This window comes from Kitasatospora sp. MAA4, from assembly GCF_029893355.1.
Classification (GTDB): domain Bacteria; phylum Actinomycetota; class Actinomycetes; order Streptomycetales; family Streptomycetaceae; genus Kitasatospora.
Genome location: NZ_JARZAI010000014.1, coordinates 57,672 through 115,342 on the forward strand (window position 1 = coordinate 57,672; position 57,671 = coordinate 115,342).

The window sequence follows — 57,671 nt, forward strand, 5'->3', positions numbered from 1 at the left end:
GGCGATCCACTCGGCGAGCTCGCGGCCCGCGCTGCGGGTGAGCTGCGCGTCGACCAGGATCGCGTCACGCCGTCCGATGATCAGCGTGGAGGTCGGGAAGAAGGACGCCTCCGGGCCGACGAAGACCTCGATCTCCAGCATCGGACCGGACGCCGGAACCGCCGTGGAACCGCCCCTGCGGGCGACCGCGCCACTGCCGCTCGCACCGCGCGGCTCGTCGGCGCTCTCCTCGGGCGGTGGTGACGACGTCACGGGCTCTCCCTGGTCCACGGCGGTGCACGACTCCCCCGCCGCGCGGGGGTCCTGTGGGGACCAGCATGGAAGCCGAGGGCCCGTCACGCCCGGTAGGCGCACCCGGGCGGGTGAGCGCTACCAGGGCGTGGCGGCGGGCTCTCAGGCGGCCACCCGGTCCGCCGACGCCTTGGCGAACGCGGCGGCGTCCTGGTGCGCCTTGGCCTTCGAGGCCTCGGCCGTCTCGACGAAGTCGGCGAGCGCCGGGTTGACGCCGGCCATCGTGAACTCGGGCACCACCAGGCTGACCTCCAGACCCAGCAGCTCGGTCAGCACCTTCTCCAGGTAGTTGGTGGCGAACTCGAAGGACGCGCGCGGGCTGCCCTCGGCGTACGAACCGCCGCGCGAGGAGACCACGGTGACCGGGGTGCCGGCGGCGGACTGCTCCGCACCCGCCGTGCGGCCGAACAGGACCACCTGGTCGATCCAGGCCTTGAGCGAGGAGGGGACGGTGAAGTTGTACATCGGCGCCCCGATGACCACGGCGTCGGCCTGCTCCAGCTCGGAGATCAGCTGGTCGCGCACCGCGTGGGCGGCCTGCTGCTCGGCCGAGCGCTTCTCGGCCGGGAGGAAGCCCGCGACGATCGCGGCCTCGCTCAGGTGCGGCACCTCGGTGAGGGCGAGGTCGCGGTAGATGACCGTGCCGCCGGGGTTGGCGGCCTCCCACTCGGCGCGGAAGGTGGCCGAGACCTCGCGGGAGACGGAGCCCTCGTGGCGAGCCGACGAGTCGATGTGCAGCAGCGTAGGCATGGGGATCCTCCGGGATCGATCGGTGTGCCGACTTTTTCTCGGCAACTGGGATTACCGTAGCAGCTTACTTTTCTTCAGTCACTAGCGGAGGGCCAGTACCCTGAGTGCATGGGCGAGCTTGAAGCACCGACGACCGCGACCGCAGCATCCGGGTGTACCGGAGTGGACATCGCCATGCACCGGGTGTTCGCGCTGCTCGGCAAACGCTGGTCCGGCCTGATCCTGGCGGTCCTCACCCAGAACCCCGGCCACTTCTCCGAGCTGCGCCGCGCCATCCCCGGCATCAGCGAACGCATGCTCTCCGACCGGCTGACCGAACTCGGCGAGGCCGGCCTGGTGGTGCGCCGGGTCGACGAGGGCCCGCCGCTGCGGGTCTGCTACCGCCTCACCGAAGCCGGCCTCGCGCTCGGACCGGCCCTGGAGGAACTCCGCCGGTGGGCCGCCGTCCACCTGGCGGACACCACCGCCCCGCGCAGCTGCTGACCCGGTGACCCCGGCCGGGCGCCTCAGGAGCGGGTGAACCCCCACTCCAGCCAGCGCACGTCGGCCCGCCCGTGCAGATCGGCCCGCTCGCCGCGGTGCACCAGGCGCAGCCCCGCCCGCTCCGCCAGGTCCGGCAGCTCCCGCGGCGGCACCTCGAACATCCGCCGCCCGACCGGCACCGGCCCGCTCCGGACGGACATCACCAACGTGCCACCGGGCGCCAGCAGCCCGGCCAGGCGGCGCAGGCCCCCGGCCCGCTCCGCCGCGTCCAGGTGCATCCAGACCGCGGTGAGCAGGATCAGGTCGTAGCGGTCGCCCGGTTCACCGAGCAGCGGCAGCCCGGGCAGCGCGTCGTCCACCCAGCGGATCGCGGTGTCCGCGTGCAGCAGCCGCCCGCGCTCGCGCAGCTCTGCGGTCGGCTCGGCAGCCGTCACGGTGTGCCCGAGCCGGGCCAGCGCCGCCGCGTCGCGGCCGGAGCCCGCTCCGACGTCCAGCACCCGCGCCGGGGCGGCGGGGAAGAGGTGCAGCAGCCCGCCCAGCACCTGCTCGAAGGCGACGCTCTCGTACTGCGCGACCAGCGCGTCCGCGTCCGCGCCGTACCCGGCGATACCGGCCGGAGCCACCGGTGGAGTCTCTGTCATCGCGTCAGCCTACGAACCCGGCTGCCGCCGCCGTCAGCCGCAGTCGGCCGCCCGTGCCAGCAGCAGCGCGCGCTCGCGCTCGTTGCGGGTGAGCGCCGCGGCGCGTTCGAACTCCGCGCGCGCCTCGTCCAGCCGACCGAGCCTGGCCAGCAGGTCACCGCGCACGCTCGGCAGCAGGTGGTAGGTCCTCAGCGAGGGCTCCTCGGTCAGCTGGTCCACCAGGTCGAGCCCGCTGGCCGGACCGAACGCCATCGACAGCGCCACCGCCCGGTTCAGCTCCACGACGGGCGACGGCGCGCGCCGGGCCAGCGCCTCGTAGAGCGCCGCGATCCGGACCCAGTCGGTCTCCTGCGGCGTCCGCGCCCGCGCGTGGCAGGCCGCGATCGCGGCCTGCAGGGCGTACCCGCCGCCCGCACCGCCGAGCTGCCGCGCCCGTTCCAGCGCCGCGAGCCCGCGGCGGATCAGCAGCTGATCCCACCGGCCGCGGTCCTGGTCCAGCAGCAGCACCGGCTCCCCGCCCGGCCCGGTGCGGGCGGCCGAGCGGGAGGCCTGGATCTCCATCAGCGCGACCAGCCCGTGCACCTCGGGCTCCTCGGGCGCCAGCTCGGCCAGGATCCGGCCGAGCCGCATGGCCTCCTCGCAGAGCGCCGGACGCATCCAGTCGTCGCCCGCGGTCGCCGCGTACCCCTCGTTGAAGATCAGGTACACCACCTCCAGCACCGACGACAGCCGCTCGGCCAGCTCGTCGCCCTGCGGGACCTCGAAGGGCACCTGGGCCCGGGCCAGCGTGCGCTTGGCCCGCACGATGCGCTGCGCGACGGTCGACTCCGCGACCAGGAACGCCCGCGCGATCTCGTCGGTGGTCAGCCCGCCGAGCAGCCGCAGGGTGAGCGCGACCCGCGCCTCGGTCGACAGCACCGGGTGGCAGGCCGTGAACACCAGGCGCAGCAGATCGTCCTCGATGGTGCCGTCCAGCTCGGCGATGGCGTCCGGCGCGGGCACCGGCCCGCCCGCCGCGCCGTTCTCCAGCTCGTGCCCGAGCTCGTCCAACTTGCGGGACAGCCGCTCCCGGCGGCGCACCAGGTCGATCGCCCGGTGCTTCGCCACGGCCATCAGCCAGGCGCCCGGGTTGTCCGGCACCCCTGCGGCCGGCCACTGCTCCAGCGCGGCGACCAGCGCGTCCTGGGCCAGCTCCTCGGCGAGGCCGACGTCGCGCACGATCCGGGTCAGCCCGGCGATCAGCCGCGCCGCCTCGATCCGCCAGACCGCGTCGATCGTGCGATGCACGGAGGCGGACCGGTCGGTGGGCGGGTCGGAGGCTGTCACGTCAACCCATCAGAGCAGCGCCCCGGGGGCCGCCGCAACAGCGGCCCCCGGGGCGCTGCCCCTGCCGCTACCGCTGACCGGCCCGGCGCTCCAGCTCCTCGCGCAGCCTGGCCTCGCTCGCGGCGGCCTCGGGCGTGACGATCTCCTCGGGGAAGTCGCCGGCCTCGAACACCTGGCGCAGTTCCAGCGCCTCACCGTCGGCGAACGGCACCCGCGAGGCCCACTCGACGGCCTCCTCCTTCGACTTCACCTGGATCACCCAGTACCCGGCGATCAGCTCCTTCGCCTCGGCGAACGGTCCGTCGGTCACGGTGGGCCGACCGCCGTCGAACGAGATCCTGGCCCCCTTGCTGCTGGGCTGCAGCCCGTCCGCCGCGAGCAGCACGCCCGCCTTGACCAGCTCCTCGTTGTACTTCCCCATCGCCTCGAACATCTCCGGGCTGGGCAGCACGCCCGCCTCGGTGTCCTTGTTGGCCCGCACCAGCATCATGAATCGCATCGTCGTCCTCTTCCCGGGTTCCGGATCGGGAGCCTGGCGCCGGACGTCTGCGGTCCGGTCCCAACCAGCCTCCACCCGTGCGTCGAACGGGGGGCGGCCGGATCGACAACCCGGGTGAGGTTTTTTTCCGGCTGGTGGGACGCGCACGCGACAGGCCCCGGACGGCGCGCTGCGCTGTCCGGGGCCTGTCGTTTCAACCAGGTGGATCAGGAGTTCTGGTAGAAGCCGAACCAGTCGACGACCAGGTCCGTGCTGCCCGAACCGGTGTTCCAGAAGTCGATGATGCCGTTGGCACCCGGGCTGGCCTGGACCAGGTTCGGGACGATCTGACCGGGCAGCCAGTTCAGCACCGAGGTGTTCGGACGGGTCGGCCACGGCGCGTTGCCGCCGTCGTACTGGCTGGTCGTGTTCGGGTCCGGCGAGACGGTCAGGAAGCCGCCGCCCTTGGTGTTCACGACCGTGCTGTTCAGCACGAAACCGGTGATGTCGGGCTGGGTGTCGCTGAGCGGCATGTAGATGTAGCTGCCGGCGCCAAGCGGCCCGGTGGTCCAGGAGGGGTCGCGGGTGTCGAGCAGCCGGGTGGGCTTGATCGGCAGGTAGGCGCTCTTGCTGTCGGGGCTGTAGTAGCCGACCACGTCGACGATGACGTCGGCGCCCAGGCCGCCGCCGTTGTGCACGCGGATCTTGCCGTCGGCGCCGACCGGGACGACCACCGAGTTGGCGATGGTCTGGCCCGAGAGGTAGTTGACGTTGGAGGCGTTCGGGGTGTCCTGGCCGTCGGGGTAGACCGTCAGGAAGCCGTCGCTGCGGGGGTTGGTGACGGTGACGTTGAGCGCGACCGCGGTGACGCCGGAGGCGGGCACGGCGCCGTTGCCGGCGACCTGGGCGGCGATCGAGCCGAGGCCGTCGACCTGGGCGGCGACACCGGTTCCGGTGCCGTCGCGGGTGTCCACGATGCGGTTGGGCGCCAGCGAGGTGTAACCGCTGGCGGCGCTCTGGGTGAAGTAGCCGGTGACGTCGGCGATCAGGTCCACCGAGGCCAGGCCGCTGTTGTACAGGTCGATGTAGCCGTCGGCGCCGACCGGCACGATCGCCATGTTCGGCACGGTCTGGCCGGTCGTGAAGTTCACGTTCGACGTGGACGGGCGGGCGCCGCCGTCCGCGTAGGCGGTGATGAAGCCGCTGTTGGTCGGGTTGGTCACCGTGAGGTTGACGACCACGGCGCTCACCCGGGACGGGATCGCGCCGTTGCCGGCGATCTTCACCCGGGCCTGCTGGTAGGACCCGACCTGCCCGACCGGCGCGCCAGTGCCGTAGCGGGTGTCCAGCAGACGCGTCGGCCCGTACGGGGTGTACTCCGAACCCGGGGTCGACAGCGCCACGGAGTTCTGCACGACGTTGCCGCTGTTGTCAGTGATGACGACGCTGACGGTGTACTGCCCCAGCTTGGCGTAGCTGTGCGGCCACACCTGCGGCGAGGCATCGGTGAACGAGCTGTTGCTGGTGTTGCCGTCGCCCCAGTTGACGGTGGCGGTGAGCGGGAAGTCCGCGCTGGTGACGGTCGCGGTGAGCGCGACCCCGTACATGCTGGTACCCGTCGCGCTCAGGCCGACAGCCAGGCTCGGGTCCGGGGTACCGGACGCGGCCGGCGCGGGAGCGGCGTCTGCCGGCGCGCTGCTGGTGTTCGCGGCGCTGGCCGCCTTCTGCACCCGGGCCGAGTTGGAGGCCGCGCTGGTGAAGGTCTGGAACTTCGAGGCCGCGGTCAGCGCGGAGGCGTTCGGGGCGGGCGACTTGGTGGCCGTGCCCGGTGCGCCGGCCGCGTTGGCCGATACCGGGACGAGAGCAACACCGGCTGCGATTATGGCAGCCAGCATTGCGGAACGACGGTGAGACACTGGGCCCCCAGTTGCGTGATGATCAGGACGCAAAGCGGACTCAGAATACAGATCTCGGCTAATGAAAGACAGTCAATTCAGATTGACCACAGAAGCCCTGGCCACGCATCAGACATTCCGTCCAAGTCCCTTGCACTGAAGCGCCACTAACGTCATGACATGAACTTTCAACGACGCCTCAGAGCAATTGGTGTGAAATCGTCCGTCAGTCCCGCGTCATGTCGACAAAGCGAGAGTAGTGGCCCTGGAAAGCAACCGTGATGGTGGCGGTGGGGCCGTTTCGGTGCTTGGCGACGATCAGGTCGGCCTCGCCCGCGCGGGGCGACTCCTTCTCGTAGGCGTCCTCGCGGTGCAGCAGGATGACCATGTCGGCGTCCTGCTCGATCGAGCCCGACTCACGCAGGTCGGAGACCATCGGCTTCTTGTCGGTGCGCTGTTCGGGACCACGGTTCAGCTGGGAGAGCGCGATCACCGGGACCTCCAGCTCCTTGGCCAGCAGCTTGAGGTTTCGCGACATGTCGGAGACCTCCTGCTGACGGCTCTCGGCCCGCCGGGAGCCGCCGGACTGCATCAGCTGGAGGTAGTCGATGACCACCAGCTTGAGGTCCTGGCGCTGCTTCAGGCGGCGGCACTTGGCGCGGATCTCCATCATCGACAGGTTGGGCGAGTCGTCGATGAAGAGCGGTGCGGCGGTGACGTCCGGCATCCGGCGGGCGACCCTGGTCCAGTCGTCGTCCGTCATGTTGCCCGACCGCATGTGGTGCAGCGCGACCCGGGCCTCCGCCGAGAGCAGGCGCATGGCGATCTCGTTGCGGCCCATTTCGAGCGAGAAGATCACACTCGGCAGACCGTTGGTGATCGAGCAGGCCCGGGAGAAGTCCAGCGCGAGGGTGGAGTTGTGGGTGGGAACCATCGACCGGGTGGCCAGGTACATGTGATCCGGGTTGTCCACCTGGACACAGCGGACCGGGACGCTGTCGATCTCCCGAGCGTCGGTGACGAACCTCTGCTTCAGCCTCGGGGTACTGGTGCGCCTGCGGGCGCTGTGCACGCTCTGCTTGCGCTCCAGCCCGAACACCTCGTCAGTCGGTGTGAACGTGACGATGTATGCGGTGGACGACTCCTCCGAGCGCCCTGCGACCCGCTTGGCCGTCATGCCACAGCGATAGCCGAGGCTCAGGACGAGCTCACGGAACCCCTCGGCCAGCGCCCGGCTGGTGACGGCGAACTGGACCGATCCCGTGTTCGTGACCGTTCCGTCGGTGTCCAGGAGCCCGGCGAGCAGCTCCCTGCGCTGGGCGACGGAACTGCGCAGATACTCCTGAGGGATGTGCTTGTTCCCCAAACTGATCGATGCGCCGACGGGGTGGATCTCGAAGCCCTCGTCCGCGACGCGTTGCACGATCTCCGGGTCCGCCGAGGTGAGCCGCGCGGCCTTGCTGTGGCCGTCACCCAGCCACGCTCCGAGCGTGTAGGGCGGCACGGGCAGATCCCGGTGCGGGAGGTCGAGCGGGGCCGCGTTCTGCACGCTGTGGTTCGTGCGCTGATCGGCCGTGTCGCAGTGCAGCGTCCCGGCGATCTCCTTGGTCGTCTTGACCGAGGCGAAGGTGCGCTGGGTGCGGTTGTACCCGGCGGCGGCAGCCTGGGCCGATTTGCGCGAGGCCCGGGTGTCGGTGAGCCACTGGTGATCCGCATCGGCGATGACAGTGGTGCCGTCATCGAACGACATCTCGTAGCAGGGTCGACCCGTCATCACCTCGGTGGCGGCCACCACCCGGGTCGGCTTCCCCGTTGCGTCGAGCAGGTAGTCGCCCGGCTGTACCTCGCCCATGGTGGTCCACCCGGTGGGGGTGGGGAGCGGCGTGTCGAGGGCGAGTGCCTTACCCATTGCGGGTCGGGCGGCGATGACGATCATCTGGCCGGGGTGGAGGCCGTTGGTCAGCGCGTCGAGGTCGGCGAAGCCGGTGGGGACGCCGGACATCTGGCCGTTGCGGGAGCCGATCGCCTCGATCTCGTCGAGGGCGCCCTCCATGATGTCGGCGAGCGGCGCGTAGTCCTCGCTGGTGCGCTGCTCGGTGACGGCGTAGATCTCGGCCTGCGCCGCGTTGACGATCTCGTCCACGTCGCCCTCGGCGGCGTAGCCCATGCCGGCGATCCGGGTGCCGGCCTCGACCAGGCGGCGCAGCACGGCGCGCTCGTGGACGATCTCGGCGTAGTACTCGGCGTTGGCGGCGGTCGGGACGGAGTTGACCAGGGTGTGCAGGTAGCCCGGACCGCCGACCCGGGCCAGCTCGCCGCGCTTGGTGAGCTCGCTGGCGACGGTGATCGGGTCGGCCGGCTCGCCGCGGGCGTAGAGGTCGAGGATCGCGCTGTGGATGAGCTCGTGGGCCGGGCGGTAGTAGTCGAGCGGCTTGAGCACCTCGACGACGTCGGCGATGGCGTCCTTGGAGAGCAGCATGCCGCCGAGCACGGACTGCTCGGCGGCGAGGTCCTGCGGGGGGACCCGCTCGAAGCCCTCCATCCCGCCGGAGCGCTCGCGATCGGCGTCCTTGCCGCCACCACCACCGCCACCGTCCCGGTCGCGCTTGCGGAAGTCCCCGCCCTTGCCACCGCCGGAGCCGGAGCCGCCCTTGCCGCCCTCGGCGCGGTTGCGGGAGACCGGGAGCCGGTCGCCGGGCCCGTCGGGCTGGAAGGGGCCGGAGAATGCGTCGTCGGACGGCTGCCAGTCGTCCTCCGGGGGCGGAGGCACGTCGTGGTCGTCGTACTGGGGGCCGGTCACGCGTGTTCCCCGATCAGCGAGCGGTGCGAGTGCGGTGCGAGGGCGGAGTGGTCAAGGAGGGCGGCCGGGGTCACGAACCGGTCCACCTCCTTCTTACGCCACGGTGCCGACAAAACGGACGCCGGGTGGGCATCTGGCGCGTCGGACGAGCGCCCACGCTAAGGGGCCGGAGGGCCTTCGACCAAGACGGTTATCCACAGGGCATGTGGATGACGGACCCTGTCCTGTGGACAACTGCCCGAAACCTGTGCACGAGCATGTGGACGGCCCTGTGGATAACCACACCATCCACCTGGTGTCAACTTGCTGACCTGCGATGACTCGATCTGATGGCTGTGCATGAGAAATTCTTCACACAGGTCCGGATCGACCCTCCACCGCCAGGCAACAGGCCCGTCGCTCACAGGTACGAGTAAGAGATGAGACAGCCTTGCACCACTTACCTGTGGATGGTTACGGTGGCCGCATGACAGCCCCGAGAACCGACCGCCGCCGCCAGGACCGGGAGATCCTGGCCCTGGCCGTCCCGGCCTTCGGTGCCCTGGTCGCCGAACCGCTCTTCCTGCTGGCCGACTCGGCGATCGTCGGCCACCTCGGCACCTCCCGGCTGGCCGGGCTCGGCGTGGCCGGCGCCGCGCTGTCCACCGTCACCGGGGTGTTCGTCTTCCTCGCCTACGCCACCACCGCCGCGGTCGCCCGCCGGATCGGCGCCGGGGACCGCCGCGGCGCCATCCAGCAGGGCATCGACGGCATCTGGCTCGCGCTGCTGCTCGCCGTCCCGCTGGTGCTGCTCACCCTGGTGTCCGCGCCGTGGATCGCGGACGTCCTGGGCGCCTCCGACACCGCCGCCCCCTACGCGGTGACGTACCTGCGGATCAGCTCACTGGGCGTGCCCGCGATGCTGATGGTACTGGCCGCCACCGGCGTGCTGCGCGGCCTGCAGGACACCCGTACCCCGCTGCTGGTGGCCGTGGCCGGGTTCACCGCCAACATCGGCCTCAACCTCGCCCTGGTCTACGGCGCCGGCCTCGGCGTGGCCGGCTCCGCCTGGGGGACGGTGCTGGCGCAGACCGCGATGGCCGCCGCGTACGTCGCGGTGGTGCTCCGCGGTGCCCGCCGGGAGCGGGCCGGACTGCGACCGGACGCGGCGGGCATCCGGGCCTGCGCCAAGGCGGGCTGGCCGCTGATGGTCCGCACGCTCAGCCTGCGCGGCGTGCTGATGATCGCCACCGCGGTGGCCGCCCGGCTGGGCGACCGGGAGATCGCGGCCCACCAGGTCGCGATGACCCTGTGGACCTTCCTCGCCTTCGGCCTGGACTCCATCGCGATCGCCGGACAGGCGATCATCGGCCGCTACCTGGGCGCCGGCGACGCCCGGGGGGCCCGCGCGGCGACCCGCCGGATGGTGCAGTGGGGCGTCGGCTCGGGGGTGCTGCTCGGCCTGCTGACGGTCCTCGCCCGCCCGCTGTACGTGCCGCTGTTCAGCCCGGACCCGCAGGTGCAGGACGCGCTCAGCGCCGTCCTGCTGCTGGTCGCGCTGACCCAGCCGGCGGCCGGCCTGGTCTTCGTCCTGGACGGCGTCCTGATGGGCGCCGGGGACGGCCCCTACCTGGCCTGGGCGATGCTGGCCACGCTGGCCCTGTTCGCCCCGGTGGCGCTCGCGGTACCGGCGCTCGGCTGGGGGCTGCTGGGCCTGTGGTGGGCGATGAACCTCTTCATGCTGGTGCGCGGCGCCTTCCTGCTGGGCCGGGTGCGCGGCGGGCACTGGCTGGTGACCGGCGCCGTCCGGGCCTGAGAGCACAGCGACCTGGGAGCACAGCGAAAAGACCCGAGGGCCGGCGCTCCGCGAACGGAGTTCCGGCCCTCGGGCCCATCAACTGCTAGGCAGTTCAGGCAGACACGACGGCGACGTCGAGGTTGGCCTGGACGTCGGCGTGCAGCTTGACCGACACCTTGTGGGTGCCCACGGTCTTGATCGGCGAGGCGATCGTGACGGCGCGCTTGTCCACAACCGGGCCGCCGGCGGCCTTGACGGCCTCCACGACATCGGCCTGGGTGACGGAGCCGAACAGGCGGCCGGCGTCGCCGGAGCGAACGGCCAGCTTGACCTGCAGGCCCTCGAGCTTGCCCTTGAACTCGTTGGCAGCCTCAAGGGTCTGGATCTCGTGGACCTTGCGGGCGCGACGGATCGCGTCGACGTCCTTCTGTCCACCCTTGGTCCAGCGGATGGCAAAGCTGCGGGGGATCAGGAAGTTACGGGCGTAACCGTCCTTGACCTCGACAACCTCGCCGGCGCCACCGAGGCCGGAGACCTCGTGAGTGAGGATGATCTTCATTCTTTGGTCACCCTCTCTTAGCGCGCGGTGCTGGTGTAGGGCAGCAGGGCCATCTCACGGCTGTTCTTCACGGCCGTGGCGACGTCGCGCTGGTGCTGGGTGCAGTTGCCGGTGACCCGGCGGGCGCGGATCTTCCCGCGGTCGGAGATGAACTTGCGGAGCAAGTTCGTGTCCTTGTAGTCAACGTAGTTGACCTTGTCCTTGCAGAAGACGCAAACCTTCTTCTTCGGCTTGCGAGCAGGCGGCTTCGCCATTGTGTGCTCCAAAGTGGATTCACGATCCGGGGCCGGCGCGTCAGCACACGGCTCCGGGTCGCACGAAATCTGTCAGCTCTTAGAACGGGGGCTCTTCCGAGAAGCCGCCACCGGACGGGGCACCCCAGCCACCGCCGCCACCCTGGTTTCCACCGGGTGCCGGAGCGCTGGACGCCCACGGGTCGTCGCTGGGACCGGACTGGCCGCCGCCGGAGGTGTTGCCACCCCAGCCGCCGCCCTGCTGGCCGCCACCGCCGAACCCGCCGCCCTGCTGCTGGCCGCCGCCGAAGCCGCCGCCACCACCAGGTGCGCCCTGGCCACCGGACCGGTTGGCCCGGGTCACCTTGGCGGTCGCCGAGCGAAGGCTCGGGCCGACCTCGTCGACCTCGACCTCGAAGACCGTCCGCTTCTCGCCTTCCTTGGTCTCGTAAGACCGCTGGCGCAGTCGGCCCTGCACGATCACGCGCATGCCGCGCTGCAGCGACTCGGCCACGTTCTCCGCCGGCTGACGCCAGACGTTGCACGTGAGGAAGAGGCTTTCGCCGTCCTTCCACTCGTTCGTCTGACGGTCGAAGGTGCGGGGAGTGGACGCGATGCGGAACTTCGCGACCGCCGCACCCGACGGGGTGAAACGCAGCTCGGGGTCGTCGACGAGATTGCCGACGAGTGTGATGACGGTCTCGCCTGCCATGGTGTGATGGCCTCTCGGGAGGAGGAGTTCCGTTCAGCGATGTTTCACGCTTCAGCGGTGCTTGTAGTGGCTTCCGCCACGTGAAACATCGGACCTGGACTACCGGAGACCCAGCAGGGTCTCAGCGGTGGCTCAGTGGGTGTCCGGGCGCAGGACCTTGGTCCGCAGAACCGACTCGCTCAGCGAGAACTGGCGGTCGAGCTCCTTGACAACCGCGGGCGTGGCCTTCAGGTCGATGACCGTGTAGATGCCCTCGGACTGCTTGTTGATCTCGTACGACAGGCGACGACGGCCCCACGTGTCGATCTTCTCAACGTTGCCGCCACCTTCGCGGACAACGTTCAGGAAGGTCTCGATCAGGGGGGAGACAGCGCGCTCCTCGACCGAGGGGTCGAGGATGACCATCACCTCGTAGTGACGCATGAGTAACCCACCTCCTTTGGACTCAACGGCCACGGTCTCTCCGTGGCAGGAGGGTTGTGCAGCGTCGGCACTGGAGGAGTGACCGACCGCGGTCCACCGTAGTGGCCGGGTCCGACAGTGCCGCTCCGTCGACCCGCCGGCGGGTGGGAACCCACGAGCGAAGACAGGACAGGCACAACTACACCAGTGCAGACCGCACAGCCTACCCGCACCCATCCGGCCGAACAAAACGCGTACCGGTTGAGATCCAGGGGTCAACCGGCGCAATCTGGGCACAACGGCTACACGCGCACCCTCGCCCCTCGCAGGAGGTGGGTTCCATGGCACAGTCCGTCCGCCGATTCCCCGCACTCACGCTGAACACCGACGGTCACGCCCACCCCAGGGAGAACACCCTGGTGGGCCTCACCGTGGTCTTCGGCCTGATGGCCTTCATCTCCGCCGGGTTCTACAACCTGAATCTGCTCAGCTCCTGGTCCGGGCTCGCCGGGATCGTCACCGGTCTGTGGGGCCAGTTCATCTCGGTCACCACGGCCGAGCGCTTCGTGGTGGTGATCGCCCTGGCGATGTCCGTGATCGGTTTCGGGATGGGCCTGGCGCACGGCGGACTCTGGAGCTAGCCCGGCACGCAGCGGCGCACGACGAACGGCGTTCCCCCCGCTCGGCCGGGGGAGCGCCGTTCGTCGTTCGGCAGTCCTGCTGGACGGCAGCCGCGGGCCCTATGGTTCCGTCAACGCGCCGCAACCGAGCCACCCGAAACGGACCATTCGGGCGATAGGGTCACAACAAGCCCGCCCCTAGCCCGCCGCATCCGCACCAGCCAAGGAGCACCCCGAGCATGAGCCTGCGTCTGAGGACGATCACCCGCGAGGAGCATCTGTCCTTCATCAGGAGCCTGCCGTCCGCGAGTCACATGCAGGTGCCCTCCTGGGGCGAGGTGAAGGCCGAGTGGCGCAGCGAGTCGGTGGGCTGGGTGGACGCGTCGGGCGCGGTGGTGGGTGCGGGGCTGGTGCTCTACCGGCAGCTGCCGAAGGTGAAGCGGTACCTGGCGTACCTGCCGGAGGGTCCGGTGATCGACTGGTTCGACCCGGATCTGGACCGGTGGCTGGAGCCGCTGCTGGCGCACCTCAAGTCGCAGGGGGCGTTCTCGGTCAAGATCGGGCCGCCCGTGGTGGTGCGGCGCTGGGAGGCCTCCACCATCAAGGAGGCGGTGGCGGGCACCGAGGCGAAGCGGCTGCGGGACGTCGAGCCTGACTGGTACGAGCCCCGGGCCTTCGAGGTGGCCGACCGGCTGCGCAGGTCCGGCTGGCTGCAGGGCGAGGACGGCGGGGCCGGCTTCGGCGACGTCCAGCCGCGCTACGTCTTCCAGGTCCCGCTGGCCAGCCGTTCACTGGACGACGTGCAGCGCGGCTTCAACCAGCTGTGGCGGCGCAACATCAAGAAGGCCGAGAAGAGCGGCGTCGAGGTGGTCCAGGGCAGTTACGAGGACCTCGCGGTCTTCCACCAGCTCTACCTGGTGACCGCCGAGCGCGACCGCTTCACGCCCCGCCCGCTCGCCTACTTCCAGCGGATGTGGAAGGCCCTGACGTCCGAGGACCCCAACCGGATGCGGCTCTACATCGCGTACCACGAGGGCGAACCGCTGGCCGCCACCACCATGCTGACGGTCGGCGAGCATGTCTGGTACTCCTACGGCGCCTCCGCCAACCACAAGCGCGAGGTCAAGCCCTCCAACGCGATCCAGTGGCGGATGATGCGCGACTCCTACGCGCTCGGCGCCGGGATCTACGACCTGCGCGGGATCAGCGACACCCTCGACGAGGACGACCCGCTGTACGGCCTGATCCAGTTCAAGCTCGGCACCGGCGGCCAGGCCGCCGAGTACCTCGGCGAATGGGACTTCCCGCTCAACAAGCTCCTGCACAAGGCCCTGGACCTCTACATGTCCCGCCGCTGAACCACCCAGACGCACCACCCCCGGAGAGCTCGATGACTCTGTCGCTGTACGTGGACACCGACCGCTGGCGGGCGCATCAGCACGCACTGCTCGCCGAGTTCCCCGGGCTGGTCCCGGTGGCCAAGGGCAACGGCTACGGCCTGGGCAACGCCCGGCTGGCCGCGGAGGCCGCGCTGCTGGGCACTGCGCTGCTGGCCGTGGGCACAGCCGCCGAGGCGGCCGAGGCGGTCGACCGGTTCGCCGGCGAGCTGCTGGTGCTGACGCCGTACCGGGTCGGCGAGGAGAGCCCGGAGCTGCCGTCCCGGGTGCTGCGCACGGTGGCGAGCGTGGAGGCGGTCCGGGCGCTGCCCGGCGCCCGGGTGGTGGTGGAGTGCATGACCAGCATGCGCCGGCACGGGATCGCCCCCGGTGACCTGGTGCACCTGGCCGAGGCCGTCGAGGACGTCGCCTTCGAGGGTTTCGCGCTGCACCTGCCGCTGGACCGCCCCGACGGCTCCGATCCGGCCACCGAGGTGTCGGTGTGGGTGCAGGCGATCGCGGCTGCCGGGCTGCCGACCGGCACCGTCTACCTGAGCCATCTGAGTGCCCCCGGGGTGGCCTGGCTGAACGTGCGCCACCCGCACACGGAGTTCCGCTCGCGGATCGGCACCCGGCTCTGGCTCGGCGACATCGGCGCGCTGGAGGCCCGCGCGACGGTGCTGGACGTGACGCCCGTCGCCAAGGGCGACCGGTACGGCTACCGCCAGCACAAGGCACCGTCCGACGGCCACCTGCTGGTGGTCTCCGGCGGCACCGCGCACGGCGTCGGGATGGAGGCGCCGAAGTACGTCCACGGCCTGATGCCGCGCGCCAAGGGCATCGCCCGGGCCGGCCTCGCCACCGTCAACCGCACCCTGTCGCCCTACTCCTGGCAGGGCCGCCAGCTCTGGTTCGCCGAACCCCCGCACATGCAGGTCAGCATCCTGTTCCTGCCCGCCGACAGCAAGCCGCCGGCGCTGGGCGACGAACTGTGCGTCAATGTGCGGCACACCACGACGCACTTCGACCGGGTGACAGACCGCCTGAACCTCTGAAACCCCGTCAGGAGCGCTCGGAGCCGAGCTCGTCGGTACTCCAGTCCACCTGGTCCAGCTCCCCGGACCGCGCGTCCGCCAGCCAGTCGTCCCGGTTGGTCGGGGCGTACGCGGCGTACGACTCCGCCTCGCGCAGCCGGCGGGCCGCGCCGATCACGAACCGGTCCGGGGCGAGGTCGAGCACGCCGCCCGACGGGTCGTCACTGCCGTCCCAGCGGACCGGGTCGCGGTCGGGGCGCAGGATGTCCCGGATCACCATGGCGCACAGGTAGAGCGTGCCCAGCAGGTGCAGGATGACGGCGAAGTGGTACCAGTCCTGCCCGATGCCGTGCTGCTTGGCGTCGCCCGTGTAGGCCAGGTAGGACCAGATGCCGAGGAAGTACAGCACCTCGCAGGCCTGCCAGATCAGGAAGTCGCGCCAGCGCGGCCGGGCCAGCGCCGCCAGCGGGATCAGCCAGAGCACGTACTGCGGCGAGTAGACCTTGTTGGTGACGATGAAGGCCGCGACGATCAGGAAGACCAGCTGGGCGTAGCGCGGGCGGCGCGGCGCCGACAGGGCCAGCCAGCCGATGCCCAGGCAGCAGGCGATCAGCACCCCCGCGATCCAGTTGTTCAGGCCCGCGAGCGACTCGTTGCGGTCCTGCATCAGGATCATCCAGAAGGAGCCGAAGTCCTCCTTGCGGGTCTGGCTGAAGGTGTAGAAGGTGGCCCAGCCGTCGAAGTTGGCGATCATGATCGGGACGTTGACCAGCAGCCAGGCGCCGACCGCGCCCCCGGTCGCCTGCCAGAAGGCCCGCCAGCGGCCGGTGCGCCAGCAGAGCACCAGCAGCGGCCCGAGCAGCAGCAGCGGATAGAGCTTGGCGGCGGTGGCCAGGCCGATGAAGACGCCCGCCCAGACCGTGCGGCTGTTCGACCAGTACGCCATCGCCACCGCGGTCAGCGCCACCGCGAGCAGGTCCCAGTTGATCGTGGCGTTCAGCGCCAGGCAGGGCGCGAGGGCGAAGAGCAGCGCGTCCCAGGGGCGGCGGCGGTGGGTGCGGGAGAGCGCGATCACGGTGATCACCGCGCAGATCAGCAGCATCGCGGCGTTGACCATCCAGAACCAGCGCTCGCGGTCCTGGATGATGCCGCCGGTCGGGGTGAGCCAGCCGGCGATCTGCATGAAGCCACCGGTCAGGACCGGGTACTCCAGGAACTTCATGTCCGCCGTGGGCGACGGGATCATGTCGAGGTAGGGGTGCAGACCGTCGGCGAACCCGCGGGCCGAGTAGAGGTGCGGGATGTCGCTGTAGCAGGCGTGGGTGTACTGCGCGGTGGCACCGAAGAACCAGCCGCTGGTGTAGCAGGGCACCTTCTGCACCATGCCCAGCACGTACGTGATCACGGTGAAGAGCGCCAGCACCCGCGCGGGGATCCACCAGGAGACCCCCAGCAGGGCCCGGCGGCCGGGCGGACCGCCGAGGAACTCGCTGCCGGCCTCCGCGACCGGGTCCTCGTCCGCGGGGACGACCACGGTGTTGGGCAACGGCCCTTCCGCGACCGCGGCCGCTGCCTCGGGCTCGGTGGATTCGTCACGCGCGATCGACGTCATGGCGGACATACTGCCGCACGACCATGAAGTGGACGAGAAGGACCCCGCGAGCGACGTGACGAAAACGGCCGTGGCGGCCCCGCGCGATTGCGGGGCCGCCACGGCCGTTCCTGCTGCCCGGTTGCTAGCCGAGCAGTCCGCCTCCCGTGCTGGAGGGCGGCGGTGGGCTGCTCGCCGGCGCGCTCGGCGTGCCCGTTGGCTTGTGGCCGTGCGTCGGGGACGCGGTACCGGTCGGGCCGCACCCGAAGAACGGGTCACAGGACGGGGTCGGCACCGACGGCGCGGTGGACGCGTCGGTCGGCGGGGCGAGAGCGGAGCTGACCGGTGCGGCCGGGGTGCTGGGAGCGGCGGCCGTGGCCGTGTCGCTCGCCGTGGCGGAGGCCGTCGGCGAGGGCGAGGCGGTGCTCGGCGCGCCCGAGGCGTCGACCTCGGTGTTGATCGGCGCCGGCGTCGGGAAGTCGGTCGGCGGGACGTTCGCCAGCGCGGCCTTCATGTACTCGGTGAAGATCTCGGTGGGGAGGTTACCGCCGTAGAAGCCACCGATCGCGCCACCGGTACCGGTCAGCGAGAGCAGCTTGGGGTTGGCCGGGTCCTCGCGGAACATGCTGACCGCGGTGGTCAGCTGCGGGGTGTAGCCGTCGAACCAGGCCGAGACGCCCTTGTCGGTGGTACCGGTCTTGCCGGCCACCGGGCGGCCGAGCGCCTTGGCCTTGGTACCGGTGCCGTTCTGCACCACGCCCTGCAGGACGTCGGTGATGTTGTCGGCGACCGCCTGGTCCAGGACCGGCTTGGGCGTCGGCTTGGTGAAGGCCGGCTTCACCGTGCCGTTGAGCTCGACCTTGGTCACCGAGTACGGGTCGGTCTGCTGGCCGCGGGCGGCGAAGACCGAGTAGGCCGAGGCCATCCGGATCGCGCTCGGGGTGGAGGTACCGATCGCGAAGGAGGCCGTGCTCGGGTCGGCGAAGCTCTCCTTCTTCAGACCCATCTTCTCCGCGAGCGCCATCACGTTGGTGCCGCCGACGTCCTCGCCGAGCTGCACGTACGGCACGTTCATGGACACTTCCATGGCCTTGCGCAGGGTCACGAAGCCCGGGTCGCCCGGGTCGTCGTTCTTCTGCCGGAACGGCTTGTTGTTGACGTCGAGCACCAGCGAGCCGTCCGGCTTGCGGATGGTGCTCATGTCGGCGCCGCTGTAGCGGCTGTCCTCGTTGATCCGGGTCGGCTTGCCGTCGGCGCCGGTCTGGGTCAGCACGCCGGTCTGCATCGCGGTGGCCAGTACGAAGGGCTTGAAGGTCGAGCCGACCGGGACGCCGGAGGCGTCGGCGTTGTTGACGAAGTGGTTCTGGTCGTAGCCGGGGCCGCCGTAGATGGCCACGATCGCGCCGTCGCCGGGGACCACCGAGGCCGCGCCGACCTGGACGTTGGTGTCGGTGTCCGGGCGCTTGGTCGGGTTGAGGTTCTGCGCGCTGATGTCGTCGACGGCCTTCTTCAGCGCGTCGACCTTGTCCTTCTGGAAGGTCGTGTAGATCCGGTAACCACCCTGCGCCAGCGCGGCGTCGGTGATCGACGGGTCCTGCGCCTCGATGTACTTGTTGGCCGTGTCGACCAGGTAGCCGATCTCACCGGTCATGTTGGACGCGGTCTTGTTCGCGATCGGCATGGGGAAGGTGCTGCACTTGGCGCGGTCCGCCGCGGTCAGCGAGTGGGTGACCACCATCCGGTCCAGGACGTAGTTCCAGCGGGCCGTCTCGCGGTCGAGGTTGGCCTTGCTGAGGCTGGGGTCGTAGTCGGTGGCGCCCTTGAGCAGACCGGCCAGCATGGCGCTCTGGCAGACGTCCAGGTCCTTGGCGTTGATGCCGTAGTAGGCCTGGGAGGCAGCCTGGATGCCGTTGGCGTTGCGGCCGAACCAGCTGGTGTTCAGGTAGCCGTCCAGGATGTCGTCCTTGGAGAGCTTCTGATTGATCTTCAGCGTGATGAAGAACTCGCTGACCTTGCGGCTCAGGGTCTGATCCTGGCTCAGGTAGGCGTTCTTCACGTACTGCTGGGTGATCGTCGAGCCGCCCTGGGTCGGACCGCCGGTGGCCATGTTGTAGACGGCGCGGGCGATGCCCTGGGGGTCGATGCCGCTGTCGGTCTTGAACGACTCGTTCTCGGCGGCGATCACCGCGTTCTGCAGGTTCGGGCTGATGTCGCTCAGCGGGACGATCTGCCGGTTGGTGGTGCCCTTGCGGGTCATCTCCGAACCGTCGGCCCAGTAGTAGATGCTGTTCTGGTCCTTGACCAGGTCCTTGATGTTGGGGATCGAGGTCATCGCGTAGGTGACGCCGATCGCTCCGACCCCGCTGCCGAAGGCCAGCAGGAAGATCGTCAGGCACTGCTTCCACGACGGGAGCCAGCGGCGGACGCCGCTCTTGCCCCAGCGCGGGTAGTCGATGAAGCGCTTCTTGCCCGGCGGCTTGCCGCCGCCGCGACCACCCGCGGCCGGCGTGGCCGCGCCCTTGCGGCCGCCCTTCTGGGACGCCTTGCGCATCTCGGCGCGGCTCAGCCGCGGCTGCTGGGCAGTCTCCCGCGAACCGCGCGGGGCGCCCGGCGCACCGGAGCGGTTGGCTCTGGCGCGTCCCGGCGTGTCATAGGACGGCGCACCCTGGGGCGGATTGCCGTACGCGTACGGTTGGCCGCCGCTGCGGCCCTCGGGCGGCTCGTCGCCGCCGCCCGAGTTGTGCGACCTTCGCCGGTGTTCGCTCATCGTCCAGTAACTCCTAGGCCAGGCTCGGGCGCCTGAAGACAGGTTCCCCTTCCAATGCCCGCAACCGCCCTAGGCCTTGTGTACGGCCGCTGCCCCGATGGTGGTCCTCGTGCACACGCGACAGCGTACGCACCCTGAAACCGTAGCTAATCGGGCATCAGGTACTAATCCCCGCAAAACAACCACAGATCATTACATGCCCGTTGCCAAGACCCCCCGATATGGCCGCGACCTGGGGTGCGGGCGGATCGAGAGGACTCTTGTGATCACATTCACCCGTGCCCCTCTTGCCCCAATCGTGACCTCGGCCTATCGTTCTCGATATATCGAGTCGATACATCGCATCGGCATAGCCGGTCGCGAGGTAGCGAAGGCCCCGACAGGGGCGAGTCATCGGAGAGGAGGCCGGACAGGGTGAGCAGGCGCTCGGGAGTGCTGGAGTTCGCTGTCCTCGGCCTGCTGCACGATGCTCCGATGCACGGGTACGAGCTGCGCAAGCGACTCAACGTACTGTTGGGCTCGTTCCGCGCCTTCTCGTACGGCACGCTCTACCCCTGCCTGAAGAACCTGGTCGCCCAGGGCTCGCTGGTCGAGGACAACCCGGACACCGAGTACGTCCCGGCCACCGCGCTGAACGGCAAGCGGTCGAAGATCGTCTACCGGCTCTCCTCCGAGGGCAAGGAGCGCTTCGAGGAGCTGCTCGCCGACTCGGGTCCGGACGCCTGGGAGGACGAGCACTTCGGGGTGCACTTCGCCTTCTTCGGTCAGACCGACCGAGCCGTGCGGATGCGCGTCCTGGAGGGCCGCCGCAGCCGGCTGGAGGAGCGGCTCGAGCGGATGCGGAGCTCGATCGCCCGCACCCGCGAGCGGTTCGACGACTACACGCTCGAACTGCAGCGGCACGGCCTGGAGTCGGTGGAGCGCGAGGTCCGCTGGCTGAACGAGCTGATCGAAACCGAACGGGCCAATCGGAGCGGGCGCACCACAGCGTCCCCGAGAGGCCAGGAAACACCACAGTCTTCGGACGGCCGTGGCGACGAGGACGGATCTTCGGATCCGCCCCGGCCACCGTACGACCGCCCGGGGCACTCCGCCTAGGAGTGCCGCCACCGCGTCTGCCCTGTGCCACGCGGCGGAAGTGGGCGCAGCGCGCCCGTCAGACAGTCAGATGAGAAGCAGGACGAGGATCGTCGGTCTCCGACGGACCTCACGAGATCACAGGGAGCAACCGGAATGGGTTCGGTTCGCGTAGCCATCGTGGGCGTCGGCAACTGCGCCGCGTCGCTGGTGCAGGGTGTCGAGTACTACAAGGACGCCGACCCGGCCGGCAAGGTCCCCGGGCTGATGCACGTGCAGTTCGGCGACTACCACGTCTCCGACGTGGAGTTCGTCGCGGCGTTCGACGTCGACGCCAAGAAGGTCGGCCAGGACCTGGCGCACGCCATCCTCGCCAGCGAGAACAACACCATCAAGATCTGCGACGTGCCGCCGACCGGCGTCACCGTGCAGCGCGGTCACACCCTCGATGGCCTGGGTAAGTACTACCGGGAGACCATCGAGGAGTCCGACGAGGCTCCGGTCGACGTCGTGCAGGTCCTCAAGGACCAGCAGGTCGACGTCCTCGTCTGCTACCTGCCGGTGGGTTCCGAGGACGCCGCCAAGTTCTACGCGCAGTGCGCGATCGACGCCAAGGTCGGCTTCGTCAACGCTCTGCCGGTGTTCATCGCGGGCACCAAGGAGTGGGCGGACAAGTTCACCGAGGCCGGCGTGCCGATCGTCGGTGACGACATCAAGTCGCAGGTCGGCGCCACCATCACGCACCGCGTGATGGCGAAGCTCTTCGAGGACCGCGGTGTCCTGCTGGAGCGCACCATGCAGCTGAACGTCGGCGGCAACATGGACTTCAAGAACATGCTCGAGCGTGAGCGCCTGGAGTCCAAGAAGATCTCGAAGACGCAGGCCGTCACCTCGCAGATCGTGGACCGCGAGCTGGGCGCCAAGAACGTCCACATCGGCCCGTCGGACTACGTCCAGTGGCTCGACGACCGCAAGTGGGCCTTCGTCCGCCTCGAGGGCCGCGCGTTCGGTGACGTCCCGCTGAGCCTGGAGTACAAGCTCGAGGTCTGGGACTCCCCGAACTCGGCCGGTGTCATCATCGACGCCGTGCGCGCCACGAAGATCGCCATGGACCGCGGCATCGGCGGCCCGATCCTCTCCGCGTCCTCGTACTTCATGAAGTCCCCGCCGGTCCAGTACTTCGACGACGAGGCCCGCGACAACGTCGAGAAGTTCATCCGCGGCGAGATCTGAGTCCCCGAGCCCTGAGCTCTCGACTCTGATCCCCCGTCATGACTGCGGCCGATGTTTCACGTGAAACATCGGCCGCAGTCATGACACCCTGAGCGGGTGGCGATCACCAGAAGGCCGGCACCGGCCCCCAGCTCCCAGCTCTCCGGCCACGCCACGCTCCGCGGGCTGGTCCGCACGCGCGACTTCCGCAGACTGCTCACCGCCCGACTGCTCTCCCAGCTCTCCGACGGGGTCTTCCAGGTCTCGCTGGCCTCGTACGTGATCTTCTCCCCGGAGCGCCAGTCCAGCCCGGCCGACATCGCCTCGATGCTGGCGGTACTGCTGCTGCCGTTCTCGGTGATCGGCCCGTTCGCCGGGGTACTTCTGGACCGCTGGCGTCGGCGCCAGGTGCTCTACCTGGGCAATCTCGCCCGCTTCGGCCTCGGCCTGGTCACCGCCGCGCTGCTGCTCGGCCGGGCCCCCGAATGGCTCTTCTTCGGCGCCGCCCTGCTGGTCACCGCACTCAACCGGTTCATCCTGGCCGGCCTGTCGGCCGCGCTCCCCCGGGTCGTCGAACCGAACCAACTGGTCACCGCCAACGCCGTCTCCCCCACCCTGGGCACCGTGGCGGCGGCCGCCGGCGGCGGCATCGGCTTCCTCTTCCACCAGGTGCTGGCGCCCGGGCAGAAGGCGGACGCCGGCCTGGTGTGCATCGCCGCCGTGCTCTACCTCAGCGCCGCGCTGGCAGCGCAGCGAATGGATCCCGAGCTGCTCGGACCCGAGCACCACCCCGACCGGCCCGATCTGCGCGCGGCCCTCGGCCAGGCCGGGCACTCGCTGGCGGACGGCGTGCGACACCTCGTCAGGGACGGCCGCCCGGCGGTCCACGCGCTGGCGGCGGTCACCGCGGCGCGGTTCTGCTACGGCGTGCTGATCGTCGTGGTGCTGATGCTCTCCCGCTACACCTTCAACCAACCCGGCGACAGCAAGGGCGGACTGGCCACCCTGGGGACCGCGCTGGGCTTCTCGGCGGTCGGCTTCTTCCTGGCGGCCGTGGTCAGCCCGTGGTTCACCCGGCGGCTGGGACTGACCGGCTGGATGGTCGCCTGCCTGGCCTCGGCCGCGGTCTTCATCCCGGCCCTCGGCCTGCCCTTCGCCGAGGGACCGGCGATGGTGGCGGCGCTGCTGCTCGGGGTGGTCACCCAGGGCACCAAGATCTGCGCCGACACGATCGTGCAGCACGCCGTCGAGGACGACTACCGGGGCCGTGTCTTCGCCCTCTACGACGTGCTCTTCAATGTCGCCTTCGTGGCGGCCGCCGGGGTGAGCGCGCTGGTCCTGCCCCTGAACGGCCGCTCGGTCGGCCTGGTGATCGGCGTCGCGCTGCTCTACGCGCTCAGCGCGGTGCTCTACGGACGGGCCTGCCGGCGTGGCGATCCGTCAGCAAACCAGGGGCTCACGGCCGGTTCGCCTCGCTAGACCGTCCTACTGCTCCTGCTCGGCCGCCCACCAGGCCTTCAGCGCGGCCACCGCTGCCTCGTGCTCCATCGGGCCGTGCTCCAGCCGCAGTTCGAGCAGATGCTTGTAGGCCTTGCCCACCTGCGGCCCGGGCTTCAGGCCCAGCAGCTCCATGATCTGGTTGCCGTCCAGCGCAGGGCGGATGGAGTCCAGCTCCTCGCGCTCCTTGAGTTCGGCGATCCGATCCTCCAGACCGTCGTAGGTGCGCGAGAGGGTGGCGGCCTTCTTCCGGTTGCGGGTCGTGCAGTCGGAGCGGGTCAGCTTGTGCAGGCGCTCCAGCAGCGGCCCGGCGTCGGTGACATAGCGGCGGACGGCGGAGTCGGTCCACTCCCCGCCCCCGTAGCCGTGGAAGCGCAGGTGCAGCTCGACCAGCTGCGAGACGTCGTCGATCAGCTCCTTGGAGTACTTCAGCTCCCGCATCCGCTTGCGCGTCATCTTCGCGCCGACCACCTCGTGGTGGTGGAAGGAGACCCGGCCGTCCGACTCGAAGCGCCGGGTGCGCGGCTTGCCGATGTCGTGCAGCAGCGCGGCCAGCCGCAGCGTCAGGTCCGGGCCGTCCTGCTCCAGCGCGATGGCCTGCTCCAGGACGATCAGCGAGTGCTCGTAGACGTCCTTGTGGCGGTGGTGCTCGTCGGCCTCCAGCTGAAGGGCCGGCAGCTCGGGCAGCACGAAGCCGGCGAGCCCGGTGTCGACCAGCAGCCGCAGGCCCTTCACCGGGTGATCGGAGAGCAGCAGCTTGTTGAGCTCGGCCTGGATCCGCTCGGCCGAGACGATGGTGATCCGCTCCGCCATCGCGGTCATCGCCGCGACCACCTCGGGAGCGGGCGTGAAGTCCAGCTGGGCGGCGAAACGGGCGGCCCGCATCATCCGCAGCGGGTCGTCGGAGAAGGACTCCTCGGGGGTGGCCGGCGTGCGCAGCAGTCGGGCCTCCAGGTCGTCCAGGCCGTGGTGCGGGTCGACGAAGCCGCGCCCCGGCAGGTCGACGGCCATCGCGTTCACGGTGAAGTCGCGCCGGACCAGGTCCTGCTCGATGGTCTCGCCGTACGTCACCTCGGGCTTGCGCGAGGTGCGGTCGTACGCCTCGGAGCGGTAGGTGGTGATCTCGATCAGGAAGCTGCCATCGTCGGTGTCCTTGCGGGCCCCGACCGTGCCGAAGGCGATGCCGACGTCCCAGACCGCGTCCGCCCAACCGTTGACCAGCTTGAGCACCTGCTTGGGCCGGGCGTCCGTGGTGAAGTCCAGGTCGTTGCCCAGCCGCCCGAGCAGCGCGTCCCGCACCGACCCGCCCACCAGGGCCAGCCGGAACCCGGCCGCCTGGAAGCGTCGGGCGATCTCGTCCGCGACCGGGGAGACCCGGAGCAGCTCCTGGAGCCCGCGCGTCTGGGCCTCGCTCAGGCCTGGCAGGACCGTCGCATCGGCAGCGGAAAGGGGGATCTCGGCACGGGAATCATTGGCGTGGGACACGGCACACAAGCCTACGTGGCCGAGCGGCCCTCCCGCCCGCCGGTTTTCCACAGCCCCCGGCCGCTCACCCCAAGGCCCGCAACACTGCGGGCCGGGCAACGTCGTTACCATGCGGGTGGGGAAAAAACGGGTGCGCCACCACGAGCCGTTCGACAGGACGGCCCAGCGGCAGCACGCAGCGCCCGTGCGGGACGGCACCAGGGCATGCGGAACAGCGCGGAACACCTCCGCGTGGCGTTGACGAAGACGACAGCGAACCGGAACGGCGAGGGCGAAGCGCGTGGGCGAGCCAGCACGGCACACGGGAAGTTCCCGCAGGTCGGGCTCCGGCTCCCGATCATCGGCCCGCCTGCGGGCCGGCGCGCTGGCCATCGGGTGCGCGCTGGGCCTGCTCGGCGTCACCGTCGCCCCGCCCGCGCTGGCCGATCCGACCAGCTCCGACACCCCGGTGAACGTCACCATCGCCACCGTCCAACCCGTCGCCCCGGGCCCCACCGGCCAGCTGGTGATCACCGGCGAGGTCACCAACACCGGCTCCGGAACCGTCAGCCACCCGCACGTCGGGCTGGAGCTGGGCAGCCGCAACAAGGCGCTGGCCACCCGCAGCGACATCGCCTCGTTGTTCACCCGCGGCGGACCCACCAGCGCCGACGGCAAGGAACTCACCGACCCGCAGCCCGTCCAGCTGGGCGACCTGGCGGCCGGCGCCTCGGCGCCGTTCACGCTCTCGGTCCAGATGACCGACCTGAAGCTCGACCAGAGCGGTGTCTACGAGCTCGCGGTGGACGTCCAGGACGACAACGACCGCGTGGTGGGCATCGGCCGCACCGTGCTGCCGTACTTCGCGGATCCCACCAAGGACGGCCAGCCCACCCAGGTCGCCACGCTCTGGCCGATCACGCACGCCCCCGAGCTGGTCGCCCAGACCGCCGACCCGGACCAGACCCCGGTGCTGCGCGACGACAGCCTCATCACCGACCTGGGTCCGACCGGCCGGCTCGGCCAGCTGGTCGCGATCGGGGCCAAGATCCCCTCGCTGACCTGGGTGATCGACCCGGAGCTGCTGGACACCGTCTTCGCGATGACCAAGCCCTACCGGGTCCAGCTGGCCGGGCACGGCGGTGAGCCCGCCGGTGCCCAGAACACCAAGCCCGGCGTGGGAGCCGCCGCGGCGACCGCCTGGCTGGCCGCGCTGCGCACCGCGGTGGCCGCCAACGGCTCGCAGGTGGTCGCGCTGCCCTACGGCGACCCGGACCTGGCCTCGATCGCGCACAACGGCGCCGGCCTGGCCGGTCTGGACACCGTGATCGGCAAGGCCCGCACGGCCGGCAAAGTGACCGTCGAGGGCCGACTGTCCACCGACGTCACGGACACCGTGGCCTGGCCCTACCAGGGGGCCCTGGACCAGCCGACCGCCGCCGTCGCCAAGCAGCTCGGCGGCACGACGGTGCTGGTGAACGGCTCCAGCATGCCGGAGTCCTCCTCCCTCCTGCACACCCCGAACGCCGCCCGTCCGATCGGCAACGGGCAGACAGCCGTGGTCGCCGACAGCACCGTCTCCGCCCTGTTCCAGAACGACCTGAAGACCCCGCAGAGCCGGACCGCGGCCGAGCAGCGCTTCCTGGCCGAGACCCTGGAGGTCACCCTCCAGGAGCCGAACGTGCCGCGCACCATGCTGGTGATGCCGCCGCGCGACCTGACTGTCGCGAGTGCGCAGACGCTGGCCGACTCGCTCGCCGCCGCTCAGAGCGGCAAGTGGACCAGTCCGGCCACGCTGGACAACGTCACCGCGGCCGCCGCAGACGCCAGGGCGAACACCTCCGTGCCCGGCGCCGACTCCTACCCCGGCAACCTGCGCGGCACCGAGCTGTCGACCAAGGATCTGGCGTCGGTCGCCGAGATGCAGCAGAACGTCGACCGGCTGGTGCGCATCCTCAGCCTCCCGCAGCGGGTCAGCAGCCCGTTCAGCGCCGCGATGCTCCGCTCGGTCTCCACCGAGTGGCGCACCCAGCAAAAGACCGGCCAGGACTTCCGGCTCAACGCCACGGCCTACCTCGCGCAGCTGACCGACGCCGTGGCCATCACCCCCAAGAGCAGCGTCGTCACTCTTGCCGGTGATTCCGGGCTGCTGCAGGTGAGCGTCCGGAACGACCTCAACCAGACGGTGCTCAACCTCGAACTGCGGCTCACCTCCTCGCAGCCGAACCGGCTCAACGTCAGCCAGCCCGGCTCGATCACCCTGGGCGCCGGGCAGAGCGCCTCGCTGCGCTTCACCGCCCAGGCCAAGGGCAACGGTGTGGTGCCGATGTCCGCCCAGCTGTTCACCGTCGGCCCCGACTCCCAGCCCTACGGCCCCGAGGTGCAGTTCAAGGTCGACGTGACCCACGTCCCCAGCGGCGTCTGGTGGGTGGTCGGCTCCGGCGTGCTGCTGGTGCTGCTGGCCGGGCTGCGGATCTACCTCAAGCGCAAGAAGGGCGTCGTTGCGCCCGAGGATCCGGACGCCCCGCTGGTGCCCGAGGACGATGCGGACGGCGGGGACGGCGCGCCGCAGGCTGAGAAGCCGTAGGCCCGAGCCGCGTCGAAAGCCGGGATCGGGCTGGCCGTGATGAGACAGTAGATCCCTGGAACCGGCCGGTCACGGCAGGCGGGCGGTGGCGCCGTCCGGCGTCGGCCGACCGACCGGTCCGAGGCCGCCGGAGTCCCCGCGCGGCCGGACCCGGACAGCGAAGAGGTGGCATGAGCGGGCCGCGCGACGAGCGAGTGCAGGGTCAGGAACGCGGACGGGGCCGGACCGACAGCTCACCCGCCCCTGGCGCGGCACCGGCCGACGAGCAGGACTGGTACCTGGCCGACACCTACGCCCAGGATCCGTTCGCCGCCGACCCGTACCCCACGGTCGCCGGGCCGGACCCGTACGACCGCACCGCCGACGAGCCCCCCGCGCCGCCGAGCGCGGAGCCGGTGACCGCCGCCGAGGCCGAGACGACGCTCCCCGACCCCCAGGAGAGCCCCGCCGCTCCCGCCGCTCCCGAACCGACCGTCCCGGCCTCCCGCTGGGCCGGTCGCGCCGCCCTGGCGGCCCGCAACCTGCTGCCCGCCGCCGTGATGGCCACCGGGAGCGCGAAGACCAAACCCGAGCCGGAGCCCGAGGGCTCGCCCTGGGACAGCGAGAGCACCGAGTACGTCGGCGTGGACGCGCTGCTCAGCGGAGTCGGCGCCGGGCACGCGGGCGGCGGTCTCGACAGCGCCGCCGCCGCTCCGCCGGAGAAGCCGTTCATCCCGGTGATCGAGTTCGACCCGCCGCTCACCGCCGAGGAGGCCGAGCTCCAGCTCTCCCCCGCCCCGACGCCCGCTCCCTCGCCCGCACTCGAGCCCGAGCCCGAGCCCGAACCGGCGGCGCCCGAGAGTCCGTCCGGGGGCCCGCAGGAGCCAGCCGGCAAGGTCGCCGGTCTGCTCAACTCCAGCGCCATCATGGCCGCCGGCACCCTGGTCTCGCGCGGCACCGGCTTCGTCCGCACGATGGTCATCGCCGCCGCGATCGGCGTCGGCACGATGGGCGACTCCTACTCGGCCGCCAACACGCTGCCCACCCTGCTCTACATCCTGATCGGCGGCGGCGCCCTGAACGCCGTCTTCGTCCCGCAGCTGGTCCGCAGCATGAAGCAGGACGAGGACGGCGGCACCGCCTACGCCAACCGCCTGCTCACCCTGGTGATGGTCGGCCTGGCCGGGGTCGCGTTCGTCGCCGTGCTGGCCGCGCCGCTGCTGGTCCAGTTGATCTCGCACTCCCTGATGCGCAACCCCACCAGCGCCGACACCACGGTGGCGCTGGCCCGCTACTGCCTGCCGACCATCTTCTTCATGGGCGTGCACGTGGTGATGGGTCAGATCCTCAACGCCCGCGGCCGGTTCGGCGCGATGATGTGGACTCCGGTCCTCAACAACGTCGTGGTCATCTTCACCTTCGGGATGTACCTCTGGGTCTTCGGCACCTTCGAGAGCAGCCGGGTCACCCCCGAGAGCATCTCCCCCGAGGGGCTGCGGCTGCTGGGCATCGGCACCCTGCTGGGCCTCACCGTGCAGGCGCTGGCGATGATCCCCTACCTGCGCGCCGCCGGATTCCAGTTCCGCCCGCGCTTCGACTGGCGCGGTCACGGGCTGGGCAAGGCCGCCCGGCTGGCCAAGTGGACCTTCCTCTTCGTGCTCGCCAACCAGGCCGGCTACCTGGTGGTCACCCAGCTCGCCACCGCGGCGGGCAGCGCGGCCGCGAGCGCGGGCTACCTCGGGGTGGGCCTGGCGGCCTACTCCAACGCCCTGCTGATCTGGCAGCTGCCGATGGCGGTGATCACCGTCTCGGTGATGAGCGCGGTGCTGCCGCGGCTCTCCCGCTCGGCCGCCGACGGGGACGCCGGCGCCGTCCGCGACGACCTCTCGTACGGTCTGCGCACCTCCGCGGTGGCGATCGTCCCCGCGTCCTTCCTCTTCCTCGCGCTCGGCCCGCAGATCGGCAGCGCGATCTACGGCCTCGGCAACGGGGGCAGTGCCTCGCACGGCACCACCGCGGTCGGCCTGATGCTCTCCGCCTTCGCGCTGGGCCTGATCCCCTACTCGGTGCAGTACGTGCTGCTGCGCGGCTTCTACGCCTACGAGGACACCCGTACGCCGTTCTCCAACACCGTCTGGGTCGCGGCCGCCCAGGCCGGCACCGCCGTGCTCTGCTACCTGCTGCTGCCCGCCCACCTGGCCGTCACCGGCATGGCGCTGGGCTACGGCGCCTCCTACGCGGTGGGCGTGGCGGTGGCGGTGCCCAAGCTCAAGCGGCGGATCGGCGGCCTCGACACCGGACGGATCGCCAAGACCTACGCGCGGCTGGCGATCGCCTGCCTGCCCGCCGCGCTGGCCGGCTTCCTGGTCGCCCTGCTCCTGGGGGACCTGCTGAACAGCTGGCTGGGTAGCGTGGTTACTGTTCTGGTCGCCGGAACCGTACAGCTGGCGGTGTTCACCGCGCTCGCCAGAAGGATGCGGATCGAGGAGCTGAACGCGATGATCGGCATGGTCCGTAGCCGACTGGGCCGCTGACTTCTCCTCAGTTCGTCCACCCACGGATCCGGTCGGCACTGCGCGCAACCAGTTGGCCCTCTCGCCGGTCGTAGTCAGGTGGGAAGAGTGGGCACAATTGTCTTCGAACGACTTGGTCTGCAGAGCCGGGTCCTCGTACGGCTGCCCTACCGAGGGCCGGGCCGCAGGGGGCACCGGACCGGGCGATACAAGGGGAGGCAGGACGACGGTGGCTGATGGCACCAAGGCAGTCGTCGACACGTCAGCGGCCGAGGAGGAAGCCGAGACGACAGCGCCGCTCTCCGCCTCCGAGATCGCCGCCGAGCTGACCAGCCGGGCGGCCGCGGCCGCCCTCGCCGATGAGGACGCTGACGAGGTCGACGACGATCCGCAGGAGGCCGCTGATCCCGTGGACTCCGAGGACGCGGAGGACTCCGCTGATCCCGTCGACTCCGAGGACGTCGCGGACGCGGCAGACGCCGCTGACGCGGCGGATGTGGCGGTCGTCGCGGACGAGCTCCCCGACGACCTCCCGGTGCCGCAGCGGCACAGCGGCGACAAGATCGCCGACCGCTACCGGCTGGAGGAGTGCACCTCGCAGTCCGAGGTCTTCAGCAGCTGGCGCGCGGTCGACGAGAAGCTGCGCCGCGCCGTCGGCGTCCACCTGCTGGCCGCCGGTCACCGCCGGGCCAAGGACGTGCTGGCCGCCGCCCGGTCCGCCGCCCTGCTCGGCGACCCGCGCTTCGTCCAGGTCCTGGACGCGGTCCAGGAGGGCGACCTGGTCTACGTGATCCGGGAGTGGCTGCCCGGCGCAACCGACCTGGCCACGCTCCTCGCCACCGGCCCGATGGAGCCGTACGACGCGTACCAGATGGTCCGCCAGGTGGCCGAGGCGGTCGCCGCCGCACACCGCAGCGGCCGCTCCCACCTGCGGCTCACCCCGCGCTGCGTGCTGCGCACCGACACCGGCCAGTACCGGATCAACGGCGTCGCCGTGGACGCCGCCCTGCGCGGGCTGCCCGAGGAGGACGCCGAGCTGGTGGACACCCGGGCGATCGGCGTGCTGCTGTACGCCTCGCTGACCCACCGCTGGCCCTACCCCGAGGACCGCTACGACCTTCAGGGGCTGCCCAAGAGCCTCGGCTGCGTCCCGCCCGACCAGGTCCGCGCCGGCATCCACCGCGGCCTGTCCGACCTCGCCGCACGGATCCTGTGCGACCCGCCGCCGCACCACCTGGAGCCGATCACCACCCCGGCCGAGCTGACCAAGGCCATCGCGCTGCTGCCCAAGATCCGCCAGCCGGTGCCCGATCCCGCTCTGCCCGGCCTCGCCGCGCCGCGCTACTCGGTGCCGGAGCCGGTGGCCGGGCGGACCAGCCGCGAGCCGCGTCCCCCGCTCGCCCAGCCCGCTCCCGCGCCCGCGCCGGTGCACCAGGAGCGGTTCCCCGCGCGGCCCGCACCGCGCCGCCGGGCCAGGCGGCTGCTCAAGTGGACGCTCTCGGTCACCCTGCTCGCCGCGATCGGCTACGGCTCCTGGCACCTCGCCAGCCAGCTGGGCAACAGCGGCGGCAGCGAGAAGCAGGCCCTGGGCGTCAGCGGCGTCGCCGGCTCGCCCAGCCCGTCCGTCTCGGCGGCCCCGCCGAAGCCGGTGACGATCGCCGGCGTCACCTCGTTCAACCCGCTGGGCGACGGTCCGATGCACGCGGATCAACTGCCGCTCACCTACGACAACAACCCCGCCACCTTCTGGCAGACCCAGGGCTACCTCCAGAACCTCACCACCATCGGACACGGCACCGGCCTGCTCGTGGATCTCGGCGCGACCACCTCGGTCAGCTCGGTCCAGGTCCAGTTCGCGGGCGGCGACACCACCGCCGAACTGCGGGTACCCACCGGCTCCGGCGCGACCGCGCCCACCCAGCTGAGCGACTTCGGCAACGCGATCGCCAGCAGCACCGGCTCCACCGCCGACTTCCGGCCCCCCGCACCGGTTCGTACCCGCTACCTCTTGATCTGGCTGACCAGCCTCCCCAATGATGGGGCCGGCACCTACCGGGGCGAGGTCGCGGAGATCAAGGTCGCCGGCTGAGCACCTGAGGCCCACCGTGCGCAGCCGAACGGCGAGAGCGGCAGAGAGGGGACAGCAGATGGCCGAGCCGACGCGACAGCAGCTGTCCGAGGCCGCCGAGACGACCGACGCGGAGCTCCTGGCCCGTCACGTCGGCGGCGACCAGGCCGCCTTCGGCGTGCTGGTGGCGCGCCATCGCGACCGCCTCTGGGCCGTGGCCGTGCGTACCCTGGGCGACCGCGAGGAGGCCGCAGACGCCCTCCAGGACGCCCTGGTCTCCGCCTTCCGCGCCGCGCACACCTTCCAGGGCCGCTCCGCCGTCACCACCTGGCTGCACCGGATCGTGGTCAACGCCTGCCTGGACCGCGCCCGCCGGACGGCCACCCGCCGCACCGGCTCGCTGGACGATGACCCGCAGCAGCTCGACAGCCTGGTCGGCAGCGCCGAGCCCACCGACGCCCTGGTCGTCCGCCAGGAGCTGCGCCGCGAGCTGGCGAGCGCGCTCGACACGCTCCCCGTCGACCAGCGGGCCGCGATAGTCCTGGTGGACATGCAGGGCTACCCCGTCGCCGAGGCGGCCGAGGTGCTCGGCGTGCCGGTCGGCACGGTCAAGAGCCGCTGCGCCCGCGGCCGCGCCCGGCTGCTGCCGCTCGTGCGCCATCTGCGCGGCGGCGATGTTTCACGTGAAACATCCACCCGTCCGCGACCACCGGGGAACCCAACGGGCTCCGGCTCCGTCCCATCCGGGGATCCCGGCATCCCCGTCCACGAGCTGAGCCTGGAAGGAGACGCGACGCCCCGATGACGCACCAGGCACCCGACCCTTCCACGGACCACTCGTCCACCGGCCGGCCGTCCGCCGGCCACCCGGACCTGGACCAGCTGGCGGATCTGCACGAGGAGCTGCTCTCTCCGGCCGAGGCCGCCGCCGTTCGCGCGCACCTGGACGGCTGCCCGCAGTGCGCCGACACGCTCGCAGCCCTCACCGACCTGACCGAGCTGCTCGGCGCCGACGAGCCGCCGGCCATGCCCGCGGACGTCGCGCTGCGGATCGACGCCGCGCTGGCCGCCGAGGCCGCCGCCCCTCGTCCGCGCGAGGCAGCCGCGGCCAAGCCCCGGGCCACCCGGTCCCCGGCCGCCGCACCGCCCACCCGTACCGACCGCGCACGTCCCGGGCAGTCCGCGCGCTCGGGCTTGCGCCGCCGGGCCCGGCTGCTGCTGGCCGCCGCCGGATGCCTGGCCGTTCTCGGGCTGGGGGCCGTGCTGGTCGACTCCGGCTCGCACGGCGGCACGGTCGACACCGCCACGAGCAGCACCAGCAGCGCTGCGCTGCGGCCCGCCGAGTCGCCGGCGGCGGTCGGCGGACCGGTCTTCAGCGCGGACCAGCTCCCTGCCCAGATCCAGCAGCTGGTGGCGGCCCAGCCCTCGGCGGCCGGCACGGCCAAGAGCGTCCCGCGCGCCACCGGCCAGAACCCCGACGCCTCCCCCGCCCCCGCCCCCGCGGACCGGCTCCCCGGCTGCGTCCAGGCCGCCGTCGGCAGCCACGCCGGCGACACACCGATCGCCGTCGGCCACGGCCGCTATGGCAGCACCCCGGTGGACGTCTACGTCTTCCCGCTCGCCGCCGACCCCGGCCGCCTGGACGTCTACCTGCTCGACGCGGGCTGCAACCTGCACACCCCCGCCGCCCCCGCCACCGTCGAACTGCACCAGACCGTCGCAGCGCCGTAAGGCGTTCGTGAGGTGGGCGCCTGGTGCAGCGGGGCTGGGGAATGCGGGACACTGGTGAGTCGTTGTCCCGGGCGGCGGAGCAGGACCGCCACCCCTCCCCGCTAGCGCGGGTCGCGATGCGAACCAGGAGATGCAGTGAGCGACGTCCGTAACGTGATCATCATCGGCTCCGGCCCGGCAGGGTACACGGCCGCGCTCTACACCGCGCGAGCCTCCCTGAACCCCCTCGTCTTCGAGGGTGCGGTAACGGCCGGCGGTGCGCTCATGAACACCACCGAGGTCGAGAACTTCCCCGGCTTCCGGGACGGCATCATGGGCCCCGAGCTGATGGACGGCATGCGGGCGCAGGCCGAGCGGTTCGGCGCCGAGCTGATCCCGGACGACATCGTCGCGGTCGACCTCACCGGCGACATCAAGACCGTCACGGACTCCGAGGGCGTCGTCCACCGCGCCCACGCGGTGATCGTCACCACCGGTTCGCAGCACCGCAAGCTCGGCCTGCCCCGTGAGGACGCGCTCTCCGGGCGCGGCGTCTCCTGGTGCGCCACCTGCGACGGCTTCTTCTTCCGCGACCAGGACATCGCCGTGGTCGGCGGCGGCGACACCGCCCTGGAGGAGGCCACCTTCCTCTCGCGCTTCGCCCGGAGCGTCACGGTCATCCACCGCCGCGACAGCCTGCGGGCCTCCAAGGCCATGCAGGAGCGTGCCTTCGCCGACCCGAAGATCTCCTTCGCATGGGACAGCGCGGTCGAGGCCATCCACGGCGACCCCAAGCTGACCGGCGTGACCCTGCGCGACACCACCACCGGCGAGCTGCGCGAGCTCCCGGTCACCGGCCTCTTCATCGCCATCGGCCACGACCCGCGCACCGAGCTCTTCACCGGCCAGCTGGAGCTGGACGCCGAGGGCTACCTCAAGGTCGACGCCCCCTCGACCCGGACCAACCTCACCGGCGTCTTCGGCGCGGGTGACGTGGTCGACCACACCTACCGCCAGGCGATCACCGCCGCCGGCACCGGCTGCTCCGCCGCGCTGGACGCCGAGCGCTACCTGGCGCACCTGGCCGACCAGGCGACGAAGGCCACCGCCGAGGTCGCGGTCTGACCTGGTCGACGCCGACCGTCTCCCGGTGGTGCTGTTTCACGTGAAACAGCACCACCCGCACTTCCCCCGTTACCCACTCGCTGAATGCGACCTTTAGGAGTTCCCGTGTCCGACGCCATCATCACCGTGACCGACGAGACCTTCGACGCGGCGGTCCTCCAGAGCGAGAAGCCCGTTCTGGTCGACTTCTGGGCCCCCTGGTGCGGCCCGTGCAAGCAGGTCGCCCCGGTTCTGGAGGCGATCGCCGCCGAGTACGGTGACCAGCTCACCATCGCCAAGATCAACATAGACGAGAACCCGGAGATCCCGGCCAAGTACGCGGTCATCTCCATCCCGACGCTCAACGTGTACCAGGGCGGTGAGGTCGTGAAGACCATCGTCGGCGCCCGTCCCAAGGGCATGATCCTGCGCGACCTCGACGGCATCATCACGCTCTGAGGCAGCGCGCCCCGATCCGGGGCGAACGCGGGGAGGCGGGGTCCGCATGCGGACCCCGCCTCCCCGCGTTCTTCGGCGCCTCAGAACGGCCGCAGCGCCGGCTCCTTGCGCGCTCCCCCGAGCAGCCGCTCCAGCGCCCCCTCGACATCGCCCTTCCAGGAGAGCGTGGAACGGGCCTCCAGCCGCAGCCGGGGGTAGCGGTGGTGCGGGCGGACCGTCTTGAAGCCCACCGCCAGCAGATGGTCGGCCGGCAGCAGACAGGTCGGCTGGTCGACACCGGCCACCCCGAAGGCCTCGATCGCCCGGAAGCCGCGTCCCAGCAGGTCCTTCGCCACGGTCTGCACCAGCACCCGGCCCAGCCCCTGATGCTGGTGCCCGGGCAGCACCCGACTGATCATCAGCTGAACGGCGTCCGGCGAGACCGGGCTCGTCGGGAAGGACTGCGAGCGCGGCACATAGGCGGGCGGAGCGTAGAGCACGAACCCGGCCGGCTCCTCGTCCACATAGACGATCCGCCCGCAGGAGCCCCACTCCAGCAGCACGGCGGAGATCCAGCCCTCCTTCTCCAGCTCGGGCTTCCCCGCCTCGACCGCCTCCCGACCCCGCACCGGGTCAAGCTCCCAGAACACGCAGGAGCGGCAGGGCTCCGTCAGGTCGGCCAGGTTGTCCAGCGTCAGCGGGGCGATTCTGCGTCCCATCCACCACACCTCCTCGATCGGTTCCTACCCCGGGACCCCCACGCCCAAGGACCCATCCGTGAAAGCTCGGCACAGACAACTGTGGGTGCATGTTTCACGTGAAACATGCACCCACAGCGCTCGGCCTGGAAGCCCTCAGCTCGGGGAGAGCCGCAGCCCGTCGTCCCCCGGCGCCAGGCTGTCCAGGATCCGGTTGAGATCCTCGACCGACGCGAACTCCAGAACGACCTTGCCCTTGCCGAGCTTCCCGTTGCGCTGGGAGACCTCGACCTTGACCCGGGTGTCGAAGCGGTCGGAGAGCCGGCCGGCCAGATCGTTGAAGGCCGGGGAGAGCAGCTTGCCGGCCTTCGGGCCGACCGGGCGCTGCGGCCTCTCGTCCTGGTCCAGCAGTGCGACGATCTCCTCGGTGGTCCGCACCGAGAGGCCCTCCGCGATGATCCGCCGGGCCAGCTCGTCCTGCCGCTCGCCGTCCACGACGCCCAGCAGCGCCCGCGCGTGGCCGGCCGTCAGCACGCCCGCCGCGACCCGCCGCTGCACGGTGGCAGACAGCCGCAGCAACCGCAGCGTGTTGGAGACGTGCGAGCGCGAGCGCCCGATCCGGTCGGCCAGCTCGTCATGGGTGCAGGAGAAGTCGGTCAGCAGCTGCTCGTAGGCGTTCGCCTCCTCCAGCGGGTTCAGCTCCGCCCGGTGCAGGTTCTCCAGCAACGCGTCCAGCAGAAGCTTGTCGTCCTCGGTGGCCCGGACGATCGCGGGGATCTGCTCCAGGCCCGCCTCGCGGGAGGCCCGCCACCGGCGCTCACCCATGATCAGCTCGAACCGCTCGGGCCCGACCTGACGCACCACCACCGGCTGCAGCAGGCCCACCTCCTTGATGGAGGCGACCAGCTCGGCCAGCTTGTCCTCGTCGAAGACGTCCCGAGGCTGACGCGGGTTCGGCGTGATGCTGTCCAGCGGGAGTTCGGCGAAGCGCGCTCCCTCGACCGGCGCCAGCTCGGAGGCGGCCTCGACCGCCTCTCGGGCGCTCTCCGCCGCCTTGGCCGCGACCGTGCCGCGCCCCGAGGGCAGCACCGGCACCGCGCTGGGCGACACCGCCCCGGTGGGCAGCAGCGCGCCGGTGGGCAGGCCCGCCCCCACCTCAGCGGACCGCGCCGGAGCCATCGTCGCCGCCCCGCCCGCCGTCCCCGGCGCGCTGCCCGGCGGGATCAGCGCTCCAAGCCCTCGTCCCAGACCCCTGCGACCACTCACCGGTTGCCCTCCATCGTGCTGTGCTGTGCCATCGGCGCCGACTGCGCGCCGATCGTGTGCCGGTGCTTGCCCACCGCGCCGAGAGCGTCTGCGGCCGCCTGCTCCACCGCGCTGGGCGGAGTCTCCAGGCCCACCGCCCGCAGCGCCAGCTCGCGGGCGGCCTCCAGGTAGGAGAGCGCGCCGGTGGAGCCCGGGTCGTAGGTGAGCACGGTCTGACCGTAACTCGGTGCCTCGGAGATCCGGACCGAGCGCGGGATGGCGGTGCGCAACACCTCCGCGGCGAAGTGGTTGCGCACCTCCTCCGCGACCTGGGCGGCCAGCCTGGTCCGGGCGTCGTACATGGTGAGCAGAATGGTCGAGACGTGCAGCGTGGGGTTCAGGTGCGCCCGCACCAGCTCGACGTTGCGCAGCAGCTGTCCCAGGCCCTCCAGTGCGTAGTACTCGCACTGGATCGGGATCAGCACCTCCTGGCCGGCCACCAGCGCGTTGACCGTCAACAGGCCGAGCGAGGGCGGACAGTCGATCAGGATGTAGTCGAGCGGCTGCTCGTAGGCGGCGATCGCCCGCTGCAGCCGGCTCTCCCGGGCCACCAGCGAGACCAGCTCGATCTCCGCGCCGGCCAGGTCGATGGTGGCCGGGACGCAGAACAGCCCCTCGACGTCCACCACCGGCTGGACCACGTCGGCCATCGGCTTGCCCTCGACCAGGACGTCGTAGATCGACGGCACCTCGGCGTGGTGGTCGATGCCCAAGGCGGTGGAGGCGTTGCCCTGCGGGTCGAGGTCGATCACCAGGACACGCAGGCCGTGCAGGGCCAGCGAGGCCGCCATGTTCACGGTGCTGGTGGTCTTCCCCACCCCGCCCTTCTGGTTGGCCACCACGATCACGCGGGTCGCCGGCGGCCGCGGCAGTCCCTCGCCCGCCCTCCCCATGGCACGGACGGCGGCCTGCGCCGCCCTCCCGATGGGGGTGTCATCGATCTGGCCGATGGTCTCCGAGTCCTGCATGGGGGTCAGTGTTTCACGTGAAACCGGAGCGGCAACAGTCACCGCCCGGCTGCGACCAAGGATTCCGGAAAGCAGGGAGCGACGTTTCACGTGAAACACGATGCCCGCTATGTCGCAAATCTGACGGTGCGACACTCCGAACACAACAAGAGGCCCGGGTCGCGGCATGCGACCCGGGCCTCCTCGTCAGGCGTTCTCAGCGTCGGCGACGTCCGGCAGCCCGGCCGCCGTCGGCCGGGCGGGCCACCCGGCCCGCCCTGGCCGCCTTGGCCCGCCGGGTCGCCGCCTTGACGCCGCCCGGGCTCTCGCCGACCTTCACCTGCACCACTCGGGTCGCGGCACCGAGCGCGCTCTCCCCCACCGGGATCACCGCCCACTCCACCGCACCCAGCCTGCTGAGCGCCGCGCGCGAGTCGGCGAGCTCCTGCTCGGCGCTGTCGCCCTTGAGCGCCAGCATCTGCCCGTACGGGCGCAGCAGCGGCAGCCCCCAGCCGGCCAACCGGTCCAGCGGCGCCACCGCCCGCGCGGTGACGATCTCCACCGCGATCTTGCCGATCATCTCCTCGGCCCGCCCCCGCAGCACGGTGACGTTCTCCAGACCCAGCTCCCGCACGACCTCCTCCAGGAAGGTGGTGCGCCGCAGCAGCGGCTCCAGCAGCGTCACCGAGACGTCCGGACGCGCCAGCGCCACCGGGATCCCGGGCAGGCCGGCGCCCGACCCGACATCGCACAGCGTGGCACCGGGCGGGAGCAGCTCGGCCAGCACCGCGCAGTTGAGCACGTGGCGGTCCCAGAGCCGCGGCACCTCGCGCGGCCCGATCAGCCCGCGCTGAACCCCCGAGGTCGCCAGCAGCTCGGCGTAGCGCTCCGCAGCCGAGAACTGCTCACCGAAGATCTCCCGGGCCGCCTGCGGTGCCTCGGAGAGCCCCTCCGGCACACCCTCGGCCGCCGCACTGTCCGTCGCCATCTCAGCTTCTCCGCTCACCGTCTCCACCGACCCGCCTTCAGCACCGTTTCACGTGAAACATCCCCCGCCAACTCGGACCCGCCCCAGGAACGACGACCCCGCCCGCACGAAGCGGACGGGGTCGGTCGAGGGCTGAGCCCGCAGACGGTTCTCAATCCGCCAGAACGACAACGCAGCGCTGGGGCTCCTCGCCCTCCGACTCGCTGCGCAGTCCGGCCGCGGCCACGGCGTCGTGAACGACCTTGCGCTCGAACGGGGTCATCGGCCGAAGCTTGACCGGCTCGCCGGTGCTCTTCGCCTGCTCCGCCGCCTGGGCGCCCAGCTCCGCCAGCTCGGTGCGCTTGCGCGCCCGGAAGCCCGCGATGTCCAGCATCAGCCGGCTGCGCTCCCCGGTCTCGCGGTGCACGGCCAGCCGAGTCAGCTCCTGGAGCGCCTCCAGGACCTCGCCGTCCTGCCCGACCAGCCGCAGCAGCGTCCGGTCGTCGCCGTCACCCACGATGGACACCAGGGCACGATCGCCCTCCACATCCATGTCGATGTCGCCGTCGAGGTCGGCGATGTCCAGCAGGCCTTCCAGGTAGTCGGCCGCGATCTCGCCCTCCTGCTCCAGACCAGCGAGCAGGTTGTCGGCCGAGTCGGCGACATCGACGGCATCGACGCTCTGGCCGGCATCGACGGCGGAGGTGGTGCCTTCCGTCACGGGAGGGACTCCTTCGGAGATGGGGCCCAGAGGTACGGGCCGAGAACGAAGATCAGGGAGAGGTCCGGATCAGCAGCCCGGGCTCAGCGGATCAGGACTTCTTCTTCGGCCGCTGACCGCTCTGCGGCTGACCGCCCTGCTGGGGGCCCCGCTTCGCCGATCCGCTGCCCTGCTTGGCCGCCGGGCGCTTGGTGCCGGACGAGGACGCGGTCTTGCCCGCTCCCTGCGCCGAGGGCACGGCGTCCTCGGGAGCCTCGTCCTGCGGTTCCTCGTCCTTGGACAGGCCGACCTTGGCGCCGGTGTGCACCTGCTGGCGCTGCGACTTGGTCTGCTTGCGCGGCTGCTGGCGACGGACCTGCACCGACTCCGCGACGGCGGCCGCGGCCTGCTGCTGCGCAGCGGCCTTGCCCCCGCCGAAGAGGCCGAACACGCCGGCGCCCTTGATCACGGTGCCGTCCGGGTTCAACCGGCCGGCCGCCTTCAGGCGGGCCTGACGCTCGTCCCAGGCCTTGCTGCCCGGCGTCGGGTTGTTGTGGATGACGACCAGCTGCTGACCCATCGACCAGACGTTGGTGGTCAGCCAGTAGACCAGCACACCGACCGGGAAGTTGATGCCCATGATCGCGAACATGAACGGGAAGACGTACATCAGCATCTTCTGCTGCTGCATGAACGGCGTCTTGACCGTGAGGTCCATGTTCTTGGTCATCAGCTGGCGCTGGGTGATGAACTGCGACAGCGACATCAGGACGATCATCACGCCCGTGACGACCTTGACGCTGACCTCGCCGCTGTTCACGAAGGTCGCCGACAGCGGCGCACCGAAGATGTGCGCGCTGTGGGCACTGGCCAGCACGCTGCCCTTGATGACGCCGATCGGCTGGTTGTGCGCGACATGGCTCAGCACGCCGTAGAGAGCCGTGAAGAACGGCATCTGCACCAGGATCGGAAGGCAGCTCGAGAAGGGGTTGGTACCCGCCTCCTTGTAGAGCTTCATCATCTCTTCGGACTGGCGCTGCTTGTCGTTCTTGTAGCGCTCCTGGATGGCCTTCATCTTCGGCTGGATAGCCTGCATGGCCCGGGTCGACTTGATCTGCTTCACGAAGAGCGGGATCAGGCAGATCCGGATCACAACGACCATCGAGGCGATGGCCAGACCCCAGGCCCAACCGCTGTCGGCCGGGAAGACGTGGCTGTACAGCGAGTGGAACTGGACGATGATCCAGGACACAGCGGTGTACAGGGGATTCAGGAAGGACCAGGTCACCGGTCAGACTCCTTGGGCATTGGGCTTGGTCGTCAGGCTTGCGGACATCGGGCCTACCGACGTCTGACCAGCAGCCGTCGAGCCTGTGGTGACCGGTTCGTCGGACGGGGAGCCTGCGGGCTCCGGGCGCACGGCGGTGCCGGTCCTGGGCTGCACCAGGGCGCGGAGCCGCTGGTGCCAAACGGGACGCTTGCGCGGCGGTACGTGGTCCACACCGCCGGGGGACCAGGGGTTGCAGCGCAGGATGCGCCACGCGGTGAGAGCACTGCCCTTCACGGCGCCGTGCACCCGCACGGCGTCGTACCCGTAGTGCGAGCACGACGGGTAATAACGACAGACCGGACCGAGCAGTGGACTGATCGTCCACTGGTAGGCCCTGATCAGTCCCATCAGCAGGTACTTCATCGCCCTGATCCTGTCGCCGGGACCCCTGAGGGGCCGGGCTCCGTGCGGAGCAACCGCCGAAGCGCCGCATCCAGGTCATGTTCAAGATCCAGGTACGAAGCCGCCCCAGCCGGGGGCAACGCGCGTACCACTATCAGGCTACCTGCGGGAAACTGCGCCAGACGGTCCCGGACAAGGTGACGCAGGCGACGCTTCACGACGTTGCGCACCACGGCCGGTCCGACCGCCTTGCTCACGACGAAACCCGCACGCGCCGAGGGTGTCCCCTCGGCGACGTGCGGGTGGGAGTCGCTGTCCCCGGCGACCTGCGCCGCAGGCTCGTCCTCTCGTCTGAGATGGACGACCAGAAGCGGCCGGCCGGCCCGGCGTCCGCGTTTGACCGCGGTCGCGAAGTCCTGGCGCCGCCGCAGCCGATTCTCGGGGGGCAGCACTGGAGACCCTGGACGCGGATCAGGCGGAGATGTTGGTGCGGCCCTTGGCACGGCGGGTCGCCAGGATGGCGCGGCCGGCGCGGGTACGCATCCGCAGCCGGAAGCCGTGGGTCTTGGCGCGACGACGGTTGTTCGGCTGGAAGGTGCGCTTGCTCACTCGGGGGCTCCTGGGGTGAATCGTAGGATGACGAATCGCAGCTTGGCCGTCACCGTGCGTCCGCGTGATCTCCCCTTCAGGACTGGGAAATCCGACCCGAAACCCCAGGTCTGCTGGGGTAAGAGGCAATCCACGGCGCCCGTGCTGCGCGCCTTCTGGAAGCGGGGTGACCCGCGGACATGCGGCAGCGGCCATCGACAACTCGACCTGGTTACGGTACGCGGGACGAGGGTCGAGGGTCAAACCGGCTTCGTTCGGAGAGTCCCGGCGGGACTCCCACAGGGCGCTCGTACACAGCCTGTGGACAACAACTTGTATCAGCTCTGTCCGCTGACTACCGTTGCAGGACTTGTCTGGTTTGTTCATCCACCCGAACAGACACCCGATCCTGACCCAGGACCTCCCCGTTCGGGGGAACGAGAAAGCGTGCACCAGTGGCTGATGTCAACAGCGATCTCGCCCCCGCCTGGGCGAAGGTCGTCGAGCGGCTGGTCAACGACACCTCGGTCGGTGACAAGGACAAACTCTGGGTGCAGCGCACCCAGCCGATGTGGATGATGCACGACACCGCCCTGCTGGCGGCACCCAACGAGTGGGCCAAGCAGGTGCTGGAGGGCAGGCTGCTGCCGCAGCTGACCGACGGCCTGAGCCAGCAGTTCGGCCGCCCGGTACGGATCGCCGTCATGGTGGACGCCAACGCAGCGCCGCCGAGCCCCTCCCCCGCTGCCGCGGCCGAGCCCCCTGCGGCGCAGCCGGAGCCGGTCGACGAGCCGTCCGGATGGACCGCCGGCCCCGCCGAGGGGTACCCGCAGCAGTCCGCCCCGACGTTCGGGCGCGGCCGGTACGACACCGCCGGCTACGACCAGCGGCCCGCGCCCTACGCCGAGCGACCCGAGCAGGCCGAGCGGCCGGAGAGCGCCGAGCGTTCCGAGTGGAGCGGTCAGGGCGAGAGCTGGGAGCGCCAGGGCGGCTACCCGGCGCGGCCCTACCAGGAGCAGCAGTACCCCGAGCCCCAGCAGTACGGCGACCAGCCGTACCAGGACCGCCCCTACCAGGAGCGGCCGCCGCAGTACGGCGAGCCGCACCAGTACCGGCAGTGGACCGGGCGGGAGAGCGAGAACCTCCAGGAGCAGCCCCCCGAGCAGCACCCGGGCGGCGGGCCCCAGCAGTCCCCCCAGCTCTCCCCCGGGCAGCGGCCCGGGCCCGGCGACCCGGCGCAGGGCGACCTGTTCGGCGGCGCGTACGACTCGACCGGCGAGGAGCGGGCCAGGTCCGGCCTGCGTCAGCCGCCGGGTGCGGGCCAGCGCGGCCAGCTGGGCGGTCGGCCCACCGGTAACGCGCCGCAGGACCGCGGTCAGCTGATGCCCGAGCCCGGCCGGCCCGGCGGTGTGCCGGCGATTCGCCCGGGCGCCGAGGTGGACCGCCCCGGTGCGCCGAACCTGCCCGAGCGGGTAGCCGACCGCACCCCGGTGCCCGGCGTGCCCGCGCCGCCCGGCGCACCTCCGGCCGGCGGCTCGCGCAAGGACGAGCCGGCCGCCCGCCTCAACCCCAAGTACCTCTTCGACACCTTCGTCATCGGCGCCAGCAACCGCTTCGCGCACGCGGCGGCGGTCGCGGTCGCCGAGGCCCCCGCCAAGGCGTACAACCCGCTGTTCATCTACGGCGAGTCGGGCCTGGGCAAGACCCACCTGCTGCACGCCATCGGGCACTACTCGCGCAGCCTCTTCCCCGGAACGCGGGTGCGGTACGTGAGCTCGGAGGAGTTCACCAACGAGTTCATCAACTCGATCCGGGACGGCAAGGCGGACGCGTTCCGCAAGCGCTACCGGGACATGGACATCCTGCTGGTCGACGACATCCAGTTCCTGGCGAGCAAGGAGTCGACGCAGGAGGAGTTCTTCCACACGTTCAACACCCTGCACAACGCCAACAAGCAGATCGTGCTCTCCTCGGACCGGCCGCCCAAGCAGCTGATCACCCTGGAGGACCGGCTCCGCAACCGCTTCGAGTGGGGGCTGATCACCGACGTCACCCCGCCGGAGCTGGAGACCCGGATCGCGATCCTGCGCAAGAAGGCGATCCAGGAACAACTCAATGCCCCGGCCGACGTGTTGGAGTTCATCGCCTCCCGAATCACCCGGAACATCCGGGAGTTGGAGGGCGCGCTGATCCGGGTCACCGCCTTCGCCAATCTCAACCGGGCCCCCGTGGACCTGGAGTTGGCCGGCATCGTGCTGAAGGACCTCATCCCCGGTGGGGGCGAGGACGCCGGTCCGGAGATCACCGCGCAGGTCATCATGCAGCAGACCGCCGCGTACTTCGGGCTGAGCGTGGAGGACCTCTGCGGATCCTCGCGCAGTCGGGTGCTGGTGACGGCCCGCCAGATCGCGATGTACCTCTGCCGGGAACTGACCGACCTCTCGCTGCCGAAGATCGGCGCGCAGTTCGGCGGCCGCGACCACACCACCGTGATGCACGCGGACCGCAAGATCCGCTCGCTGATGGCCGAGCGCCGGTCCATCTACAACCAGGTCACCGAGCTGACCAACCGCATCAAGAGCTAGCCCAGGGCGGCCTGTTGGGGCCTTCGCAGGGGTACCGGGACCGAACCGTCCGGGTACCCCTTTTCGGCGTTCCCCGGCGGGTGTGAATCCCGCCGGGGCGGGGAATGCTCGGGACAGTTGACGCTCCGCCAGTCTCCGCCGTCTCCGGCCGCTTTCGTACATCCGTGCATGGAATCGAACAGTGTGAGCCGAACGGCCGACTGTCCACAGGAACGGGTGCTTTTCCCCGTCCACAGTGTGGAGAGCCCGGAGTTATCCCGAATTCCTCCACAGGCACCCTGCCGTTACGCTCTTCGGCGCAGGTCAGCCCCCTGTGGACTTGTGCACAACAGTTATCCACAGGGTGTGGACAGTTGGTGGCCCGTCAGACCGCCCGCAGGGTTGTCCACTGGCTGTCCCCAGGCTGGGGCAGGTTATCCCCAGGTTCTCCACAGCGGTATCCACTGTTCGACAACGTGCAGGCTCTGTTCATCACCAGGTGTGAAAGCCGTCACGAGATGTTGACCGTGGCCCGTGGATAACCCGTCCATGATCTGGGGACGGCGCTGGGGATAACCTGTGGATACCCAACGTGCCCTGTGGGTAACGCTCCGTTGTCCACAGTGGCACCTGGTTATCCACCGGCTGCGTCCACACCCACTGTGGACAAAAAACAGGGTCTGACCTGCGGAAACGGGGTTATCCACGGTATCCACAGCCCCTACTACTACCACTACACCTATAGACCAGTTGACTCGGAAAACAGTGGGGCGGGCCGAAATCTGTGGACAACCCGGGACCGACATTTGTTCGGCTTGCTTCCGCCCGTCTGCCCCGTCTGTCCGTGGAGTAGGTCAGACTGTCCTTCGGCACCTGGAACCAGCGTGGCTCGCCCCGCTGACAAGTGCCGGTCAGACGATCAAGATCAGAAGCGACAGCAGGATCCAGGAGGCGGTTACCGGTGAAGTTCCGGGTGGAGCGTGACGTCCTCGCGGAGGCGGTGGCCTGGGCAGCCCGCAGCCTCCCGGCGAGGCCGCCGGTGCCGGTGCTGGCCGGCCTGCTGCTGACGGCGCAGGAGGGCTCCCTGGCCCTCTCCGGTTTCGACTACGAGGTCTCGGCCCGGGTCGAGCTGGAGGCGGACGTCGAGGAGTCGGGCACCGTGCTGGTCTCCGGCCGGCTGCTCAACGACATCTCGCGCAACCTTCCCAACAGGCCTGTGGAGATCTCCACCGACGGCCAGCGGGTCAGCGTGGTCTGCGGCACCTCGCGGTTCACCCTGCCGACCCTGCCCGTCGACGAGTACCCCGCCCTGCCGCAGATGCCCACCGCGACCGGCACGGTCTCCGGTGAGGTCTTCGCCTCGGCGGTCAGCCAGGCCGCGGTGGCCGCCGGCCGCGACGACACCCTCCCGGTGCTCACCGGCGTCCGGGTCGAGATCGAGGGCGACCGGATCACCCTGGCCGCCACCGACCGCTACCGCTTCGCCGTCCGCGAGCTGCTCTGGAAGCCCGAGCAGCCGGACATCTCGGCGGTCGCGCTGGTCCCGGCCAAGACCCTGCAGGACATCGCCAAGTCGCTGGGCAGCGGCGACACGGTCTCCATCGCGCTCGCCTCGGGCGGTGCGGGCGAGGGCCTGATCGGCTTCGAGGGCGCCGGCCGGCGGACCACCACCCGCCTGCTGGAGGGCGAGTTCCCGAAGTTCCGCAGCCTCTTCCCGACCGAGTTCAACGCGATCGCCGCGATCCAGACCCAGCCGTTCCTGGAGGCGCTCAAGCGCGTCTCGCTGGTCGCCGAGCGCAACACCCCGGTCCGGCTCAACTTCGAGCAGGGCGTGCTGACCCTGGAGGCCGGCTCGGGCGACGACGCCCAGGCCACCGAGCGGATCGACGCGGACCTGGAAGGCGACGACATCTCGATCGCCTTCAACCCGGGCTACCTGGAGGAGGGCCTGAAGGCCATCGACTCCGCCTACGCCCAGCTGGCCTTCACCACCTCCACCAAGCCGGCCCTGCTCAGCGGCAAGGCCGCGGTGGACTCCGAGGCGGACGAGGCCTACCAGTACCTGATCATGCCGGTGCGGCTCTCCGGCTGAGGCCGCGACTCGACGCAGCGCGGGGTGTCCACAGGCTGGGAGCAGCCTGTGGACACCCCGCGGCGTAGGCTCTCCAGGCGCGGCAACGGCGCCGCCGTCAGGCACGACACCACCAGGTAAGGACTTGTCATGGAGCTCGGCCTCATCGGTCTCGGCAAGATGGGCGGCAACATGCGTGAGCGCATCCGCCGCGCCGGCCACACCGTCATCGGCTACGACCGCAACCCCGACCTTGCCGACGTCGCCGGCCTGCAGGAGCTCGTGACCCGGCTTCAGGGCCCGCGCGTGGTCTGGGTGATGGTCCCGGCCGGTGCGCCGACCCAGGCGACCGTGGAGGAGCTGGCCGAGCTGCTCTCCCCCGGCGACGTGGTCGTCGACGGCGGCAACTCCCGCTGGACGGACGACATCAAGCACGCCGAGCTGCTGGCCGCCAAGGGCATCGGCTTCGTCGACTGCGGCGTCTCCGGCGGCGTCTGGGGCCTGCAGAACGGCTACGCGCTGATGTACGGCGGCGCGGCTGAGGACGTGGCGAAGGTCCAGCCGATCCTGGACGCCCTCAAGCCCGAGGGCGACTTCGGCGCGGTGCACGCGGGCAGGGTCGGCGCCGGCCACTTCGCGAAGATGGTCCACAACGGCATCGAGTACGCGATGATGCAGGCCTTCGCCGAGGGCTGGGAGCTGCTGGAGGCCGTCCCCGAGGTCACCGACGTGCGCGAGGTCTTCCGCAGCTGGCAGGAAGGCACCGTCATCAAGTCCTGGCTGCTCGACCTCTCGGTCCGGGCGCTGGACGACGACGAGCACCTGGAGAAGCTCAAGGGCTGGGCCGCCGACTCCGGCGAGGGCCGCTGGACGGTGGAGGCCGCGATCGACCACGCGGTGCCGCTGCCGGCCATCACCGCCTCGCTCTTCGCCCGGTTCTCCTCCCGCCAGGACGACTCCCCGCAGATGAAGATGATCGCCGCGCTGCGCAACCAGTTCGGCGGCCACGCGGTCGAGTCCAAGTAACGATCCCCGGATCCCCGCAGAAGGCGAGCGCAGTCCACACCCATGCATGTCGCGCATCTGTCGCTCGCCGACTTCCGTTCGTACGCCCGGGTCGAGGTGCCCCTCGACCCGGGCGTCTCGGCGTTCGTGGGGCCCAACGGCCAGGGCAAGACGAACCTGGTCGAGGCGATCGGCTACGTCTCCACGCTGGGCAGCCACCGGGTGGCCACCGACGCGCCGCTGATCCGGCTGGGCGCGGAGCGGGCGGTGGTCCGCTGCTCGGTGGCCGACCGGGCCAGGACCACCCTGGTGGAGCTGGAGATCACCGCGGGCAAGGCCAACCGGGCCCGGATCAACCGCTCGGACAACGTCCGGCCCAAGGACGTGCTCGGCCTGCTGCGGACCGTCCTGTTCGCCCCCGAGGACCTGTCGCTGGTCAAGGGCGACCCGGGTGAGCGCCGGCGGTTCCTGGACGAGCTGCTGACCGCCCGTGCTCCGCGGCTGGCGGGCGTCCGGCAGGACTACGAGCGGGTCCTCAAGCAGCGCAACGCGCTGCTCAAGACCGCGGCCATGGCCCGCCGGGCCGGTGGCGGCAAGGGTGCCGACCTCTCCACCCTGGAGGTCTGGGACGGCCACCTGGCGCGGGCCGGCGCCGAGCTGACGGCCTTCCGGGTCCGGCTGGTGGACGCGCTGCAGCCGCTGGTGGCGCAGGCGTACGAGCAGCTCGCGCCGGGCGGCGGGCCGACTCTGCTGGAGTACCGGTCCTCCTTCGAGGGCGCCCTGCCGGGCAGCCGCGAGGAGGCCTACCAGCAGCTGCTGGAGGCCCTTCAGGCCGCCCGCAAGCAGGAGACCGAGCGCGGGCTGACCCTGGTGGGACCGCACCGCGACGAACTCGGGCTCAAGCTCGGCGCGCTGCCGGCCAAGGGCTACGCGAGCCACGGGGAGTCCTGGTCGTACGCGCTGGCGCTGCGGCTGGCCTCGTACGAGCTGCTGCGTGCGGACGGCGGCGAGCCGGTGCTGATCCTGGACGACGTCTTCGCCGAGCTGGACGCCCGGCGCCGCGACCGGCTGGCCGAGCTGGTGGCCGGCGGCGAGCAGGTGCTGGTGACCGCGGCGGTGCCCGAGGACGTGCCGAAGGCGCTGCACGGCGCGCGGTACGCGGTGGCCGGCGGCGCCGTCGACCGGCTCTGAGAGCCGGTGTCCGCGGGCGCGCGGGGAACCTCGTACGCTGGTCTGTCCACAGCCTGGGGAAGGAGCGCACCGCGATGAGCAAGGAATCCGAGCTGTCCGGGGTCGATCTGGCCCGGGTGGCGCTGCGGGCGGCGAAGGAGCAGGCCAGGCAGCGCGGCGAGCAGGTCCGCGAGAAGCGCGAGGCCAAGCGGCACGGGTTGCGCAGCGGTGCGCGGGCCGACGGGCGGGACCCGGTGCCGCTGGGGGCGGCGCTGAACCGGCTGATCACCGAGCGGGGCTGGGAGGCACCCGCCGCGGTGGGCGGGGTGATGGGCCGCTGGGCGCAGATCGTCGGTCCGGACATCTCGGCGCACTGCGCTCCGGAGCACTTCGCGGAGGCCGATGCGGTGCTGACGGTGCGTTGCGATTCCACCGCCTGGGCAACCCAACTCCGTTTGCTGGCACGCCAGTTGGTGGCACGTCTGAACCACGAGCTGGGCCACGGCACGGTCCGGGTGATCAAGGTGCTCGGACCGGCCGCGCCGCAGCGCGGGTACGGGCGGCTGCGCGCACCGGGCAGCCGCGGTCCGGGCGACACCTTCGGCTGACCCCGGTCCCGATCGGGACCGGGAGGGCCTTGACGGAAGGCCGTCCTCCGGAACCGCTGACGGCCCTTTTGAGGCCGCTGAGCCCCCTGGGCGAGTATCGGGACATGTGCGGAGGGGATTCAGAGCGGCACATCCGCCTTCAGAGCCTGCCAAACGCCCATCTCTGTCGGTCGTACCGGTAGACTGAAAGCCAAACACTGCCGCTTGCGGTAACAGAGTCGAACGCCGAGGTCGCACGCTCGCCCGTCCACCGGGTGGGGATGCGGCCCGTGCTGTGCCAGAGAGGGCGCTTCGTGGCCGATTCCGGCGATTCCAGCCAGTCCCCAGTCCCCACCGACCCGGCCACCCCGGCCGCCCCAGCTGATCCGGTGGCGTACGACGCCAGCGCGATCCAGGTCCTGGAGGGGCTGGACGCGGTCCGCAAGCGCCCCGGTATGTACATCGGCTCCACCGGCGAGCGCGGTCTGCACCACCTGGTGCAGGAGGTCGTGGACAACTCCGTCGACGAGGCCATGGCGGGCCACGCCGACACCATCGCGGTGACGATCCTGGCCGACGGCGCGGTGCGCGTGGTCGACAACGGCCGCGGCATCCCGGTGGGCATCGTCCCCGGCCAGGACAAGCCGGCCGTCGAGGTCGTGCTGACGGTGCTGCACGCGGGCGGCAAGTTCGGCGGCGGCGGCTACGCCGTCTCCGGCGGTCTGCACGGCGTCGGCGTCTCGGTGGTCAACGCGCTCTCCACCCGGCTGGCGATCGAGATCCACACCGAGGGCTCGCGCTGGACCCAGGAGTACAAGCAGGGCGTCCCGACCGCGCCGCTGGCCAAGCACGAGGCCACCGACCGAACCGGCACCAGCGTCACGTTCTGGGCCGACGGCGACATCTTCGAGACCACCGTCTACTCCTTCGAGACGCTCTCCCGCCGGTTCCAGGAGATGGCCTTCCTCAACAAGGGCCTGACCATCTCGCTGACCGACGAGCGCGAGGAGCACGTCGACGACGAGGGCAAGCCGCTCTCCGTGACGTACCACTACGAGGGCGGCATCGCCGACTTCGTGACCCACCTCAACTCCCGCAAGGGCGAGGTGATCCACCCCTCCGTCATCGACTTCGAGGCGGAGGACAAGGACAAGACGATCTCGGTGGAGATCGCGATGCAGTGGAACGCCTCCTACACCGAGGGCGTCTACAGCTTCGCCAACACCATCCACACGCACGGCGGCGGTACCCACGAAGAGGGCTTCCGGGCGGCGCTGACCGGCCTGGTGAACCGCTACGCGCGGGACAAGAAGCTGCTCCGCGAGAAGGACGAGAACCTCTCCGGCGAGGACATCCGCGAGGGTCTGACCGCGATCATCTCGGTCAAGCTGGGCGAGCCGCAGTTCGAGGGCCAGACCAAGGACAAGCTCGGCAACACCGAGGCGAAGACCTTCGTCCAGAAGGTGGTGCACGAGCAGCTGAACGACTGGCTGGACCGCCACCCGGTGGAGGCCGCGGACATCATCCGCAAGTCGATCAACTCGGCCACGGCCCGGATGGCGGCCCGCAAGGCGCGCGACCTGACGCGCCGCAAGGGCCTGCTGGAGAGCGCCTCGCTGCCCGGCAAGCTGAGCGACTGCCAGTCCAAGGACCCGTCCGAGTGCGAGATCTTCATCGTCGAGGGCGACTCGGCCGGCGGCTCGGCCAAGCAGGGCCGTGACCCGCGCACCCAGGCCATCCTGCCGATCCGCGGCAAGATCCTGAACGTCGAGAAGGCCCGGATCGACAAGGTGCTGCAGAACACCGAGGTCCAGGCGCTGATCTCGGCCTTCGGCTGCGGCATCCAGGAGGACTACGACGAGTCCAAGCTCCGCTATCACAAGATCGTCCTGATGGCGGACGCCGACGTCGACGGGCAGCACATCCGCACCCTGCTGCTCACCCTGCTGTTCCGCTTCATGCGGCCGCTGGTGGAGTCCGGGTACGTGTACCTGGCGATGCCGCCGCTGTACAAGATCAAGTGGGGCCGGGACGACTTCGACTACGTCTACTCCGACCGGGAGAAGGACTCCGTGATCGCCGCCGGCGCCGCGGCCGGCCGCCGGCTGCCCAAGGACGACTCGATCCAGCGCTTCAAGGGTCTGGGCGAGATGAACGCCGAGGAGCTGCGGATCACCACCATGGACCAGGCGCACCGGCTGCTGCAGCAGATCACCCTGGAGGACGCGGCCCGTGCCGACGACCTCTTCTCGGTCCTGATGGGCGAGGACGTCGAGGCCCGCCGGTCCTTCATCCAGCGCAACGCCAAGGACGTCCGCTTCCTGGACGTGTGACGGGCTCTCACGACCCCGTCCGTACGTACCAGTCACGCGTGAAAGGAAACTGACCACCAGTGGTCGACGACAACCGTCCCGACGGCGAGCAGCCGGACAGCACCTCCACCGACGTCTTCGTCTCCCGGGTCGAGCCGATCGAGCTCGAAACCGAGATGCAGCGCTCCTACCTCGACTACGCGATGAGCGTGATCGTCAGCCGGGCGCTCCCCGAGGTCCGCGACGGCCTCAAGCCGGTGCACCGCCGGGTGCTCTACGCGATGTACGACGGCGGATACCGGCCCGAGAAGGGCTACTACAAGTGCGCCCGCGTGGTCGGCGACGTGATGGGCAACTACCACCCGCACGGCGACACCTCGATCTACGACACGGTGGTCCGCCTGGCCCAGCCGTGGTCGCTGCGGATGCCGCTGGTGGACGGCAACGGCAACTTCGGTTCCCCGGGCAACGACCCGGCCGCCGCCATGCGGTACACCGAGTGCAAGCTGATGCCGCTGGCCATGGAGATGATGCGCGACATCGACGAGGAGACCGTCGACTTCGCCGCCAACTACGACGGCCGCTCGCAGGAGCCGACCGTCCTGCCCTCGCGGATCCCCAACCTGCTGGTCAACGGTGCCACCGGCATCGCGGTCGGCATGGCCACCAACATCCCGCCGCACAACCTGCGCGAGGTCGCGTCGGGCGCGCTCTGGGCGCTGGAGCACCCCGAGGCCTCCAACGAGGAGCTGCTGGAAGCCCTGATCGAGCGGATCAAGGCGCCGGACTTCCCGACCGGCGCGCTGATCGTGGGCCGCCGCGGCATCGAGGACGCCTACCGGACCGGCCGCGGCTCGATCACCATGCGCGCGGTGGTGGAGGTCGAGGAGATCCAGGGCCGCCAGTGCCTGGTGATCACCGAGCTGCCGTACCAGGTGAACCCGGACAACCTGGCGCTGAAGATCGCCGACCTGGTGAAGGACGGCCGGGTGGCCGGCATCGCCGACGTCCGCGACGAGTCCTCCTCGCGCACCGGGCAGCGCCTGGTCGTCGTGCTCAAGCGCGACGCGGTCGCCAAGGTGGTGCTGAACAACCTCTACAAGCACACCGACCTGCAGACCAACTTCGGCGCCAACATGCTGGCGCTGGTGGACGGCGTGCCGCGCACGCTGTCGATCGACGCGTTCATCCGGCACTGGGTGAACCACCAGGTCGAGGTCATCGTCCGGCGCACTCGCTTCCGGCTGCGCAAGGCCGAGGAGCGCGCCCACATCCTGCGGGCGCTGCTCAAGGCGCTCGACATGATCGACGAGGTGATCGCGCTGATCCGGGCCTCGGACAGCGCCGACGCCGCCCGCAGCGGCCTGATGAACCTGCTCAGCATCGACGAGCTGCAGGCCAACGCGATCCTCGAGATGCAGCTGCGCCGACTGGCCGCCCTGGAGCGCCAGCGGATCATGGACGAGCACGACGAGCTGCAGCGCAAGATCGACGAGTACAACGCGATCCTGGCCTCGCCGTCCCGTCAGCGCGAGATCATCTCCGAGGAGCTGGCCGCGATCGTCGAGAAGTACGGCGACGAGCGGCGCTCCACGCTGATCCCCTTCGACGGCGACATGTCCGTCGAGGACCTGATCGCGGAGGAGGACATCGTCGTCACGATCACCCGTGGCGGCTACGTCAAGCGCACCCGCTCCGACCTCTACCGCTCGCAGAAGCGCGGCGGCAAGGGGGTGCGCGGGGCCCAGCTGAAGCAGGACGACCTCGTCGACCACTTCTTCGTGACCACCACGCACAACTGGATCCTGTTCTTCACCAACAAGGGCCGGGTCTACCGGGCCAAGGGCTACGAGCTGCCGGACGCCGGCCGCGACGCCCGCGGCCAGCACGTGGCCAACCTGCTGGCGTTCCAGCCGGAGGAGCACATCACCCAGGTGATGGCGGTGCGCACCTACGCCGACGCGCCCTACCTGGTGCTGGCCACGCGTGAGGGTTTGGTTAAAAAATCCCCGCTCAAGGACTACGACTCGCCGCGCTCCGGCGGCCTGATCGCGATCAACCTGCGGCAGGACGAGAACGGCCGCGACGACGAGCTGATCGGCGCCGAGCTGGTCTCCGCCGAGGACGACCTGCTGCTGGTCTCGCGCAAGGCGCAGTCGATTCGCTTCACCGCGACCGACGAGGCGCTGCGGCCGATGAGCCGGGCGACCTCCGGCGTCAAGGGCATGGCGTTCCGCGAGGACGACGAGCTGCTGTCGATGAACGTGGTCCGTCCGGGGACGTTCGTGTTCACGGCCACCGACGGCGGATATGCCAAGCGCACTCCGGTGGACGAGTACCGTGTTCAGGGACGCGGTGGCTTCGGCACCAAGGCGGCCAAGATCGTCGAGGGTCGTGGCTCGCTGGTCGGGGCGCTGGTCGTGGACGAGACCGACGAGATCATGGCCATCACACTTTCGGGTGGTGTGATCCGTACAAGGGTTTCGGGAGTTCGTGAAACCGGACGTGACACGATGGGCGTCCAACTGATCAACCTCGGAAAGCGCGACGCGGTGGTGGGCATGGCCCGCAACGCGGAGGCGGAGGACGAGGACATCATTGAGGACGTTGCTCAGGACGCTCCTCAGGACCAGGACGGTTCGGGTTCGGCCGAGCCGACCGACGAGAGCGCCCAGGCGCCCTCCGACGCCGGCGACCAGGCCTGATCCACGTTCGGTTGGTCGGCGGCCCCCGGGATCCCCGGGGGCGCCGGCCTCCCGGTTTCGGGCCTGCCGGCCTGATGCTGGACAGTGGAGTGACGACCAGGGCGCAGATCGCGGCACTGGCGGGGAACAACGGGAGGACCAGAGTGAGTGGGACCACGGGTGCTGCGGGAGGTGCCGCGCCGGGCGGTGCGCCGTACGGGAGTGTGCCGCAGCCGCCGGCGGAGCACCCCGCGGCGTCCACCTCACTGATGTCCGCGGTGGGCGGAGGCGGCGGCTACGGCGCGCCGCAGCCGCCGACCCAGCCGCCGGGCGGGCCGGCTGCGGGGGGTTTCTCGACGCCGACCACCTACACCAAGGGGCAGCCGACGCCGCCCCGCGGGACCAGGACGAACGGCGGAGCGCCCGCGGCGACCCCCACGACCCCCGGCGCCCGCCGCCCGAGCACGCCGCCGCAGGCCGCCCCCAGCGGGCTGGCCGGGCGCACCCGCAAGGCTCGGCTGCGGATCACCAAGGCCGACCCGTGGTCGGTGATGAAGGTCAGCTTCCTGCTGTCGGTGGCGATCGGCATCATCCTGATCGTGGCCTCCGCCGTGCTGTGGGAGACGCTGGACTCGCTGGGCGTCTTCAGCTCGCTGGGCAAGACGCTCAAGGAGGTCACCGGCTCGGGCACCGACGGCTCCAGCGGCGGCCTCAACATCATGGACTACATCGGCTTCGGCACGGTGCTGACCTACACCTCGCTGATCGCGGTGGTGGACGTGGTGCTGCTGACCGCGCTGTCGACCCTGGCGGCGTTCATCTACAACACCGCGGCCGGCTTCACCGGCGGCATCGAACTGACGCTGGCCGAAGAGGACTGACGCGGCGTCAACTTTCTCATCTTTTCCGCGGAACCGCGGAATGCACGGGCCCCACCGGCTGTTCGATCGGTGGGGCCCGTTGGCATTCGGGTGACTGGCGTGATGGCCCGGCGTGCCGCCGGGGGAGTGCGCCGGTTACCCGCTTGGCTGGTCGGACCTGCACGGCTACTGGTACGGCTCAGGGGGCAGAGTCGGAGCGACGGCTGCCCACCAGGTTGCTTGGAGGTTCGCGCGATGGCACAGATCGCTCAGCAGCTCGTCGGTTCGTTGGAGGGGCTGCTCGGTACCCGGCTCCCGTTCCGCGTCCGGGCTTGGGACGGCAGTACGGCTGGTCCGGCAGGTGCGCCGCAGCTGGTGCTGCGCAACCGCCGCGCGCTGCGCCGGCTGGTCTGGTCGCCGGGTGAGCTGGGATTGGTGCGGGCCTACGTCTCGGGGGACCTCGACTTCGGCCCCGACACCGGCCTGTACGAGGTGCTGGCCGAGTTCGCACACTTCGTCGAGCGGCCGGAGGTGCGGGAGTTGCAGCTGGGCGTCGCCGAGCTGGCCGACCCCGGTACCCGGCGCGCCGTACGGGCGCTGCTGGCCGCCGCCGTGCGGGCCGGGGCGTTCGGCCCGCAGCCCCCCGCGCCGCCGGAGGAGGCCCGTCCCGCCGGCCGGGTGCACAGCCGGGGCCGGGACCGGGCCGTGATCAGCCACCACTACGACGTCGGCAACGACTTCTACCGCCTGGTGCTCGGCTCCTCCCTGGTGTACTCCTGCGCCTACTGGACACCGGAGGGCAAGAGCCTGGAGGACGCCCAGGAGGCCAAGCTCGACCTGATCTGCCGCAAGCTGGGCCTGAAGCCGGGGATGCGGCTGCTGGACGTCGGCTGCGGCTGGGGCTCGCTGGTGCTGCACGCGGCCCGGCACTACGGGGTGCACGCGGTGGGCGTCAGCATCTCCGCCGAGCAGGTCGCGCTGGCCACCCAGCGGGTCGCTGACGCGGGCCTGTCCGACCGGGTGGAGATCCGCCTTCAGGACTACCGGGAGATCCCGGACGGCCCCTACGACGCGATCTCCAGCGTCGGGATGGCCGAGCACGTCGGCAGCGAGCAGTACCGCACCTACGCCACCGGCCTGTACGGACTGCTCCGCCCCGGCGGCCGGCTGCTGAACCATCAGATCGCCCGGCGCCCCAGCAAGCCCGGCGAGCCGTACGTCACGAGCCCGTTCATCTCCCGCTACGTCTTCCCCGACGGTGAGCTGGCGCCGGTCGGCAGCACCGTCTCGCTGCTGGAGGAGGCGGGCTTCGAGGTCCGGGACGTCGAGTCGCTGCGCGAGCACTACGCGCTGACCCTGCGGGACTGGGTGTCCAACCTGGAGGCGCACTGGTCGGAGGCGGTCGGCTTGGTGGGCGTCGGCCGGGCGCGGGTCTGGCGGCTCTACATGGCCGCCTCGGCACTGGCCTTCGAGGAGAACCGGATCGGCGTGAACCAGGTGCTCGCGGTCCGCACCACGCCCGCCGGAGGCAGCGCCCTGCCGCCCACCCGCGACCAGTGGCTGGCCGGCGCGAGCGAGGCCGCAGAGCCGGCGAACACCCCTGAGCTGCGCGTTGCGATCGGTGGGCCGGGAGGTGCGGCGGACCCGGATTTGGGAGATCGGCCGGGGGTCCGCTAATCTTTGAGTGCGGCAAGGGCCTATAGCTCAGACGGTTAGAGCGCTTCCCTGATAAGGAAGAGGCCACAGGTTCAAGTCCTGTTAGGCCCACCTGCGAGAACGCCCCGCCTCCCGGTTCCGGGAGGCGGGGCGTTTCTGTCTCCCCAGCACCGCAGGGCGGGCGGCCGGCGCGACGCGCGGCGTCAATCCGTCGTCAGGGTCAGCCGGTTGGGGCACTGCTGGCCGGTCTCGAACAGGACACAGGTGTGTATCATCGGCCGCATGGTGGTTCGTCCATTCGACCGCCGGTTCGTACTTGTACATCCGAGGACTCGCAGTCCTGGCCGTGCGGCCGGGATCCTTCTGCCGAGCCCGCCCATTTGCTAGAAGGACGAGGTCCCGCGGTGAAGAAGCTCCTCCTGGTCGCCCTGGTCGCCCTCGGCGGCTTCTTTGTCTACCGTCAGGTCCAGGCCGACCGTGCCGAGCAGGACCTGTGGACCG

General features: G+C 70.7%; 48 protein-coding genes and 1 tRNA gene (2 of these 49 cut by a window edge). 26 read left to right on the forward strand and 23 right to left on the reverse strand.

Features of this window, described 5'->3' with window-relative positions; all coding sequences use genetic code 11:
- Positions 1-252: the start of an MBL fold metallo-hydrolase gene (locus P3T37_RS19745; RefSeq protein ID WP_280725050.1), read on the reverse strand. Its footprint begins 726 nt before the window's first position; the window shows 252 of its 978 coding nt (coding positions 1-252); its start codon is at positions 250-252; its stop codon lies off the left edge, out of view.
- Positions 253-393: 141 nt separating this feature from the next.
- Positions 394-1,041, reverse strand: a complete 648-nt coding sequence (locus P3T37_RS19750) for an NAD(P)H-dependent oxidoreductase (protein WP_280725051.1) — start codon at positions 1,039-1,041, stop codon at positions 394-396.
- A 108-nt stretch (positions 1,042-1,149) separates the two neighbouring features.
- Here P3T37_RS19750 and P3T37_RS19755 point away from each other — a divergent pair, with 108 nt between their 5' ends.
- Entirely contained in the window at positions 1,150-1,524 is a 375-nt protein-coding gene (locus P3T37_RS19755; RefSeq protein ID WP_280725052.1) for a helix-turn-helix domain-containing protein, read from the forward strand.
- A gap of 23 nt (positions 1,525-1,547) precedes the next feature.
- On the opposite strand, the gene P3T37_RS19760 is transcribed toward P3T37_RS19755, so the two are convergent.
- The 5 genes from P3T37_RS19760 to dnaB form a co-directional block, all read right to left on the reverse strand.
- Positions 1,548-2,165 (reverse strand): class I SAM-dependent methyltransferase, encoded by a 618-nt coding sequence (locus tag P3T37_RS19760; RefSeq protein WP_280725053.1) that lies wholly within the window; start codon positions 2,163-2,165, stop codon positions 1,548-1,550.
- A gap of 33 nt (positions 2,166-2,198) precedes the next feature.
- Complete coding sequence (locus P3T37_RS19765) at positions 2,199-3,491, reverse strand: RNA polymerase sigma factor (RefSeq protein WP_280725054.1); 1,293 nt, start codon at positions 3,489-3,491, stop codon at positions 2,199-2,201.
- 67 nt (positions 3,492-3,558) lie between these two features.
- Entirely contained in the window at positions 3,559-3,990 is a 432-nt protein-coding gene (locus P3T37_RS19770; RefSeq protein WP_280725055.1) for a YciI family protein, read from the reverse strand.
- Positions 3,991-4,196: 206 nt separating this feature from the next.
- The gene (locus tag P3T37_RS19775) at positions 4,197-5,864 is read right to left on the reverse strand and encodes a PKD domain-containing protein (RefSeq protein ID WP_280725056.1); all 1,668 of its coding nucleotides are present in this window, start codon (positions 5,862-5,864) and stop codon (positions 4,197-4,199) included.
- A 226-nt stretch (positions 5,865-6,090) separates the two neighbouring features.
- A complete protein-coding gene (dnaB, locus tag P3T37_RS19780) occupies positions 6,091-8,664 on the reverse strand; it encodes a replicative DNA helicase (RefSeq protein WP_280725057.1) in 2,574 nt (857 codons plus the stop codon).
- A 466-nt stretch (positions 8,665-9,130) separates the two neighbouring features.
- On the opposite strand from dnaB, the gene P3T37_RS19785 reads away from it, so the two are divergent.
- A complete protein-coding gene (locus P3T37_RS19785; protein ID WP_280725058.1) occupies positions 9,131-10,459 on the forward strand; it encodes an MATE family efflux transporter in 1,329 nt (442 codons plus the stop codon).
- A 94-nt stretch (positions 10,460-10,553) separates the two neighbouring features.
- On the opposite strand, the gene rplI is transcribed toward P3T37_RS19785, so the two are convergent.
- The 4 genes from rplI to rpsF all read right to left on the reverse strand — a co-directional run bounded on the left by rplI (position 10,554) and on the right by rpsF (position 12,368).
- Complete coding sequence (gene rplI, locus P3T37_RS19790; protein WP_280725059.1) at positions 10,554-11,000, reverse strand: 50S ribosomal protein L9; 447 nt, start codon at positions 10,998-11,000, stop codon at positions 10,554-10,556.
- Between the two features lie 17 nt (positions 11,001-11,017).
- Positions 11,018-11,254 carry a 30S ribosomal protein S18 gene (gene rpsR / locus P3T37_RS19795; protein WP_030304537.1) on the reverse strand — a complete coding sequence of 79 codons (237 nt, stop codon included), beginning with the start codon at positions 11,252-11,254 and terminating at the stop codon, positions 11,018-11,020.
- A gap of 79 nt (positions 11,255-11,333) precedes the next feature.
- Positions 11,334-11,945, reverse strand: a complete 612-nt coding sequence (locus P3T37_RS19800) for a single-stranded DNA-binding protein (RefSeq protein WP_280725060.1) — start codon at positions 11,943-11,945, stop codon at positions 11,334-11,336.
- A 132-nt stretch (positions 11,946-12,077) separates the two neighbouring features.
- Positions 12,078-12,368, reverse strand: coding sequence for a 30S ribosomal protein S6 (gene rpsF, locus P3T37_RS19805; RefSeq protein WP_280725061.1), 291 nt, complete (start codon positions 12,366-12,368; stop codon positions 12,078-12,080).
- Between the two features lie 320 nt (positions 12,369-12,688).
- Between rpsF and P3T37_RS19810 the strand changes: the two genes are divergently transcribed.
- The 3 genes from P3T37_RS19810 to P3T37_RS19820 all read left to right on the forward strand — a co-directional run bounded on the left by P3T37_RS19810 (position 12,689) and on the right by P3T37_RS19820 (position 15,398).
- On the forward strand, positions 12,689-12,988 hold the full coding sequence (locus P3T37_RS19810; RefSeq protein WP_280725063.1) for a hypothetical protein: 300 nt from the start codon (positions 12,689-12,691) through the stop codon (positions 12,986-12,988).
- A gap of 218 nt (positions 12,989-13,206) precedes the next feature.
- A complete protein-coding gene (locus P3T37_RS19815; RefSeq protein WP_280725064.1) occupies positions 13,207-14,325 on the forward strand; it encodes a peptidoglycan bridge formation glycyltransferase FemA/FemB family protein in 1,119 nt (372 codons plus the stop codon).
- 32 nt (positions 14,326-14,357) lie between these two features.
- Positions 14,358-15,398: an alanine racemase gene (locus P3T37_RS19820; RefSeq protein WP_280725065.1), complete on the forward strand. Its 1,041-nt coding sequence runs from the start codon at positions 14,358-14,360 to the stop codon at positions 15,396-15,398.
- 7 nt (positions 15,399-15,405) lie between these two features.
- Here P3T37_RS19820 and P3T37_RS19825 read toward each other — a convergent pair whose 3' ends face one another.
- Both P3T37_RS19825 and P3T37_RS19830 read right to left on the reverse strand, forming a co-directional pair.
- Positions 15,406-16,989: a glycosyltransferase 87 family protein gene (locus tag P3T37_RS19825; RefSeq protein WP_280725066.1), complete on the reverse strand. Its 1,584-nt coding sequence runs from the start codon at positions 16,987-16,989 to the stop codon at positions 15,406-15,408.
- A 124-nt stretch (positions 16,990-17,113) separates the two neighbouring features.
- Positions 17,114-19,735 (reverse strand): transglycosylase domain-containing protein, encoded by a 2,622-nt coding sequence (locus tag P3T37_RS19830; protein WP_280725067.1) that lies wholly within the window; start codon positions 19,733-19,735, stop codon positions 17,114-17,116.
- A 414-nt stretch (positions 19,736-20,149) separates the two neighbouring features.
- On the opposite strand from P3T37_RS19830, the gene P3T37_RS19835 reads away from it, so the two are divergent.
- From P3T37_RS19835 to P3T37_RS19845, 3 genes are all read left to right on the forward strand, one after another.
- On the forward strand, positions 20,150-20,833 hold the full coding sequence (locus P3T37_RS19835; RefSeq protein WP_280725068.1) for a PadR family transcriptional regulator: 684 nt from the start codon (positions 20,150-20,152) through the stop codon (positions 20,831-20,833).
- 135 nt (positions 20,834-20,968) lie between these two features.
- Entirely contained in the window at positions 20,969-22,045 is a 1,077-nt protein-coding gene (locus P3T37_RS19840; protein ID WP_280725069.1) for an inositol-3-phosphate synthase, read from the forward strand.
- Positions 22,046-22,141: 96 nt separating this feature from the next.
- On the forward strand, positions 22,142-23,503 hold the full coding sequence (locus P3T37_RS19845) for an MFS transporter (RefSeq protein ID WP_280725070.1): 1,362 nt from the start codon (positions 22,142-22,144) through the stop codon (positions 23,501-23,503).
- A 6-nt stretch (positions 23,504-23,509) separates the two neighbouring features.
- Here the strand turns inward: P3T37_RS19845 and P3T37_RS19850 are convergent, their stop codons facing one another.
- Complete coding sequence (locus P3T37_RS19850; RefSeq protein ID WP_280725204.1) at positions 23,510-24,937, reverse strand: CCA tRNA nucleotidyltransferase; 1,428 nt, start codon at positions 24,935-24,937, stop codon at positions 23,510-23,512.
- Positions 24,938-25,286: 349 nt separating this feature from the next.
- On the opposite strand from P3T37_RS19850, the gene P3T37_RS19855 reads away from it, so the two are divergent.
- The 7 genes from P3T37_RS19855 (at position 25,287) to trxA (ending at position 35,405) form a co-directional block, all read left to right on the forward strand.
- Positions 25,287-27,572: a DUF6049 family protein gene (locus tag P3T37_RS19855; RefSeq protein WP_280725071.1), complete on the forward strand. Its 2,286-nt coding sequence runs from the start codon at positions 25,287-25,289 to the stop codon at positions 27,570-27,572.
- Positions 27,573-27,742: 170 nt separating this feature from the next.
- Positions 27,743-30,085 (forward strand): murein biosynthesis integral membrane protein MurJ, encoded by a 2,343-nt coding sequence (gene murJ / locus P3T37_RS19860; protein ID WP_280725072.1) that lies wholly within the window; start codon positions 27,743-27,745, stop codon positions 30,083-30,085.
- A gap of 208 nt (positions 30,086-30,293) precedes the next feature.
- Complete coding sequence (locus P3T37_RS19865) at positions 30,294-32,153, forward strand: protein kinase family protein (protein ID WP_280725073.1); 1,860 nt, start codon at positions 30,294-30,296, stop codon at positions 32,151-32,153.
- 58 nt (positions 32,154-32,211) lie between these two features.
- Positions 32,212-32,937: an RNA polymerase sigma factor SigM gene (gene sigM / locus P3T37_RS19870; RefSeq protein ID WP_280725074.1), complete on the forward strand. Its 726-nt coding sequence runs from the start codon at positions 32,212-32,214 to the stop codon at positions 32,935-32,937.
- A complete protein-coding gene (locus P3T37_RS19875; RefSeq protein WP_280725075.1) occupies positions 32,934-33,863 on the forward strand; it encodes a zf-HC2 domain-containing protein in 930 nt (309 codons plus the stop codon). Before sigM ends, P3T37_RS19875 begins: the two co-directional genes overlap by 4 nt.
- 135 nt (positions 33,864-33,998) lie before the next feature.
- A complete protein-coding gene (trxB, locus tag P3T37_RS19880) occupies positions 33,999-34,967 on the forward strand; it encodes a thioredoxin-disulfide reductase (RefSeq protein WP_280725076.1) in 969 nt (322 codons plus the stop codon).
- Positions 34,968-35,072: 105 nt separating this feature from the next.
- The gene (gene trxA / locus P3T37_RS19885; RefSeq protein ID WP_280725077.1) at positions 35,073-35,405 is read left to right on the forward strand and encodes a thioredoxin; all 333 of its coding nucleotides are present in this window, start codon (positions 35,073-35,075) and stop codon (positions 35,403-35,405) included.
- A gap of 80 nt (positions 35,406-35,485) precedes the next feature.
- Here the strand turns inward: trxA and P3T37_RS19890 are convergent, their stop codons facing one another.
- The 9 genes from P3T37_RS19890 to rpmH form a co-directional block, all read right to left on the reverse strand.
- Entirely contained in the window at positions 35,486-36,103 is a 618-nt protein-coding gene (locus P3T37_RS19890) for a GNAT family N-acetyltransferase (protein WP_280725078.1), read from the reverse strand.
- Positions 36,104-36,238: 135 nt separating this feature from the next.
- Positions 36,239-37,348 (reverse strand): ParB/RepB/Spo0J family partition protein, encoded by a 1,110-nt coding sequence (locus P3T37_RS19895; RefSeq protein ID WP_280725079.1) that lies wholly within the window; start codon positions 37,346-37,348, stop codon positions 36,239-36,241.
- Positions 37,345-38,328 (reverse strand): ParA family protein, encoded by a 984-nt coding sequence (locus tag P3T37_RS19900; protein ID WP_280725205.1) that lies wholly within the window; start codon positions 38,326-38,328, stop codon positions 37,345-37,347. The genes P3T37_RS19895 and P3T37_RS19900 overlap by 4 nt, the downstream gene beginning before the upstream one ends.
- A gap of 223 nt (positions 38,329-38,551) precedes the next feature.
- Positions 38,552-39,322 carry a 16S rRNA (guanine(527)-N(7))-methyltransferase RsmG gene (gene rsmG, locus P3T37_RS19905; protein WP_280725080.1) on the reverse strand — a complete coding sequence of 257 codons (771 nt, stop codon included), beginning with the start codon at positions 39,320-39,322 and terminating at the stop codon, positions 38,552-38,554.
- Positions 39,323-39,473: 151 nt separating this feature from the next.
- Positions 39,474-39,944 carry a R3H domain-containing nucleic acid-binding protein gene (locus tag P3T37_RS19910; protein WP_280725206.1) on the reverse strand — a complete coding sequence of 157 codons (471 nt, stop codon included), beginning with the start codon at positions 39,942-39,944 and terminating at the stop codon, positions 39,474-39,476.
- Between the two features lie 169 nt (positions 39,945-40,113).
- Positions 40,114-41,289, reverse strand: coding sequence for a membrane protein insertase YidC (yidC, locus tag P3T37_RS19915; RefSeq protein ID WP_280725081.1), 1,176 nt, complete (start codon positions 41,287-41,289; stop codon positions 40,114-40,116).
- A 3-nt stretch (positions 41,290-41,292) separates the two neighbouring features.
- Positions 41,293-41,694, reverse strand: a complete 402-nt coding sequence (gene yidD / locus P3T37_RS19920) for a membrane protein insertion efficiency factor YidD (protein WP_280725082.1) — start codon at positions 41,692-41,694, stop codon at positions 41,293-41,295.
- On the reverse strand, positions 41,691-42,125 hold the full coding sequence (rnpA, locus tag P3T37_RS19925) for a ribonuclease P protein component (RefSeq protein ID WP_280725083.1): 435 nt from the start codon (positions 42,123-42,125) through the stop codon (positions 41,691-41,693). Before rnpA ends, yidD begins: the two co-directional genes overlap by 4 nt.
- Before the next feature lie 19 nt (positions 42,126-42,144).
- Entirely contained in the window at positions 42,145-42,282 is a 138-nt protein-coding gene (gene rpmH, locus P3T37_RS19930) for a 50S ribosomal protein L34 (RefSeq protein WP_035799375.1), read from the reverse strand.
- Between the two features lie 434 nt (positions 42,283-42,716).
- Between rpmH and dnaA the strand changes: the two genes are divergently transcribed.
- The 11 genes from dnaA to P3T37_RS19985 all read left to right on the forward strand — a co-directional run.
- Complete coding sequence (gene dnaA / locus P3T37_RS19935; protein ID WP_280725084.1) at positions 42,717-44,846, forward strand: chromosomal replication initiator protein DnaA; 2,130 nt, start codon at positions 42,717-42,719, stop codon at positions 44,844-44,846.
- 940 nt (positions 44,847-45,786) lie between these two features.
- Complete coding sequence (gene dnaN / locus P3T37_RS19940; RefSeq protein ID WP_280725085.1) at positions 45,787-46,917, forward strand: DNA polymerase III subunit beta; 1,131 nt, start codon at positions 45,787-45,789, stop codon at positions 46,915-46,917.
- Between the two features lie 129 nt (positions 46,918-47,046).
- Positions 47,047-47,922, forward strand: a complete 876-nt coding sequence (gene gnd, locus P3T37_RS19945) for a phosphogluconate dehydrogenase (NAD(+)-dependent, decarboxylating) (RefSeq protein ID WP_280725086.1) — start codon at positions 47,047-47,049, stop codon at positions 47,920-47,922.
- A 42-nt stretch (positions 47,923-47,964) separates the two neighbouring features.
- Entirely contained in the window at positions 47,965-49,092 is a 1,128-nt protein-coding gene (recF, locus tag P3T37_RS19950) for a DNA replication/repair protein RecF (protein WP_280725087.1), read from the forward strand.
- A gap of 74 nt (positions 49,093-49,166) precedes the next feature.
- The gene (locus P3T37_RS19955; protein WP_280725088.1) at positions 49,167-49,679 is read left to right on the forward strand and encodes a DciA family protein; all 513 of its coding nucleotides are present in this window, start codon (positions 49,167-49,169) and stop codon (positions 49,677-49,679) included.
- A gap of 269 nt (positions 49,680-49,948) precedes the next feature.
- Positions 49,949-51,991 carry a DNA topoisomerase (ATP-hydrolyzing) subunit B gene (gene gyrB, locus P3T37_RS19960; protein ID WP_280725089.1) on the forward strand — a complete coding sequence of 681 codons (2,043 nt, stop codon included), beginning with the start codon at positions 49,949-49,951 and terminating at the stop codon, positions 51,989-51,991.
- 59 nt (positions 51,992-52,050) lie between these two features.
- Positions 52,051-54,675 carry a DNA gyrase subunit A gene (gyrA, locus tag P3T37_RS19965; protein WP_280725090.1) on the forward strand — a complete coding sequence of 875 codons (2,625 nt, stop codon included), beginning with the start codon at positions 52,051-52,053 and terminating at the stop codon, positions 54,673-54,675.
- A 143-nt stretch (positions 54,676-54,818) separates the two neighbouring features.
- The gene (locus P3T37_RS19970) at positions 54,819-55,535 is read left to right on the forward strand and encodes a DUF3566 domain-containing protein (RefSeq protein ID WP_280725091.1); all 717 of its coding nucleotides are present in this window, start codon (positions 54,819-54,821) and stop codon (positions 55,533-55,535) included.
- Between the two features lie 234 nt (positions 55,536-55,769).
- Positions 55,770-57,191, forward strand: coding sequence for a cyclopropane-fatty-acyl-phospholipid synthase family protein (locus tag P3T37_RS19975; protein WP_280725092.1), 1,422 nt, complete (start codon positions 55,770-55,772; stop codon positions 57,189-57,191).
- Between the two features lie 16 nt (positions 57,192-57,207).
- Positions 57,208-57,281, forward strand: a tRNA-Ile gene (locus P3T37_RS19980).
- Positions 57,282-57,574: 293 nt separating this feature from the next.
- Positions 57,575-57,671: the 5' portion of a DLW-39 family protein gene (locus P3T37_RS19985; protein WP_211786189.1), read on the forward strand. Its footprint extends 32 nt past the window's final position; only the first 97 of its 129 coding nucleotides appear in the window; its start codon is at positions 57,575-57,577; its stop codon lies off the right edge, out of view.

Coding starts and splice junctions, on each gene's coding strand:
- P3T37_RS19750 (WP_280725051.1), bottom strand. CDS start 1,041: ATGCCTACGCTGCTGCACATCGACTCGTCGGCTCGCCACGAGGGCTCC.
- P3T37_RS19755 (WP_280725052.1), top strand. CDS start 1,150: ATGGGCGAGCTTGAAGCACCGACGACCGCGACCGCAGCATCCGGGTGT.
- P3T37_RS19760 (WP_280725053.1), bottom strand. CDS start 2,165: ATGACAGAGACTCCACCGGTGGCTCCGGCCGGTATCGCCGGGTACGGC.
- P3T37_RS19770 (WP_280725055.1), bottom strand. CDS start 3,990: ATGCGATTCATGATGCTGGTGCGGGCCAACAAGGACACCGAGGCGGGC.
- P3T37_RS19775 (WP_280725056.1), bottom strand. CDS start 5,864: ATGCTGGCTGCCATAATCGCAGCCGGTGTTGCTCTCGTCCCGGTATCG.
- P3T37_RS19785 (WP_280725058.1), top strand. CDS start 9,131: ATGACAGCCCCGAGAACCGACCGCCGCCGCCAGGACCGGGAGATCCTG.
- rplI (WP_280725059.1), bottom strand. CDS start 11,000: ATGAAGATCATCCTCACTCACGAGGTCTCCGGCCTCGGTGGCGCCGGC.
- rpsR (WP_030304537.1), bottom strand. CDS start 11,254: ATGGCGAAGCCGCCTGCTCGCAAGCCGAAGAAGAAGGTTTGCGTCTTC.
- P3T37_RS19800 (WP_280725060.1), bottom strand. CDS start 11,945: ATGGCAGGCGAGACCGTCATCACACTCGTCGGCAATCTCGTCGACGAC.
- rpsF (WP_280725061.1), bottom strand. CDS start 12,368: ATGCGTCACTACGAGGTGATGGTCATCCTCGACCCCTCGGTCGAGGAG.
- P3T37_RS19810 (WP_280725063.1), top strand. CDS start 12,689: ATGGCACAGTCCGTCCGCCGATTCCCCGCACTCACGCTGAACACCGAC.
- P3T37_RS19815 (WP_280725064.1), top strand. CDS start 13,207: ATGAGCCTGCGTCTGAGGACGATCACCCGCGAGGAGCATCTGTCCTTC.
- P3T37_RS19820 (WP_280725065.1), top strand. CDS start 14,358: ATGACTCTGTCGCTGTACGTGGACACCGACCGCTGGCGGGCGCATCAG.
- P3T37_RS19825 (WP_280725066.1), bottom strand. CDS start 16,989: ATGACGTCGATCGCGCGTGACGAATCCACCGAGCCCGAGGCAGCGGCC.
- P3T37_RS19830 (WP_280725067.1), bottom strand. CDS start 19,735: ATGAGCGAACACCGGCGAAGGTCGCACAACTCGGGCGGCGGCGACGAG.
- P3T37_RS19840 (WP_280725069.1), top strand. CDS start 20,969: ATGGGTTCGGTTCGCGTAGCCATCGTGGGCGTCGGCAACTGCGCCGCG.
- murJ (WP_280725072.1), top strand. CDS start 27,743: ATGAGCGGGCCGCGCGACGAGCGAGTGCAGGGTCAGGAACGCGGACGG.
- sigM (WP_280725074.1), top strand. CDS start 32,212: ATGGCCGAGCCGACGCGACAGCAGCTGTCCGAGGCCGCCGAGACGACC.
- P3T37_RS19875 (WP_280725075.1), top strand. CDS start 32,934: ATGACGCACCAGGCACCCGACCCTTCCACGGACCACTCGTCCACCGGC.
- P3T37_RS19890 (WP_280725078.1), bottom strand. CDS start 36,103: ATGGGACGCAGAATCGCCCCGCTGACGCTGGACAACCTGGCCGACCTG.
- rsmG (WP_280725080.1), bottom strand. CDS start 39,322: ATGGCGACGGACAGTGCGGCGGCCGAGGGTGTGCCGGAGGGGCTCTCC.
- yidD (WP_280725082.1), bottom strand. CDS start 41,694: ATGAAGTACCTGCTGATGGGACTGATCAGGGCCTACCAGTGGACGATC.
- gnd (WP_280725086.1), top strand. CDS start 47,047: ATGGAGCTCGGCCTCATCGGTCTCGGCAAGATGGGCGGCAACATGCGT.
- recF (WP_280725087.1), top strand. CDS start 47,965: ATGCATGTCGCGCATCTGTCGCTCGCCGACTTCCGTTCGTACGCCCGG.
- P3T37_RS19955 (WP_280725088.1), top strand. CDS start 49,167: ATGAGCAAGGAATCCGAGCTGTCCGGGGTCGATCTGGCCCGGGTGGCG.
- P3T37_RS19975 (WP_280725092.1), top strand. CDS start 55,770: ATGGCACAGATCGCTCAGCAGCTCGTCGGTTCGTTGGAGGGGCTGCTC.